Raw genomic sequence first — 57671 nt, forward strand, 5'->3', positions numbered from 1 at the left:
CCTTGGCCGCTGCCGCTGCCTTTTGCTTCGCTATGTCTTCCTTTTCACTCATCTATATCACCCGCTTTCCGGTTTTCGCCTCGTAACGGATTTTTTCTTTTAATTTATTGATCCCATAAATGAGCGCAGCTGGGTTTGGGGGACAACCCGGTATATATACATCGACAGGTACAATTTGATCTACACCCTTGACCACTGAGTAAGAGTGGACATAAGGCCCGCCAGCAGTTGCACAGGATCCCATTGCAATAACCCATTTTGGTTCTGGCATTTGTTCGTATAGTCTGCTTATTATGGGAGCCATTTTTTTCGTTACTGTTCCTGAAACAATCATGACATCAGATTGTCTGGGTGATGTCCGAAAAAATGAACCAAATCGGTCCAAATCATAATGTGAGGAGCCGACACCCATCATTTCAATTGCACAACATGCCAAACCGAAAGTCATTGGCCAGAGTGAGTTACTTCTAGCCCATCCTTTTATTTGTTCAAGTGTGGATAAAAAAATACTATGGCGCATCTCTTCCATTTCTTTAGGGGTAAGTTCATCCAGCTTCAATTCCACTTTAACACCTTCTTTTTCCATGCGTAGATTAGCCCTAGCATAAGGATCAGGACAAAAAACAGCATTTCAATCAATGCAAACAGCCCGAGTTCATCATAGGCTACCGCCCATGGGTAAAGAAAAACCGTTTCAACGTCAAATATGACGAACATCAATCCAAATAGATAGTACCTGACATTGAATTGAACCCTTGAATCCTGAAAAGGTTCGATTCCACTTTCATAAGTCGTATACTTCATATCTGTCGGTTTATACGGCCTTAGCAGTCGACCAAGAAATAAAGCAATCACAGGTAATAAAATGCCTAGACAAAGGAAAACAAATACAATTAAATAATTATTTTGGTAAATATGCAGCTGTCCCATGTTCATCTCCCTTTATGGATAAATCATGTTAAATGGATGCAATTTAATTTTGCTTGTCTTCTTTTTGGATACCGTTTTAAATATTATGCAGGGTAACATTCTTTTAGAAGTAACGTGAAAGGAGGGGGTATGAAGCAATAGATGTAAGCGTATACATTATAACATTAGGTTAAAAGCATGTCGACGAGTTAAGGATTAATATGGAAAATACTTTACTCTATAATTCGACCTTTTTTTCCTAATTCCGATATTTGTGTCAATACTATTCAAAAACCTTTTGGATAAAAAAACACCTGATCCTACCACGAATGGTTTGATCAGGTGTCCCTTCATTTAAAGTTATTACATTTCTGCAATTTGGATACGGTTGATTGCACGTTTAAGCGCTAAATCAGCTCTTTTGGCATCATTTGATCCATCATTGTTCTGCAATCTTTGTTCAGCACGGGCTTTTGCTGCTTGAGCACGTGCAAGATCGATAGTTTCAGCTCTTTCAGCAGATTGAGCCAAAATGGTTACCACATCAGGGCGAACTTCTAAGAAGCCACCATTTACAGCTACATAGTCTGTGTTGCTTCCATTTTTAAGACGGACAGCACCAATGGTAAGCGGGGCTACAGTTGGAACGTGTCCAGCCATGATTCCCAGCTCACCGCTTTTAGCTTTAGTGCTTACCATTTCAACTTCTGCATCATATACTGGGCCATCGGGAGTAACAACATTGACTTTAATGGTCTTCATTTCATTCCCTCCTAGGTCCCTTTAATTAAGCCATTTCTTTTGCTTTAGCAATAACTTCTTCGATGCGGCCAACTAGACGGAAAGCATCTTCAGGAAGTTCGTCATATTTTCCAGCTAGGATATCTTTGAATCCTTGGACTGTTTCTTTAACTGGTACATAAGATCCTTTTTGACCAGTGAATTGTTCAGCCACGTGGAAGTTTTGTGACAAGAAGTTTTGAATTCTACGAGCACGGGCAACGATTACTTTTTCGTCTTCGCTTAATTCGTCCATACCCAAGATGGCAATAATATCTTGAAGTTCTTTATATTTCTGTAATGTTGATTGAACTTGACGAGCCACTTTATAGTGCTCAGCGCCAACGACTTCTGGGCTAAGGGCACGAGAAGAAGACGCCAATGGATCAACTGCAGGGTAAATACCCATTTCAGAAAGCTTACGCTCAAGGTTAGTTGTTGCATCCAAGTGAGCGAAAGTTGTAGCTGGAGCCGGATCCGTATAGTCATCGGCAGGTACATAGATCGCTTGAATGGATGTAACAGAACCTTTATTTGTTGAAGTGATACGTTCTTGTAATTGACCCATTTCAGTAGCAAGCGTTGGTTGGTAACCAACCGCTGAAGGCATACGTCCTAATAGGGCAGAAACCTCAGAACCTGCTTGTGTGAAACGGAAGATGTTATCGATGAAGAAAAGAACGTCTTGTCCTTGTTCGTCACGGAAATATTCAGCCATTGTCAAACCGCTTAGGGCAACACGCATACGTGCACCTGGTGGCTCGTTCATTTGTCCGAATACCATCGCCGTTTTCTTAATAACACCAGAATCAGTCATCTCGTAGAAAAGGTCATTCCCTTCACGAGTACGCTCACCTACACCAGCGAATACTGAGATACCGCCGTGCTCTTGTGCGATGTTATTGATTAGTTCTTGGATAAGTACAGTTTTACCAACACCGGCTCCACCGAAGAGACCGATTTTACCACCTTTGATGTAAGGTGCAAGTAAATCTACTACTTTAATACCCGTTTCAAGGATTTCAACAGATGTTGATAATTCCTCGAATGTTGGTGCTTGTCTGTGAATTGGATCACGACGCACCTCTGCTGTAAGTGGTTCAAATAAGTCAATGTTTTCCCCTAATACATTGAAAACACGGCCTAGAGTAACTTCACCTACAGGTACTGAAATTGGAGCTCCTGTATCAACAGTCTCTGCACCACGAGTTAAACCATCCGTGGAAGACATTGCTACAGTACGAACTGTATTATCACCTAGTTGAAGGGCCACTTCAAGAGTTAGTCCTGTACCAGACGCTGTATTTTCGATTCTTAACGCGTTATAGATCTTAGGAAGTTGTCCGTCTTCGAATTTCACGTCAACAACCGGACCCATAACTTGAGTAACGCGTCCTATATTCATCGTTTTCCCTCCTAACGTTGCTTATAACGACTATCGAGTTTATGGAACGGCCAAGCTTCGTCCGGGCCGACCGCCCCTTTAATGATTTTATTCTAAAGCTGCTGCACCGCCGACAATCTCTGTAATTTCTTGAGTGATCGCTGCCTGACGTGCACGGTTATATTGTAATGAAAGTGAGTCGATCAACTCTTTTGCATTATCGGTCGCATTTTTCATTGCAGTCATACGTGCAGAGTGCTCACTTGCTTTACCATCTAATAAAGCACCATAAATTAAACTTTCTGCGTATTGAGGCAGTAATACCTCAAGAATTTCTTCTGCATTCGGTTCAAATTCATAAGAAGTCAATGTTGCATTGGAAGTATTGAAGTCAGCTAACGGAAGGACTTGCTTTTCCGTTACATCCTGCTGGATTGGGCTGACATAATGGTTATAGTACATATAAAGCTCATCACACAGCTCATTCAGATATAAATTCACTGTCGACTTTGCAAGGGAGCTAATGTCAGCGAAAGACGGCTGATCAGGAACCCCAGTTACTTCAAGCTCTACGTGCATGTTACGGCTGACAAAGAAATCACGGCCAACCCTTCCGATTGCGATAATGACGAACTCATCATTGGATTTATGGCGTTCAAGAATGGTTTTATGAACGTGGCGAAGGATGCTACTATTGTATGCCCCAGCCAATCCACGGTCCGATGTGATTACCAAGTAACCGGTTTTCTTAACTGGACGTGAAGTAAGCATTGGATGCGATGCATCCGTGCTTCCGTTCGCAATACTGGATACCACTTCTTGAATTTTTTCCATATATGGAACGTATGCTTTAGCATTAGCTTCCGCACGGTTCATTTTAGAAGCAGATACCATCTGCATCGCTTTTGTAATTTGACTCGTCTTTTTCGTTGAAGTAATCCGAGACTTAATATCGCGTAAAGAGGCCATTCATTCTCACCACCCTTTATAAATTAGTTAGACCTTTATTATTCAGAAATAACGAAGTTCTTTTTGAATTCGTTAATTGCAGCAACGATAGCAGCGTCTTCAGGAAGACCTTTAGTTGTGCGAATGTGATCTAATAATTCCGGATGAGAACGATCTAGGAACACATAGTATTCTTCTTCAAAACGAAGGATATCCGATACAGGAATATCATCTAAATGACCTTTAGTCAATGCATAGAAAATCATGACTTGTTTTTCTACTTTGATCGGTTTGTTTAGATCTTGCTTAAGGACTTCAACTGTACGAGCACCACGGTTAAGTTTTGCTTGTGTAGCAGCATCAAGGTCAGAACCGAATTGAGAGAATGCTTCCAATTCACGGTATGAAGCCAAGTCAAGACGTAATGTACCGGCAACTTTTTTCATCGCTTTAATTTGTGCAGATCCACCAACACGGGATACGGATAGACCAGCGTTAATCGCAGGACGTACACCTGAGAAGAACAAATCGGATTGCAAGAAGATTTGTCCATCTGTGATGGAAATTACGTTTGTTGGAATGTAAGCAGAGATGTCGCCTGCTTGTGTTTCAACAAATGGAAGCGCAGTGATTGAACCGGCACCTAAAGTGTCATTCAATTTTGCTGCACGCTCAAGTAAACGGGAGTGCAAGTAGAATACATCCCCTGGGAATGCTTCACGACCTGGAGGACGGCGAAGTAGCAAGGAAAGTTCACGGTATGCAGATGCTTGTTTAGAAAGATCATCATAAACCACAAGAACGTGCTTGCCAGCGAACATGAACTCTTCACCCATAGTTACACCAGCATATGGAGCTAGGTATAAAAGTGGTGCTGGTTGAGAAGCTGATGCAGATACAACGATTGTGTAATCCAAAGCACCATTTTTACGTAGTGTTTCAACAGTTCCACGAACCGTTGATTCTTTTTGACCGATAGCGACATAGATACAGATCATATCTTGGTCAGCTTGGTTAAGAATTGTATCGATTGCAACTGATGTTTTACCAGTTTGACGGTCACCGATGATTAACTCACGTTGTCCACGACCGATTGGAACCAATGCATCGATTGCTTTAATCCCTGTTTGTAATGGCTCATGAACAGATTTACGGTCCATTACACCTGTTGCAGGGCTTTCGATTGGACGAGTTTTTGTCGTAGCGATCGGGCCAAGGCCATCTAATGGTTGTCCAAGCGGATTCACGACACGTCCGATTAATTCTTCTCCAACTGGCACTTCCATGATACGGCCAGTACGGCGTACTTCACTGCCTTCTTTAATGTCTCTGAATGGTCCAAGAATAACAACACCTACGTTATTTTGCTCTAGGTTTTGTGCTAATCCCATTGACCCATTGGAAAATTCTAAGAGCTCCCCAGACATTGCATTATCTAAACCATGAACGCGTGCGATACCATCACCAACAGTGATAACCGTACCAACATCGCTTACTTTAATTTCCGACTGATAGTTTTCAATCTGCTTTTTAATCAGCGCACTGATTTCTTCAGCTTTGATGCTCATGAATTTCACCCCTATCTGTGAATATTAACCTAATAGTTGTTTGTTAAGGCGATCTAACTTACCGCTAATCGTCCCGTCATAAATGCGGTTACCGATTTGTAATTTGATGCCGCCAAGGATATTGCTATCCGTAATATTAGTAATGCGTAAATTTCTTTTGCCGATTTTTGCTGCAAAAGATGAAGACACAGCTTCCACTTCCGTTTCAGTCAATGGACGTACTGTATAGACCGTTGCATCAGCTACTGAGTTTTCTTCATTCGCAAGTTCAATGAACTCTTGTGCCATTGCTGTCACTTCATCTGTACGATGACGCTCCACCATCAGCATCACAGTGTTTTGAACGGAAGAAGAAAGGCTTGCAAATGCATTTGCAATCAAAGCGCCTTTTGCACCTTTAGTCATTTTAGGATGAGCCAGGAAGCTTAATAGCTCATTATCTTTTGTAAAAACTTCATTCACTATGCGAAGCTCTTCTTCAAGTTGGTTAATGAGATTTTGCTCTTTCGCAATTTGGAAAAGGGCAACGGCATAACGCTTTGCTACTGTTATATCGCTCATTTCCCTTCTCCTGCCTCTTGAATGTAGTCATTAATCAATTGTTCTTGATCTGCTTCGGATAGTTCTTTTTCTATTACTTTAGAAGCAATAAGTACGGATAAAGATGCCACTTGCTCGCGTAATGCCGTAATGGCTTTTTCTTTTTCCTGTACGATTTCACGCTTAGCCGTTTCTTTGACGCGTTCAGCTTCAAGACGTGCATGATTCACGATCTCTTCACGCTGTGCTTCACCTTGAAGTTTTGCGTTTTCTATAAGTTGTCCCGCTTCAGTGCGAGATTGTTTTACGATTTCACGTTGTTCTTCTAAATATTTAAGTGCTTCTTGTCTGCTAGCTTCAGCTGCTTGAATTTCATTTGCAACATGTTCTTCACGTTGAGTCATGATGCCCATTAGAGGACCCCATGCAAATTTCTTCAGCAACGCTAACAAAATGATAAACATTACTAATTGGTATAACATGTCTCCGCCATTAAAGCCATGAGACGTTGACCCAAGTACAAAGCTGCTTGTTAACACGCTTGGTTCACTCCCTTCACGAGTTTCACTTCTTAAAGCGTTCATTATATGAACTTTAGAAAACTATGCTCTTAAACTGTATAAAAACAGGATTGTGGACATAAAGGAAAGGCGAAGGTTCACATGGAACGAACTTCGCCATTTTTGAACTTTTTGAAGGTTCTATTAACCACCATATACCATAAACGCAATTACTACCGCGATGATAGGCATCGCCTCAACTAAACCTACCCCGATGAACATTGTTGTTTGAAGCATACCGCGAGCTTCTGGTTGACGAGCGATACCTTCTACTGTTCTTGAAACGATAAGACCATTACCAATACCTGCACCTAGTGCTGCCAAACCAATTGCAATTGCTGCTGCAAGAAGACCTACTGAACCTGTCATTATAAATATCCTCCTTAGATTGTATCAAAATTTATTATTTTTTTAGTTCTAAATGAACTTATAATTAATGGTCGTCACTGACTTTATGAGACAGATAAACCATTGTTAACGTGACAAAGATAAACGCTTGGATACTACCGACGAAAATACTATAGCCTTGCCATACTAATGTAGGCACAATTGCACCAATAAATCCGGCAGCTCCACTAAATGCCAGGGTGCCCGCTAATAGACTCAGCAAAACTTCACCAGCATAAATGTTACCATATAGACGCAGACCAAGTGTCAAGGAGTTTGTAAATTCCTCTACAAGTGTCATTGGGTTTTTATAAGCTTTAAAGTAACCCTTGGCGCCTTTCATTTTTATAGCATAATAATGCGTTAAACCTAAAACCATGACTGCAAGAGTCAATGTGATAACTGGGTCGGCTGTTGGTGATTTCCACCAAAGCACTCCATCGTAACTAATTGCAAACGGAAGACCTAGCATATTGGACACAAAAATGTACATTAGCAAAGTCATACCAAGCAGTTGAAACTGACCACCTGTTCTCCAGTCCATGTTACTATTAATAATACCCTTAACGAAATCCATAATCCATTCCATGAAATTCTGCATGCCGGTTGGCTTCATGGCAATCTTACGTGTACCAAGCACAGCAAGTATGAACACAACTAGACTGGCAACTGTAATCATTAGGACGTTACTCAAGTTAAAGGTAAGACCCATAAATTCTTGTAAGGGTGCTTCATGATTCAACTATATTCACCTCTCTTCCCCGCTATCGACGTATTAATTGGATGAAAAAATCTATAAAAATGACAATATAAGCTGTCATTAATCCCCATACAACACTTATCAGATGAAAATGCTCCGGAAATTCCAATGCAATGAGTACCGCTAGACCTGCGGATGCCATTCGTGTCATCGTCCCAAGAGATTTCGTTTTCTTTCCTTCATCGAGCGCCTGACTGAACTTTTTCATTTTCTGATTGATCAGCCATAAATTGTATAAACTCAAACTCGTACCCAGTATAAGCCCAGCAAAAACGGCTTGATAACTCGTAAGTCCCCATCCAACAACATAAACCGCCAGAAGAAAAATTATATATTTACTCTGCCTGTTGAACATGATTTTCATTTCTGGCATTTTTCATTTAATCTCCTGAGAAATATTTTCGTACTGAATGAAGCATTGCTTGTAAACCTAGCAAGTCCACAAAGAAGGCCAATTACTAATAGCAGCGGTTCGAATCTAGGTTCTGACGAGTAAAAGAATATACCGAGCAAAACTGATCCGACTATTTGAGAAAGAATCGCTGACATCAAAGTCAGAGCCATTTTAGACGGCGATCATTTGACGTAAGTTGCATCCTCGCGGTTGAATTTGGTGGAGGATAGAAAACATTTCATGCTGTAAAAATCTGCATGCCGGGCTCCTGAAAACCCTCTCATTTTACATCCTTAGTTAGCATACAATAGGCAAGAATCATTGTCAATGAGTGGTTAGTGAAATTTGTCACAGGTTTGTAATTATTAACGAATTGTTCACAAATTATCTTTTTTATACTATTGACATCCTTTTTATTTTACTTATTGTCCTCTGTTCACTCAATAAGTAACGTCTTTTCTATCCGATCTTCCCTTCCGCCCCTTCTCGCAAAGATTATTGCTTTATATACTCCTTTAGGCGGCAAGTTCTTTTTTAATACATCTTTTTTGATCAAACCGGAAGGTGCCGATCTCGACCAGTCCAAATATCCAGCGAATTTCAGGCTATCTTCCTCATAAAGAGCAATACCGAATTCTTCAGCCCCTCGCGGAAGGTACATTTCGTATCGATATGTGCCTTTCCGGTCCCCTTGTCCAAAGTCAAATCCCATAATCCTTGGATAATCTGGCTCCTCTTTTACATATAAATAAGGAAGGGATATTCTTTTGGTTCCTTCCATTATAAGAAGATATCCATCAAAGACTCCCTTTTTAAGCTCCGCTGGGTTGACTTGCAGCCCCACTTTAATCTTTTTCTTTTCCTTCGGATTCAAAGTAAGGGATTTTGGCAATTCCCAAGTCAGTCCCGTCTCTTTTAACGGGACCATAAAGGAATACTTCCTCTTTTTCGTTCCGGTATTTTCGATGATTATCGTTTCATGATGCTCTTCTATTCCTTCTTTTTTTGTATACATTCCAAAGGACAATGAGCTTGGATTCAAGAGCGTGTCCGCTTTTAATGCTTCGTCTATCTGGATGCGTCCAGCCCCCTGTTCATACGTGTGATACAATTGATTTACGGATTTCTTCAATGGCTTGGAAGTGCTCATCAATGCAGATTTCACTTGATCAGGAGTCCATTCCGGGTGTTTTTGCAAGATTAAGGCGCATGCTCCCGCAACATGCGGCGCGGACATACTTGTTCCATCCAGTGACATATATCCTTTTGGAATGGTACTTTCAATTTCCACCCCAGGTGCCAATACGTCAGGCTTTATTCCCCATGATACGGTCACCGGTCCCCTTGAGCTAAAATCTGCGAGCCTATCCTGCTCGTTCTTATAAACAAATTGAACGGTTTTGCTCTGCCCTTGCTCCATGATTTGCTTAAGCTGCAATCCATCTCTTCTATTAATAGAAGCAGCTGGGATATTCGTTGCTTTTTCCAGGCTTCCAGTAAAGGTTCCACTCGTATTATTATAAACAATCACCCCTTTTGCACCTGCCTTTTCTGCATTGGATACTTTCTGCTGGAAGGTAAGTGTCCCACGTTCCATCAAAACAATCTTATCCCTAACATGTTTCAGGTCTTTTTCATAACCCAGTCCTCCATATATGACATCCTCGGAAAACGTCAGGTTCCATTTTTCGGAGCCTTGAAACAAGGTTAAATGCGATTGATACTTTTTCGATCCAAGGCCGTAAATCATATACGGAACCCTTAAGGGAGGAGTCGATGCCCCGACGGAAATCGCTTTTTCCGCTGTTCCGGGTGAGCCTACGGTCCATACAGCCGGACCGGAATTCCCGTTTGATGTCACGGCAACAATGCCGCTTTCCACAGCCTTATTTAACGCAAGGGAGATAGGTAAATCAGGACCATTGACGTTATTACCAAGAGAGAGATTCAATACATCCACCTTATCCTTCATGGCTGACTCAATAGCCTTCAAGACTTGATCTGTATCACCTGCACCACCTGGACCCAAAGCCCGATATGCGTAAATCTCTGCTTCTGGTGCAACGCCTTTCATTTTTCCATTGGCTGCAATGATGCCCGCCACATGAGTACCATGTAATGTATCCAAGTCGCCTTGATTTTTGGTTTCCATCGGATCTTCATCACCATCGACCAGATCCTTCCCTCCTTTATAAGCACGTTGCAAATCCGGATGTGTATAATCGATACCGGTATCGATTACCCCTACTTTTACCCCTTTCCCGGTGATCCGGTGATTCTCCTTATCAAAGAAACCCCTGACCCTGCCTCCTCCTATGTATGGGACACTTTTATCCAACACGGCATGATAACTGGATATTTCTGTTACAGCCTGAATCTCATCCTCCTTTTTGAGTTGTTCTATTTCATTCATTTTCCCATGAAGGGAAAATCCATTCAGGGCAACCGAATAAACATTCCGTAATTGAAGGGATGGATATTTTTCAAGAAATTTTTCGATCTTTTTTCGTTGAAACGCCTTATCCATCGTGACAACAACCGTTACTTCTTTAGATTCAGATAGATTTGGTAAAGGCGGCAGAATGACCGATGCCACTCCCTTTTCATTTTGATAAATAAATATAAAAAGGAAAACTAACACAATGAACGTTTTCTTTCCCAACATAATCATCCCCTTAGCAATTATCTTTTCTCAACAACCTTGGAGTATGCAAAAAAAAGGAAAAGCGCGTGGCTTTTCCTTTTTTAAGAGTCAAATCTAGTTGGCGGCATATTTACTTGCTTAAAATAGTAACGGATGGCTTCCGCTATGCGGACCGAAGCATTTCCGTCCCCATATGGATTTGAAGCTTTGGACATTTTGTCGTGCACCTTTTGATCGGTGAGCAATTCATGTGCCAAATTATAGATGGTTTGTTCATCAGTACCCGCCAATCTTAAGGTTCCAGCCGCAATCCCCTCAGGGCGCTCGGTCGTATCCCTTAAGACCAGTACAGGAACACCAAGTGACGGTGCCTCTTCCTGGATTCCTCCAGAATCAGTCAAAATCAGATAGGCTCTTGAAGCGAAGTTATGGAAATCCAAAACATCAAGCGGTTCGATCAGATGAATCCTCGGATCGTCCCCGAGAATTTCATTAGCCAATTCCTGAACAAGCGGATTTAAATGAACTGGATATACCACTTGAACGTCATCATGTTCCGCAATGATTCTCTTTACGGCCCTGAAGATATTCCTCATGGGTTCCCCTAGATTTTCCCTGCGATGGGCGGTAAGCAGAATGAGTCTGTCTTCTCCAAGCCCATTTAAAACCGGATGGGAATAAGTGGACCGTACAGTCGTTTTTAAAGCATCGGTTGCTGTATTTCCCGTCACGAAGATATTATCCTTCTTGTTTTCGTTCAGCAGATTCCCCTCCGCTTTCGAAGTCGGCGCAAAATGCAAATCCGCCATCGTACCGGTAAGCTGCCGATTCATCTCTTCCGGATAAGGGGAATACTTATTCCATGTACGCAGCCCCGCTTCTACATGCCCAATGACAATTTGATTATAAAAAGCTGCCAGACTTGCGACAAACGTTGTGGTTGTGTCACCGTGCACAAGAACAATATCAGGCTGAGCTTCCTTCATTACGGAATCAAGACCATTTAATGCTCTTGTTGTAATATCAGCAAGCGTTTGCCTTTCCTTCATTATGTCCAAGTCATAGTCTGGCTGTATGGAAAATAATTCGAGAACTTGATCTAACATTTGGCGATGCTGAGCCGTAACAGCAACGATCGGCTTGAAATATTCTGGGTGTTTTTGAAATTCGAGTACTAAGGGAGCCATTTTGACAGCTTCTGGTCTCGTTCCGAAAATGGTCATGACTTTTATCGGTTTGTTCATTCGTGACACCTCAGTTTCTTCCTTCCTTATTTTGTGCCGAATAAACGATCTCCTGCGTCTCCAAGACCTGGAACGATATAACCATGTTCATTCAGTTTTTCATCAAGACCCGCAATATAAATATCAACATCAGGATGGGCTTCTTTTAATGCTTCTACTCCCTCTGGGGCTGCAATCAAACACATGAATTTAATATTGACTGCACCGCGCTTTTTAATGGAATGGATCGCTTCGATGGCTGAACCGCCAGTGGCTAACATCGGGTCAACGACAATGCATTCCCTTTCTGCCAAATCACTTGGCATTTTCGCATAATATTCAACCGGTTTCAATGTTTCAGGATCACGGTAAAGACCAACATGTCCGACCTTTGCAGCAGGAATCAGCTTAATGATTCCATCTACCATCCCTATGCCTGCACGTAAAATCGGGACGATTCCCACTTTTTTACCAGAAAGCATTTTCACTTTCGCTGTGCTTACAGGTGTTTGGATTTCCACCTCTTCCAGCGGCATATCCCTCGTGATTTCAAATGCCATCAATGATGCAACTTCATCCACTAGTTCCCGGAATTCTTTTGTTCCTGTATTTATATCACGTATATAGGCTAATTTGTGTTGAATTAACGGGTGATCGAAAACATAAACTTTTCCCATTTAGCATCTCTCCAATTCCATTGCTTAGTTTTGCGCTCTTTTATGATTTCCCTAATCGAATAGAAAAATTTTCGTGTCTTTTAAAATTCACTTCAACCTATTTTACAGAAAAATGTTTCAATCTTCAATAAAGGTTTAGATGTCAGACCTATTTTCACTATTCGGATTCTTCTAACATACTGATCTTCATGAGGTACAAAAAAAACGCTCCCTTTAAAAAGGGAGCGGCTCCGATATTACAATGAAGGATATAATTCAAATTTGTTCGCTAATGATTCAACACGCTGTTTTGCTTCTTCAAGTTTAGCTGTGTCTTCATTATTCTTCAAAACAAGTCCGATGATTGCAGCTATTTCGTCCATATCTTCCAATCCGAAGCCACGTGAAGTCACTGCCGCAGTCCCAATACGTATACCACTGGTAACAAATGGTTTTTCCGGATCATAAGGAATCGCATTTTTATTCACGGTAATACCGATTTCATCCAAAACATGCTCTGCGATTTTTCCTGTTAATCCAGTAGAGCGCACATCAAGAAGAATTAAGTGATTGTCCGTACCATCAGACACAAGGGTAAACCCTTCTTTCTTCAAACCTTCACCCAAACGTTTGGCATTGTCGATGATTTGTTGTGCATACTCTTTAAAATCAGCTTGAAGCGCTTCGCCGAATGCAACAGCCTTAGCGGATATAACATGCATCAATGGACCGCCTTGAATTCCAGGGAAGATGGATTTATCGATCTTCTTACCGAATTCTTCTTTACAGATGATCATCCCTCCGCGTGGTCCGCGAAGTGTTTTATGAGTAGTTGTCGTTACAAAGTCAGCATAAGGAATTGGGCTTTGATGTAATCCAGCCGCAACTAAACCTGCAATATGCGCCATATCGACCATTAAATAAGCCCCGACTTCATCTGCAATTTCACGGAATCGCTTGAAGTCAATTTCACGTGGATATGCACTTGCACCCGCTACGATCAATTTCGGTTTGTGCTGACGCGCTTTTTCCAATACATCATTGTAATCGATACGGTGATCTTTTTCGTCTACACCATATTCAACAAAATTATAGTTAACACCACTGAAGTTAACTGGACTTCCATGTGTTAAGTGACCACCATGCGAAAGGTTCATCCCAAGCACTGTGTCGCCAGTTTGAAGCACGGTAAAGTAAACGGCCATATTGGCTTGAGCCCCAGAGTGTGGCTGTACGTTCACATACTCCCCTCCGAAAATTTCTTTCGCACGCTCACGTGCTAGATCTTCAACGATATCTACATACTCACATCCGCCATAGTAACGTTTTCCAGGGTATCCTTCTGCATACTTATTAGTCAGGACCGACCCTTGCGCTTCCATGACCGCTTCACTAACGAAGTTTTCAGAAGCAATAAGCTCAATTTTACTTCTTTGACGCCCTAATTCCAGTTGAATTGCTTTAAACACTTGCTCATCTTGCTTTGCTAAACGATTCATTCCGTAATTCCTCCTCAAATTATGCGTGATTCGCTTTTTGTATTTATGTGCAACATGCTTCAAAAAAGCATGAAAAAGCCTTACCAATAATTATTAGAAAATTCTACTCCATTTTAACATGTCTAATTTAGAAGTGATAGTCTAATTTTATCGAACATTAAATGTTTTTTCTTTTAAAAACGTTCGTATTTAACAACGAAATTATGATAAATAGCTCTTAAATCCTATATTTCATTAGTGAAATAGCCATTCTATTTGCACTACAAAGTAAAGATTTTTCTTATGGAGCCTATCTTGAGCTTTTCGATTTTGCTCGCATTCAATCAAAAAACAGCATTCCCCATCCGAGAAATGCTGTCTCACTTACCCTTTAAGTACAACTATTGTTTTCAGAGATGTCCTGATAAACGGCCCGTTCCCCGCCAATCAATTTCGGGCGGGATTTTGCCATGGTCACATGTGCACGTCCAATTTCTTTAATGGCAGAGCGAATCGGAACCGCCACATGCTTCAGATGCATGCCAATGAAAGTGTCCCCAATATCTATCCCCGCATCCGCTTTGATATGTTCAACGACGGCAGCATCTTTCCATTGCCTATAGGCGTATGCCGCCATCGATCCCCCAGCTGTTCTTACAGGTACAACCGAAACTTCTTCATAATCATATCGAACTGCGGTTTCCCTTTGCAAAACCAAGGCCCTGTTTAGATGTTCACAACATTGATATGCAACCTGAACACCCGTTTTTTCTTGAAAATCCCTAACTACGGAAAAAATCATCCCCGCAACATCGAGTGTCCCTTCCGTACCGATCCTTTTCCCGATCACTTCACTTGTACTGCAGCCGATTACCAGTAGCTGTTTCTCTTTTAAAGCTGTCTGTTCCTGAAACTCATTTAATAGTTCCCGAAACTGATTTTCCCATATCTCAAGCTCATTTGAAAATGTAGCATCACTTGTCATGAAAACGCATCCTTTCAATAAGAAAACTTGCTATCGGAAGAAAAGAGAGGTCTCTCCAGATCCTTTTCAAAAACCATAAGAATTAGTTATGCTTACCTTCATACTCCGCGATCTTACCGATCCTGTTCTGATGACGCCCACCTTCAAATTCCGAAGTCAGCCATGTTTGTGCAATTTCCCTGGCAAGACCCGGGCCAATGACTCGTTCCCCCATGGCTAACATATTGGTATCATTATGCTGGCGGGTCAATTTCGCACTATAAACATCATGTACCAATGCACATCTTATTCCTTTGACCTTATTAGCGGCAATGCTCATTCCGATTCCAGTTCCACAGATTAGAATCCCCCGATCGAACTCACCCCCTGCCACTTTTTCAGCAACTGGCAAGGCATAATCAGGATAATCCACCGACGTACTGCATTCACATCCAAAGTCCTCAAATGGAATCTGTAACTCATTCAATAAATTCTTTATTTCTTCACGGATATGTATACCACCATGATCCGAAGCAATCGCAACTTTCATCATAATCCTCCTCTAGCTTTTTCATTTGATTTTATTGTGTCACATAATTATGAAAAGATAAAGGATGTCCATCCTTTTCCCCGCAAAGAAGCAGGAAACCAGCTCGGGTTTCCTGCTGTAAAGTGTCAAGTGCGAAAGCGGATACTTGTCCCGTTCAACTTTTGCGCTTGCACTTTAAATTCCATTGCCGATTTTTCGACATTTTCCATGATTATCGCTTGTCGTACCCGTCACTTCTTCCGCTCCAGCAGATGGTTCTCCTGCGATAGCAGCCACTTCTTGGGACTGCCTTGATCCTACACTTTACATTTGACGGTCAACAAGCTTAGTCATATCTTTTACTGCAGCGACCACATTATGTACCCTGTTTATTCTTTAAGTTTCTTTACTAATTCCTCTATTAATTCCTGCAGCTCCCTGAACGTTTCACGATAAATGCCTTCAGAACCACCAAACGGATCTATTATGTCTCTATCATATTTATCATCAATAATGAATTCTTTTAAAGTAAAAGTCTTATCGATCATTTGGGGGTATGCACGGGTAATGACAGATTTATGCCCTTCCGTCATGGTGAAAACATGAGTTGCCCACTCCATTTCCTTCTCGGATAAAGGCGTTGAATGATGATTATGCACTATGTCATTTTCAACCAAGATATTTTTAGCATGCATCGAAGCATCCTGGCCTGATGAAGCATACACGCCTGCGGACTTCACTTCAACACCCGCAATATTCTTATTTTTCAATATCGCTTCTGCCATCGGGCTTCTGCATGTGTTACCTGTACATACAAATAATACTCGGATCACTTTTAACGCCTCCTTTTTCATTCATTATAAGCTATCGCCCGTTTATTATAGTCAAAAAATCACTCTCATTATATTTCCCAAAAAAATAAAAACCGCCCCGTTAATCGGAACAGTTGGAGGAAGGAATAGCATGAATTCAACTGGATCAAAAAGAGAACAATAATTTCAATCCAAACGCACACAGGATGCTTCCGCCAAGAATCTCACTATATACGCCAAGCAAACCCTGCATTTTTCGACCCAGTAAAAGCCCTGCCCACGTTAATAGAGTGGCAGCAAACCCAAAACAAAGAACGGTTAAAATCGTTTTTGCACCGTAAATCCCCAGTGTTAATCCCACCGAAAAGCTATCTAGGCTTACCCCTAAAGCAAAGATGAATAGACCTTTCCCTACAGGAGCCAGCATCCTATTTTCCATGGCTCCAGCTCCATCCTTTTTACCGGGGATAAACATCTGTATACCAAGAATGATCAACAATAGACCTCCGCCATATGTAGAAAAGGTCCCGAATTTTCCGGAAATGAAACGGCCTGCCCCCATTCCAAGCAAGGGCATCCAAATATGAAAAACGCCTACTGTCAGCCCTATAAAAAGGATTTGCCGCAACCTCAGCTTAAACATTCCCATTCCAAGGCCGACTGAAAAGGCATCCATTCCCAACGCGAATGCCATTAGCATTAAGGTGATGATTTCTCCAGCAAATGTATTCATTCCAATCCCCCTCGGACGTGCCTACTACATGTTATGCATGTCCGAAAAGAAATAGAAGGATAAATCGGCCCTTATTACATATGTTCCTTGATGATTTGATGACCTGCAGCCTTCTCAAGCCGGTTCATGACCGCAGCTCCTATTCCATGCTCAGGAAACATTTCACTATAAATGACATCGACCTCCAGCTCATCAAACTGCCTTAAAGCATCATATAATCCTGTCGCAACAGAATGCAAATCCGCTAATGAACCTGGGACAACCACATAATCCGCCTTATAATCCTGTTGATGTTCATAAGCCGTTATGACGCCCACCTTTAACCCGTCATTTCTTTTTTCATCCACAACCTTCTGAAGGAAAGCTTGATTACCCTTGACTAAATATAGGGGTGCCTTAGGAGCATAGTGGGTATATTTCATTCCCGGGGCCTTTGGCGCCGTTTCCTGATTCTTCAATGCGTCATCATGTCTGACTTCTCCTATTACCGCTTCCAGCTGTTCCAGCGTCACCCCGCCGGGCCTTAAAATAACAGGGACTTCCACAGTGCAATCAAGTACTGTGGATTCAACGCCCACACCCGTAGTCCCGCCATCGACTATGCCTGCTATCCGGCCCATCAAGTCATCTTCAACATGTTTTGCTGAAGTCGGACTTGGTTTCCCAGAAGTATTAGCACTCGGAGCCGCAATGGGTAAATCACTTGCACGAATAAGGCCTAGGGCAACCTGATGATCTGGCATCCTGACAGCGACCGTATCCAATCCAGCTGTCACAAGATTTGATAGTTGACCCGGTTTTCGTTTCATGATCAAAGTCAAAGGACCCGGCCAAAATTCCGCCATTAGCTTCCGGGCCTGTTCAGGAATCTCTTCTACAATACCTGACAATTGTTCATCGGAGGCTATATGAACAATTAAAGGATTATCACTCGGACGCCCTTTTGCTTCGAACACCTTTTTGACCGCCTCGTCATTTTTGGCATTCGCGCCTAGCCCATAAACGGTCTCTGTAGGAAAGGCAACCACTTGATTAGCCTTTAATAATTCAGCTGATTGTGTGATCTGGGGATAACTTTGTAAATTATCCACATTTTTATCCACTGACCAAATTTTTGTTTTCATCTTAAACACCATCGCCTTTTAACATTTCTTATTTTATATAATCGCTTTATATGAACGATATTTTCAACCTATCGTACTAATTCCACTAAAAATATACTTTGAAAGTATAAAAGAAGTATACACATAATTCAAGTGTTATCCACAAATTGGGGATAACTATATCGAATCCGTGGATAAGTTTGTGGATATTAATAATTAATGACAGACTTTTTTGATTTTTTGTTAATAACCCTGTGGATATGTTTTTTAAATTGTCTGATTTTAAAAAAGAGGGCAGCTGCCCCCTTTTTTAAAATAGATCATTGAAGATTTCAGCAAACAAGGATTTCACTTCCACCTCAGGCTCCTTTTCCCCTTCATATAATTGTTGACCTTGTTCATTGGATGCCGCAAGTTCAACCTTGTTTTCTTCAATATTCCCTTCAATGACTTCCTCTGTCACTTGTCCCTTATCTTTTACTTCTGCTACTTCTTCTTTTACCTCTGGCTCTACAACCTCTTCTTTTACCGTTTCTTCCGATAGTCTCTCGTTTACGTTCTCCTCCATTACCTTTTCTTCAACTACTTCCTCTGGCCCTTTTTCCTTTTCAACCATTACTTCCTCTTCAACTTCTTCCTCTGCAACAGATTCACTCTCTTCATTCGTTGCAGCATACGCCTTTCCTTCCGAATTCAAAGATCCTTCACCCTCATCCTCGACAATCGGACTTTGACTTACAGCCGTCCCATTTGAAAAATCCAAGAAACACAAGGGAGGAAATAACACACACCACCAATTAGCGCCTTCCCCTTCACCAAGTGTAATAATCACTGCTTCATAATCCCCTGCCGGATATAAATACTGCCCGTAGAGTTTTGTCGGAAATTCCGCTTGTCCAAAATCCACTTTTACTGACTGCTCCAAACCCTGTTCCTTTATAACCGCCTCAGCCGTCGCCTGGATATCGGGTAGATGCGAGGTGATCACATCCCTCGCTTCATCCAAAGAAGTAAGCTCCTCGACCCACTTTGTGATATCCTTATTTACCTCATCCCTAATCAGCCGTTTAACCGCTTGATCCTCTTCTGCATCACTATTAGCGAGTATCCGCAGACGAATCGCCTCATCCGGGATCACCTGCGTATCTTCTGCACCCACCACCTCCGCTTTAGGCATATATATACTTACGATCGTTCCTATAGTTAAGATTAATAGATAAATAATGGCTAAATGTTTAGTTTTCATCGCCTTCGCCCCCTCACATGAATTAGTCTCACCATTTTCCAGCTATCTTAAACTAGTAAAAACAAAAAAAGCTGATAGCCGGAAAAATAGATTCCAGAGAATATGAGGGTGGTGTCCCTAAAAAAATCCGTCTCACCTAGGGGAGACGGATCATTTTAATACAGCAAAGACCATTCGATCTTTCTCATTAATGTCATTTACAATGGATACTTCTGCGGCAGGAAAGGTCCGCTTCAATAAATCGGCCACTTCCTTACCTTGTCCAGTGCCCACTTCAAAACCGATCAGCCCCGGCACCATCATGATCAGAGGTAACTGTTCCATAAATCGGCGATAAAAATCCAGTCCATCGATACCGGCAAATAATGCACGATGTGGTTCATGACCCGTTACGACTTCTGACATGGATTTATGATCAGCATCTGGTATATATGGCGGATTCGATAAAAGGATGTCCACCTTCTGGTTTATCTTTATGAAAGGCTGAAGCAAATCACCTTGCATGAACTGCACTTCCGCACCTAGTGATTCGGCATTTTTCCTCGCCACCTCAAGTGAAGGTTCCGCTATGTCCGTGGCCGTCACCAACAAGTTGGATTTTTCAAGTTTCATCGTTATGGCGATTGCGCCGCTGCCTGTCCCAATATCAGCTAAACGGAGCTTCTGTCCCTCCATAAAAATGGCCGGGAGTTTACGTAATGTATAATAAATCAATTCTTCCGTTTCAGGTCTCGGTATAAGCACTTCTTCATTCACAAAGAAGGTCCGTCCATAAAAATCTTCACTGCCGATTATATATTGGATGGGCGTTCCATCAGCATGCATCTCAATAGCCGCTTTAAATTGCCCATAGTCGGCTTCACTAAGCTCATCATGAAGGTTGGCCAGCATTTGGGAGCGGGTTTGTTTTAAAAAGTGCTGTAACAGGATTTCCCCAGCATTGGCATCACGATCATTTTCCTTTAAAAAAGAAGAAGCCCATTTAAGGGCTTCAAACACTTTCACGGCAGAATTACTCATCTGCATTTTCCAGCCTTGAAGATTGGTCTTCCATGATTAACGCATCGACGACTTCATCCAGTTTACCTTCCATGATTTGATCCAGTTTTTGAATCGTCAAACCAATACGGTGGTCGGTAACGCGGTTTTGCGGGAAGTTATATGTGCGAATCCTTTCGGATCGATCGCCCGTTCCAACGGCAAGCTTCCTATTTTGATCATATTCCGCCTGTACTTCGCGATGGATTTTATCGTACACCCTGGCACGCAATACCTTCATTGCTTTTTCCTTGTTCTTGATTTGTGATTTTTCATCTTGACAAGATACAACCGTATTAGTCGGAATATGAGTCAAGCGCACTGCTGACATTGTCGTATTGACACTTTGTCCTCCTGGACCGCTTGATGCAAATGTATCGACGCGAACATCCTTATCATGGATCTCAACTTCCACTTCCTCAGCTTCGGGTAAAACGGCTACCGTGGCTGTAGACGTATGAATCCGTCCGCCAGATTCAGTTTCAGGTACTCGCTGAACGCGATGTGCCCCATTTTCGAACTTCAATTTTGAATATGCCCCATTGCCATTAATCATGAATATGATTTCCTTGTAGCCGCCAAGCCCTGTAGGACTTGCTTCAATGACTTCAGTCCGCCAGCCCTGCACCTCGGCAAAACGGCTATACATTCGGTATAGGCTACCTGCAAATAAGGCTGCCTCATCTCCGCCTGCCGCTCCGCGGATCTCCATGATTACGTTTTTATCATCGTTGGGGTCTTTCGGAATAAGCAATATTTTCAGTTTATCCTCAAGGCCTTGTATCGTCTCATCAAGTTCATTGATCTCTTCTTTCACCATTTCACGCATATCCGCATCTAGTTTCTCCTCCAGCATCGCCTTTGCTTCCTGGAGTTGCTCACGAACCGCTTTATATTCTTTATAAGTCGATGCCGTCTCTTGAATGCTGGATTGCTCCTTGGAATATTCCCTTAGCTTCTTAGAGTCATTAATGATCTCCGGGTCACTTAATAGTTCATTCAATCTTTCATATCTATCTTCTACTGCCTGCAATCGATCAAACAAATTATTCACCTCATAAATTTTCCAAAACATCTGAAACGAATTGGAAGTAATCCATCTTTTCTAACTATAAATAAGTAGTTCAGTGCCCCAGCTCAGTTCACTTCTAGGTTAATTATAGTATAGGTGAATAATCAACGTCAAAGAGGATTCAAAGATGTCGTTATTTCTTTAATTTCACATCTATATTATATTGAGGCACAGCCCTGTTTATCATGCCTTGTATTCGCCGCATTTCCTCATGTCTTTCTTTTTCCGTTTTGATATTGCCTTTATCATGGACCGTAACATGTATGGTATTTCCATTAAACCAAACGGAGCCCGCCTCATAATTGGTTTCCGATTCAATGACTCCTCGGATATCATCAATTTGCTGCCCCATGGATGGAGAATTATTGGATGTATGATGCGGTGTGTTGAGGATTTGATCCGATGGCCGTTCCGCTTCATTGTCCCAATCATTATTGGATACCTTATTTAAACCATTGCCAACAAAATCCCTGCCATCCCGGGATTGATCCCCATATTCCGAATCATTATTTATTGCATTGTCAGTCTGACCGCATGCCGATAGTGCAGCAAGCATAATGGCCGTCACAATAAGCAGTTTTGATTTCATATTTTCCCCTCCATTTTGACTGGTTAACAAGAACGTTTCCTCATTAACCTTCCCAAAATGGGGCAAGATTTATCTTTTATTTCCCTTCCATGTATTGGTCATACCCCCTGAATAACTCCAGCAGATTCCCCCTCCCTTATGATCATACATAAAAAAGCACCCTACGATCTCATTGGATCATAGGGCACCATCATTCAAATATGTTCTTTAATCACAACAGCCTGCTTACCCGGAACTTCGTGATGATGGCGGCAGCGGGGCTCGTATGATTCCGATGCACCCACAAGGATGATCGGCTCATCATAAGAGGCAGGCTCCCCATCTATCAAGCGCTGTGTCCTGCTCGCAGGTGATCCGCACACTTCACACACAGCCTGGAGCTTAGTCACCGATTCCGCAAGCGATAATAGAACAGGCATAGGACCGAATGGTTCACCTCTGAAATCTTGATCAAGCCCAGCCATAATCACTCGATAACCGCTGTCCGCAAGATGCTGGGCAACCCCGATAATTTCATGATCAAAAAATTGCACTTCATCTATTGCAATGATATCCAGGGGCTTGTCCAAATACTTTAAAATATCCATTGAATGGGCAATCGGTTTTGCCATCACAGAAGAGCCATTGTGTGATACGACAGCCTCTTCCGCATAGCGATTATCAATAGCTGGTTTAAATACAGCTATTTGCTCTTTAGCAAATTGAGCACGGCTGACTCGTTTAATCAATTCCTCAGATTTACCTGAAAACATGCTTCCGCAAATAAGCTCGATCCAGCCTGTTTGTTTCATTACATACATGGAAACAGCTACTCCCTTCCACCTGTCGATCCCTTGGCCATAATTGAAGTCGACCCGGCTTTATATAAATTCTTACTTGTTTATGGAAAAGAAAAAACAGGCAAGAAGAATACTTGCCTGTTTTTTAAAAAGTCCGGCTTATTTAATACCGTATTTTTTGTTGAAACGATCAACACGTCCGCCAGCTTCAGCGAATTTTTGACGACCAGTATAGAATGGATGGCACTCTGAACAAGTCTCAACTTTGATCTCTTCTTTAACTGAACCAGTTTCAAAAGTGTTTCCGCAAGAGCAAATTACTTTTGAAAGCTTATAATTTGGATGAATTCCAGTTTTCATTCTTTTCAGCTCCTTATGCCCTGAATCATTCGAAACAGAGTTATATACTTCAAGTTGAGGGGAAAAACACCCTCACATTTATTGTAAAAACACATGAACTCATTATAACAACTTAAGACTAGTTGTGCAACTGTTTGTTTCTTACAGGGTTTAAGAACGTTTTACGCTCGCTGGCCCCTTTTTCATTTCTGACATCTCTTCATCCAGTTTACTGAAAAATTCTTCATTACCTTTTGTCTGTTTTAGACGGCGAAGGAATTTCTCCGAAAAATCAGGTGAATCTGACATTGTTTTCCTAATGGCCCATAGTTTATCCAAGCGATCTTTCGGAATTAACAATTCTTCTTTACGAGTGCCTGAGCGACGAATATCAATTGCCGGGAAGATGCGTCTTTCGGCAAGGGCACGATCTAAATGCAGCTCCATATTGCCCGTACCTTTAAATTCTTCATAAATGACATCGTCCATTCTTGAACCCGTATCTACCAATGCTGTAGCAAGGATCGTCAGGCTGCCACCTTCCTCGATATTCCTAGCAGCGCCGAAAAAGCGTTTTGGACGGTGGAATGCAGCAGGGTCAATCCCCCCTGATAGTGTACGCCCGCTCGGCGGAATGACAAGGTTGTATGCACGGGCAAGTCGAGTGATGCTGTCCATTAAAATGATGACATCCCGTTTATGCTCCACAAGGCGCATGGCCCGTTCTAATACTAGCTCAGCAACCTTGATATGGTTTTCCGGCACTTCATCGAAGGTTGAACTTACCACGTCTCCCGCAACGGAACGTTCAATGTCTGTCACTTCTTCCGGGCGTTCATCGATCAACAGCACAATCAATTCCGATTCGGGATGGTTTGTGGTTATCGCATTGGCAATTTCTTTTATGAGCATCGTTTTACCGGCTTTTGGCGGTGCGACAATCAGACCACGCTGTCCAAAACCGACCGGTGCCAGAACATCCATAATCCTGGTTGATAAGTTCTTCGGTGTGGTTTCCAGTTTAATTTGCCTGTTTGGGTACAGCGGCGTTAAGCCTGGAAAGTGGACACGCTCTTTAGCTGATTCCGGATTATCGCCATTGACCGCTTCAACATGCAGCAATCCATAATAGCGCTCGTTTTCTTTTGGAGGCCTTACCTTACCGGACACTTTATCTCCATTTCGCAAATCGAATCTGCGTATCTGTGAAGCAGAAATATAAATATCCTCCGAGCTTGGAGAATAATTAATTGGACGCAGGAAACCGAAGCCCTCTGAAGGGATGATCTCTAAAACGCCCTCCATGAATAGGAGACCATCCTGCTCAGCTTGTGCTTTCAGGATAGCGAAAATAAGTTCCTTTTTTGAAAGTTTGCTGTAATAGGAAACTTTATATTCACGCGCGTGCTCATAGAGATCCTTTAGTTTCATGTTTTCTAAATTAGAAATAGTTAAATTCATTATGACACCACACTTTTATTAATTAAACGTTTTCACCCATACTGAAAAAGAATTGGTTTGTTAGATGGAAGAAAAACCGCAATCCATGTACCCGACCAGAGTTTTCTTAGAAAGGATGATACATTTTCACATGTAAAGAAGAAAATTATTTGAAGGCTTCTTGAAGTTTGGAGTGAAAGGCAGATTTTAAATAATTAATAGTAGACCAAGCTTTATTTTACTTTTTTTATTTTAATTATTCAACTTAAATTTTTTAAAAGAGAAAGCGAGCGATGAAACCGCTCGCTTTTTAAAAGTGATTTTTCTAAAAAACGCAATCAATCGATCAAACCATTCGGTTTAATTTTAAGACTGTGACGCCCATCAATGAATCGAACGGTACCAGATTTAGCACGCATGACAACGGATTGTGTTTCGCCGTAATGCCCTTTAAATTGTACACCGCGTAAAAGTTCTCCATCCGTCACACCTGTTGCAGCAAAAATTGCGTCATCTCCGCGAACAAGATCTTCCATTCTAAGGACTTTTCCTAAATCAAGGCCCATTTTCCCACAGCGTTCCACTTCTTCATCACTATGAGGAACCAGCTTACCTTGAATTTCCCCTCCGAGGCATTTCAAGGCAACTGCTGCAATAACTCCCTCTGGAGCTCCTCCAGATCCGAATAAGATATCAACACCAGTAAGATCGAAAGCCGTATTTATGGCTCCTGCTACGTCTCCATCGTTGATCAACTTGATACGCGCTCCCGCCTCACGAAGCTCATGAATGATCTTCGAATGACGATCGCGGTTCAATACTGTTGCAACCACGTCTTGGATATCTTTATTTTTTGCCTTGGCTACTGCTTTCAGGTTGTCCAACACGGAAGCATTGATATCAATCTGACCAACAGCCTCGGGTCCAACGGCTATTTTATCCATATACATATCCGGGGCATGAAGCAAGTTCCCTTTATCGGCAATCGCCAAGACCGCCAATGCATTCCAGCCACCAGATGCAACGATGTTCGTACCTTCTAAAGGATCAACCGCAACATCCACTAGTGGCCCAAGACCTGTACCAAGTTTTTCGCCAATATAAAGCATTGGCGCTTCATCCATTTCCCCTTCACCGATTACAACCGTTCCTTGCATGGGAATAGTATTGAAAACATCCCGCATTGCAGTTGTCGCTGCATCATCTGCTTCGTCTTTCTTTCCTCTTCCCATCCAACGAGCTGAATTCAGTGCAGCCGCCTCTGTTACGCGGACAAGCTCCATCGATAAACTTCTTTCCATTTCCGGTTCCCCCCATGTACACTAGCATGATTTATTTATATATTAGTATAACACATTATATCATATATAGTAACACAATGAGGTAACAAGAAAAGGGATCAGCTTTTAAGCTGCTCCACTTCTTCTTGGGTCATTTCTTCACGCCAAATCGTCGCTCCCAAACCTGAAAGCTTTTCAACAAGATGGCTATATCCGCGATCTATATGCTCAAGCCCGGTCACTTCTGTAATCCCTTCAGCCATTAAACCGGCAATTACCAGAGCTGCACCGGCGCGTAAATCACTAGCCTTCACTTTTGCCCCATGAAGTTGGACGGGACCATCGATGATGCCTGCCCTGCCCTCGACTTTGATCTTCGCATTCATGCGTCGCAGTTCATCGATATGCTTAAACCGCGCCCCGTATATCGTATCGGTCACCATGCTAGAACCGCTAGCTTTTGTTAAAAGGGAAGTGAAAGGTTGCTGAAGATCTGTTGGGAATCCAGGGTAAACCAACGTCTTAATATCAACGGATTTATATTTTTCTCCCGGTGAGACAAATATCTGGTCATCACCCGCTTCAATATTAATCCCCATTTCCCTCAATTTAGCAGTCAATGACTCCAAATGCTGGGGAATGACATTATCGATCAGTATCCCTTCACCGACAGCAGCAGCTAAAATCATGAAAGTACCGGCTTCAATCCGATCCGGTATGATCGTATGCTTGCACCCATGCAAGCTTTCCACACCATCAATACGAATGATATCCGTTCCAGCGCCCTTTATTTTCGCTCCCATATTGGTCAACAGTGTGGCAACATCGATGATTTCCGGTTCTTTCGCAGCATTTTCAATCACAGTGCGGCCTTTGGCCAAAACGGCGGCAAGCATGATGTTGATCGTTGCCCCCACACTTACGACATCCAAATATATGCGTGCTCCCCGTAGCTCGTCCGCCCTAAGGTAAATGGCTCCTTGTTCATTCGTCACTTGTGCGCCTAGTGCTTCGAAGCCCTTAATATGCTGATCTATCGGACGGGGTCCTAAATGGCAGCCTCCAGGCAAGCCGATCACTGCCTTTTTGAATTTACCAAGCATTGCCCCCATTAAATAATAAGAGGCACGTAACTTCTTGACCCTTCCATTGGGAAGAGGCATTGAAATCATCCTGCTAGGATTGACAGTCATTTCTCCTTCATCAAAGGATACCTCACCGCCAATTTCCTCCATTAACTCTTTCAGCATCTGTACATCCGAGATATCAGGCAGACCTTCAATCGTTACGGGAGAGTCCGCTAAAATTGTTGCCGGAATAAGGGCAACCGCACTATTTTTTGCTCCGCTGACACGAATGCTTCCCTTTAGAGGGTAGCCACCGGCAATTTTAAGTTTTTCCATAATAAACTCCCTTCCACGCTAAGCACTTAGAAGCTACTTTAAAAAAGTAATATTTTACCACAAAGAAATTGCATAATCCGACAACATTTACTATCTAGTTCTTTAGTTTACACAAAAGTAGAAAAATCATGTAAAAAAAAGATAAAAATTTCTAATTTATGTTAATTTTGTTAAAAAGGTGCAATCTATAGCGACTTAGCGGCAAGGCATTATGCTTCAGTACGTGAATTCCAATCGTTCAAGAAAGCTTCAATCCCTTTATCCGTTAAGGGGTGGTGGAATAATTGGATTAATACTTTATAAGGGATCGTTGCAATGTGTGCCCCTTTAAGAGCCGCTTCTGTAATATGCATCGGATGGCGGATGGAAGCTGCAATGATCTCGGCGTTGATATCATGGATCGCAAATATGTCAGCAATATCCGAAATTAAATCCAAACCATTTTGGCCGATATCATCCAGGCGTCCTAAAAATGGCGATACATAAGTTGCTCCTGCCCTAGCTGCCAATAAGGCTTGGTTGGCACTGAAAATAAGCGTGACATTTGTTTTGACACCTTGTTTTGTAAGTGCCGAAACAGCCTTCAAGCCGTCCGGAGTCATTGGCACTTTAATCGTGATATTAGGTGCAATCGCAACGAGTTCCTTGGCTTCAGCCATCATTCCTTCAAAATCAAGCGCAATGACTTCAGCAGAAACGGATTCCTTAACAAGGCTTGTGATTTCTTTTAGCCGGTCATGGAAAGAAACTCCCTTTTCTCTTGCAACAAGGGATGGGTTAGTCGTAACACCTGCTAAAACGCCAAGTTCGTGAGCTTGTTTGATTTCTTCCATGTTTGCTGTATCTATAAAGAATTTCATAAAATATCCTCCGTATGTAATCGATTTTTTATTTCTCTATATACTGAATTCTAATTGTTCGAAAAATAGAGCGCGGATTCAGCCCTGCATCTAAAAGAAACCATTGGGGGAACCCCCCCCAATGGAAATATCGCCTTTGTCATCAGGGGTGGAACCCTTATGTTACGTTTAAAATTATGCTTTGCCGTTTGAACCGAATTCACGTATTTTGCCGATGACGGTTTCTTTAATGGCTTCACGGCCAGGAACCATGTATTTACGAGGATCGTACACTTCAGAATCGCTATTCAGAATTTCACGAACGGCTTGTGTGAACACGATTTGATTTTCCGTATTCACATTGATTTTTGATGTTCCAAGAGAAATCGCTTTTTGGATATCTTTCGTAGGGATGCCTGTACCGCCATGAAGAACAAGAGGCTTGTTCGTTAAATCCCGTACTTCTTCCATTTCTTTATAGCCTAGGTCAGGTTCACCTTTGTATGGTCCGTGAACGGATCCCAAAGCTGGAGCAAAACAGTCGACATTCGTTTCTTTAACTAACTGTTCACATTCCTGAGGGTCTGCATATACGACTCCATCAGCGATTACATCATCTTCTTGTCCGCCAACCGTGCCCACTTCCGCTTCAACCGAAACATTCCGTGCGTGAGCGAATTCGACAACCTTCTTGGTTGTTTCGATATTTTCTTCGATTGGATGATGTGAAGCATCGATCATTACTGAAGTGAATCCGGCTTCGATAGCTTCCTTACATTTATCAAAACTTGAACCATGGTCAAGGTGAATGGCCACAGGAACAGTGATTTTCATGTCTTCCAACAATCCTTGAACCATCATGACAGTCGTTTTAAAACCACCCATATGACGGGCAGCACCTTCGGAAACACCAAGGATGACTGGAGATTTTTCTTGTTCAGCAGCAGCTAGAATAGCTTGGGTCCATTCAAGGTTATTGATATTGAATTGACCTACTGCATATTTTTCATCAAGGGCTTTATTCAGCATATCTTTCATAGAAACTAAAGGCATTTGATTTCCTCCTACTAGTGGATGTTATAATTTTTAAAGTCATTTCTTTCTAGATATTCCCTAAAACCAACGTAGCATACGCTTATAAATCAGAATATCTCTCCTCTTTTAGCATATCAATACATCAAAAAAACAGCAACAATTACACTATACCAAGCCTCAAATTTTATTCCAAAAAAACACGGCCCATCTAAAAAAAGATAGCCGCGGCAATTTCTCCGTCAATAATATTAAATTTTCAAGACCGTCAACTTGATTGAATCGGCAAGTATTCACGAACGGCTTTTCTAATATCATCAATATCAAACGGCTTTGCAAAATGTGTCATTGCCCCTAAATCCTTTGCTTCCTGAATCATATCAAGTTCACCATATGCCGTCATGATTATGACACGGATGTCCGGATCGACGACTTTCATCCTTTTCAAGATCTCAATTCCATCCATCCCCGGAATCTTCATATCCAGCAATACAAGATCAGGTGAATGATTATTTAGCACTTCCAAGGCTTGAATGCCATTAGCGGCTTGAAATGTTTCATACCCTTCTTTATGTAAAACCTCGTTCAATAAAATACGAATCCCAAATTGATCATCAACAATCAATATTTTCCCTGACATTTTATCACCTCTCCCCTTCCCGAACCATCATTTAAATATATTAGCCTATTCGTCCATAGTACCCGAAAAGGGTAGTTACATAGATTGCGTTAAATTACTCCAACGCATTTATATTCCCATCATGGTTTCTATGTTCATATTCGTTAATTGTAACAAAATTCCTGCTGTATGGCTAAAAGGAATTTTAATTTTTTTGTTTTTTCAACCGATTTAGTAAATTCAGCCCTTCCTTATCAAAAGCCCTGAAACCTGTCAATGCAAAGGAAAGTCCTTTATAATAAGTATATTATTTTTAAAGGAGTCCCTAATCATGTTAAAAATTTTCTCGACACAGATAAGCGGTTTATTTAAAAAAATGATTGAAAATGAAGTCTTTGAAATGGAAGATGCCGGACGCTTGCTGGCTCAGGCTGCAGTTGGGGATGGTTCCGTTTTCATCCATGGTTTTAGGGAAATGCAGGGCGTCACTGACGAGGCTTTGGATGGGGCAGAACTTTTTCCTAAGGCAAAAAGATATAAATCAGGAGAAACTATTTCCAGGGAGGATCGATTTCTTCTATTCAGCCGCCATTCGGATGATTCGGAAGCAGTGTTGCTGGCAAGACAACTAAAGGAAAAAGATATCCCTTTTGTTGCGGTTTCTACATCCGTTTCTTCTGAAGAAGATTCACTTTTGGAGTTGGCTGACGTACATATTGATTTACGTATCCAACGGGGATTGATTCCCGATGAAACCGGAAATCGCTATGGGTTCCCTACCCTCATTGCCGCTCTTTTCGCTTATTACGGAATTAAATTCACTCTTGAAGAAATCATAAAAGAATATGAAGATGAAGAATGATAAATTCATCTAAAGCTTAGAAGGTGCGAGACTCCTGCGGGGAAAGAGCGTTTAGGGGGAGGCCCCACAAGGGCGCAAGCCGAGGAGGCTCTCCATGGCCCCCCAAGGAAATCGATTCCTGAAATGGAAACTACGTCCAAATTGTACAAGCCATAAAAAAACTGTAGGCAAACTCGATTTTCATCGGGTTTGCCTACAGTCTGAAACAGCCCATGGGCTGTTTTTTTCTTTATTAAAGGTTCTTGCCGCTCTTTAATGACATACCGACAAAGTCACGGAATAGCGGCTGTGGACGGTTAGGGCGTGACGTGAATTCCGGATGGAATTGAGAAGCCACAAACCAAGGATGATCTTTCAGTTCAACGATTTCAACCAGACGGCCATCTGGACTTGTACCGGAGAATACGAATCCTGCCTCTTCCATAGCCTGACGGTAGTGGTTATTGAATTCATAACGGTGACGGTGACGTTCATAAACAACCTCGTCATTATACGCTTCGTATGCTTTAGTTCCTTCGATAAGCTTACATGGATACAGACCAAGACGCAGTGTACCGCCCAAATCTTCTACATCCTTCTGCTCAGGAAGAAGATCGATGATTGGATCTGGAGTATTTTCATTAATTTCAGCTGAATGTGCTTCTGGCAATCCCAGGACGTTGCGTGCATACTCAATGGACGCTAACTGCATGCCTAAGCAAATTCCGAAGAATGGTGTTTTTGTCGTGCGGGCAAATTCGGTGGCTGCAATTTTCCCTTCGATTCCACGATCTCCAAAACCGCCAGGGACAAGGATTCCATCTGCATCTTGAAGAAGTTCAGCAACATTTTCTTTAGTTACATCTTCGGAATTCACCCAGTCGATTTCAACATCTGCATCAAATGCGTAACCAGCATGCTTAAGTGCCTCCACTACAGAAAGATAAGCATCTTGCAATTCAACATATTTTCCAACTAAGGCGATTTTCGTTTTCTTTGATAAAGAAGTAACCTTTTTAACCAGTTGCTTCCAATCTTCCATATCCGCTTCGCCACAGTCCAATTGCAAGTGATCACAAACGATTTGGTCCATATTTTGTGCTTGAAGCGCAAGAGGGATGGAATAAAGCGTGTCCGCATCCAGACATTCGATAACAGAATTTTTATCGATATCGCAGAATAAAGCGATTTTATCCTTCATATCTTGTGAAATCGGACTTTCTGTACGGGCAACGATGATATTTGGCTGAATGCCCAGACTGCGTAATTCTTTTACACTATGCTGTGTCGGTTTTGTTTTCATTTCACCAGCAGCTTTGATGTAAGGAACCAGTGTACAGTGGATGTACATAACATTATTGATGCCGATATCACTCTTGATTTGGCGAATCGCTTCAAGGAATGGAAGAGACTCGATATCCCCTACAGTACCGCCAATTTCAGTGATGACTATATCGGCATTCGTTTCATTACCTGAACGGAAAACCCGTTCTTTAATTTCATTCGTGATATGGGGAATGACTTGAACCGTTCCGCCTAGATAATCGCCACGGCGTTCTTTTCTCAGGACGGTTGAATAAATTCTGCCCGTAGTCACATTGCTGTGTTTACCAAGGTTGATATCAATGAAACGCTCATAGTGCCCCAAATCCAAATCCGTTTCAGCACCATCATCCGTTACAAACACTTCACCATGTTGATATGGACTCATCGTACCAGGATCCAAGTTGATATAAGGGTCAAACTTCTGGATCGTAACATTCAATCCCCTATTTTTTAATAATCTACCTAAAGAAGCGGCTGTTATCCCTTTTCCCAAGGAAGAAACTACCCCACCTGTCACAAAAATATATTTTGTCATCTTATATCCTCCTATAGAATGTTTTCTTCCAATTCTGTTCTTCACATCATTAAATCGGAACCTGAATCAAATCTTCCGCCACATGAGCGGTTAAAAGCTAAAAACCGTAATCCCGTACAAACCATTAATCACTTAAAGGCCTTTAGTGAGAGTCATGCAGGATACATGAACAAGAATAAATTTCCTTAAATGACAGTAAACATAAATAGGTTCTCTATAGTTTTTACAATTCTACGAGAAATCATTTTTAAAAATAAAAAAATGATGTCATTTATTCATTCCATCATTAAAAACAAAAACGCCCCTCTTACAATAAAAGTAAGGGAGCGATATAATTTAATCATTGTGTCCTTTTTTAAGGAGCCCAAAAATGATTCTACAAATTTCGCCTCAAAAAGTCAAGGGCGATTATTTATTTCTCATCCTCTTTATCCAAGTCTTCTTCGTCTTCATCCTCATCATCTTCCAGGACAAATGCATCATCTTCGATTATTTCTTCTTCCAGATCGTCGTCATCATCCACTTCATCATCCAAAAGCACTTCGTCTATGACTGGAGTACCTAGAATATCATCCTCGTCATCATCTTCATCCTCGTCCAGATCATCGATATCTTCTTCAAAGTCAAGGTCTTCGTCTTCAAGTTCATCGAAATCGTCGATAACGACTGCGGCTTTTTTTGCTTTCTTTTTCTTTTTAGGTTTTACAACATGTACGACTTCTTCTTCGATTTGGTCAACCGGGTACCATGTTTTCAATCCCCAGCGGTTGTCCCCAAGTGATGTGAAGCGGCCATCCACATTTAAATCCGTATAGAATTGTGCAATTTTCTTTTCCACTTCCGCTTTAGATAAATGGTGCAGCGAAGCTAATTCACTTATTAACTCTTTAAATGGGATCGGTTCATTTCTTTCCACTAACAAATCATAAGCCATCTCTATTAAGGACATTTCCAATAATTGCTCTTTTGAGTATTGTTTTAAACTCAAATTCCGCACTTCCCTTCTCTATTCAAACACTGAATTCCGTGTTTTTTCACATAAAAAAATAATCTAAAACAGTAGTTCGATAAAATAACGACAATTCCTGCTAGACATATACTCCATTATAAACAATCTAAATGGGTTTATGCTAGTTCTATATGATACTTTCACAGATTTACCTTATTGTCTATCATTCACAGGAAACCCAAAGCTTAAAATCATTCCTTTTTCTTTTTGGATTTCTGACGATAGGCTGCCGTAATAAAGACAACAGTCAGGATAAAAAATGAAATGGCACCCAATTGATGCTCATACAGCTCAAATAAAAAAATGATGGCAAGAATGTAACCTATGATTAATCCAATCAATTTCAGGTTCATTTTCTCAACTCCAATAGGGCTGATTCTTCATTTTTGCCCCTTTTCCAAATAATTATAAGGCAAAATCTCCATTTTGTTAAAAAAGACGGAAATTATAAAAAAAAGCGGCCCCTAAACGTTCGGAGCCCCCTTCTTAGTTTACATATTTCTTCGATATTGACCGCCTACATCATATAGCGCCCTCGTGATCTGACCCAGACTGGCCACTCTCACGCAGTTCATGAGTTCAGCAAAGATATTTTCCCCATTCATGGCTGCCAATTTCATTTTAGTTAGCGCCTCATCCGTGAACTCCTGATTTCTTTCCTGGAATGCCCGGAGATTTATGATTTGCCCTTCCTTTTCTTCCTTTGTTGCACGGGCAATTTCCATGCTGTTCACTGCTTCTTCGGATGGAGGGTTTGGGTTCAAATACGTATTGACACCAATGATCGGCAATTCTCCCGTATGCTTTTTCATTTCGTAATGCATCGATTCATCCTGGATTTTCCCGCGCTGATACTGCGTCTCCATTGCACCCAGCACACCGCCTCGATCATTGATGCGATCGAACTCTTGCAGTACGGCCTCTTCAACCAGATCCGTCAATTCCTCTACGATGAAGGCACCTTGCATCGGGTTTTCATTTTTTGAGAGGCCATGCTCCTTTGTAATGATCATTTGTATCGCCATTGCCCGGCGCACGGATTCTTCAGTAGGCGTCGTAATGGCTTCATCGTACGCATTAGTATGCAAGGAGTTACAGTTATCCTGTAATGCCATTAAAGCCTGAAGTGTCGTTCTGATATCATTAAAATCGATTTCTTGCGCATGAAGGGAGCGCCCAGAAGTCTGTATATGGTATTTGAGTTTCTGGCTACGGTCATTCGCGCCATATTTATCCCGCATGACTGTCGCCCAAATCCGTCTTGCCACCCTCCCGATAACCGTATATTCCGGATCGAGCCCATTTGAGAAGAAGAACGACAAATTCGGGGCAAAGTCATCAATATTCATTCCGCGACTTAAATAATATTCGATGTAAGTAAATCCATTGGCTAATGTAAAGGCCAGTTGTGAAATGGGGTTGGCACCCGCTTCTGCAATGTGATAGCCCGAAATGGATACAGAGTAATAGTTCCTGACTTTCCGATCGATGAAATACGCTTGAATGTCCCCCATTAGCCTTAAAGCAAATTCAGTAGAGAAGATGCATGTATTCTGGCCTTGGTCCTCTTTCAGAATATCCGCTTGAACAGTTCCGCGAACCGTTTGAAGGGTATAAGCCTGCACTTCTTCGGCCTCGGCATCCGTAAGTGGACGGCCTAGCTCTTCTTCTTTCCGTTGAATCTGCTGATCGACTGCAGTATTCATATACATGGCCAAAATGATCGGTGCCGGTCCATTGATGGTCATGGATACAGAGGTTGAGGGGTGGCAAAGGTCAAAGCCTGCATACAGCTTTTTCATGTCATCCAACGTACAGATGCTGACTCCGCTTTCCCCGACCTTTCCATAGATATCAGGCCTGTGGTCAGGGTCCTCGCCATATAACGTTACAGAATCGAAAGCCGTACTTAGCCGTTTCGCATTATCATCCTTTGACAAATAATGAAAACGCCTGTTGGTCCGGTCGGGCGATCCTTCACCTGCAAATTGCCGCTTCGGGTCTTCCCCTTCACGCTTGAATGGAAAGACTCCTGCTGTGTAAGGGAAGAAGCCCGGTACGTTCTCACGGAATACCCATCCTAAAATCTCTCCATAATCCACATATTTAGGAAGCGATACTCTCGGAATCATTAAACCAGATAAACTTTTAGTTTTCAGCTTTGTGACGATTTCTTTATCCCTGACTTTCGTTACAAACTGCTCCCCTGCATACTTTTCTTTTAAATCCTTCCATCCAGAAAGGATTTTTTTAGATTCAGGTGATAAATTCGAAGCGGTTTCCTTTTTCAATTTTTCTAAAGAAGCCACCATATCGTCGTTGTTATCATTTTCCTTAATTGCATCAATTGCTCCTTCAAGCTGGAAAAGCCTCCGGGCAATACGTACTTGTTCAGCCGCACGCTTATGATACGATCTGACCGTATCACTGATTTCACGTAAATAATACCGACGGTCAGTAGGGATGATGACATTTTGCTTGTAAACATCCGCTTCTTTCGAAAAGGATGTATTCCATCCCGTCCCTGATTTTTCATTAAGCTTTTCAATCAGGGCAGCGAATAAGGCATTGGTGCCTGGGTCATTAAATTGGGAAGCGATTGTACCGTATACCGGCATTTCAGATGGATCTTGGTCAAAAAGTGTACGGCTTCTTTGGTATTGCTTTTGCACTTGGTTTTTTGCATCCTCGGAGCCTTTACGCTCGTATTTGTTAATGACTATCAAGTCTGCATAATCAATCATATCGATTTTTTCAAGTTGCGAAGGAGCACCGAATTCACTCGTCATTACATACATGGATACATCGCATATCTCGGCAATTTCTGCATCTCCTTGACCAATTCCGCTCGTTTCTACGATAATTAAATCAAAGCCAGCTGCCTTCACGACTGAAATGGCATCTTTTATTGCCAAAGACAACTCACTTTTTGAATGGCGCGTGGCTAGGCTCCGCATATAAACCCGCTCAGAAAAGATCGCGTTCATTCGGATCCTGTCACCAAGCAGGGCACCGCCCGTTTTCTGTTTGGTCGGATCTACAGATAGAATGGCGACCCTCTCGTCTGGAATTTCGTTAATGAACCTTCGTATCAATTCATCAGTCAATGAACTTTTTCCAGCGCCGCCGGTTCCTGTAATTCCCAGAACAGGAACTTTCTTTTCGGAAGTCTTGATCTGCTCAAAAAGGATTTCCACCGCGGCCGCTGATTCCTGTGAAGCATCCAATCTATTTTCGGCAAAGGTAATAAATTGGGCAATGGCATTTGTCCCCCCTGCAATCAGCTCATCAAAGCGCTCCTGTAAAGATGGTTTGACAGTCGAGAAATCACACTCCTCCATCAATACATTTATCATGCCCTGAAGCCCATATTCCCGCCCTTCATCAGGGGAGAAGATACGGGCAATCCCATAATCATGGAGTTCCTTGATTTCCCTCGGAATAATGACCCCGCCGCCGCCGGCAAAAATCCGAATGTGCTCGGCCCCCTTTTCCTTCAACAGGTCATACATATATTTGAAATATTCCACATGTCCGCCTTGATAGGATGACATCGCTATGCCTTGGACATCTTCCTGGATAGCCGCATTCACGATCTCTTCCACCGAGCGATTATGTCCCAAGTGAATAACTTCCGCGCCGCTGGACTGAAGAATCCTCCTCATGATGTTGATAGATGCATCATGTCCATCAAATAAACTCGAAGCTGTCACGAATCTGATATGGTTTTTCGGTTTATACACCTCAACTGTACCCATTGAGCTCCTCCTTATTGAAACGAACTTATTTCAGTGTTTTTCTGAAGCGATATATTTTGAATCAATAATTGTGTCTGCAATTCAACATATTCTTGAAGTGTATACTCTTTATGCAATGCCCATCTTCTAAAACTCCACATCTGTCCCTGAACAAAAATGTTATGGGATACAAGACTTATTTGTTTTGCCGTCAACAGGAGATCCCCATTCTCAACACATTTCGTTATAACCTTTTCAAACATGCCGACCATCCGAAGTTCTTTATTCAATACATAAGGTAAGGCATCTTTCGTCAGTGCTTTCACCTCTTGATACATGACCAGCACTTCGTCTTGCATATCATCCATCACTTTATAAAAATAGGCGATCGTAAGCTTCAAGCTTTCAAGTGTCCCATCGCTCTGATCTATTTCTTTCTGAAGCTTTTCCTGAACTTCATCGTAGATAAAGTCACAGACGAGGTATAATATATCTTCCTTGGTTCGGATATACTCGTATAGCGTGCCAATACTAAAGCCAGCCGCTTTGGCTATTTCCCGGGTCGTCGTACGGTGAAATCCCTTTTCCTTAAAAAGGGTCACCGCCCCTTTAATCATTTGAGTACGCCTTTTTTCTACCAACCGCTCATCCTTCACCGATGCAAGAACTTCTCTTTTTTCCATTTTCAAACTCCTTTTTGAATCCCATCATTTTATTTCCAAAGAAATTGAAAAGGGTATTCCGGCAAGGGTGGGTGCCTCATCGGAAAACCTCAATTTCAATCCTATTTAGTAATCATCCGTGAGATGACCAGCTTTTGAATTTCCTGTGTACCTTCGTAGATTTGGGTGATTTTCGCATCACGCATATACCGTTCTACAGGATAATCCTTTGTATATCCATAACCTCCAAAGACCTGCACGGCTTCTGTCGTCACTTTCATGGCTGTATCTCCAGCAAAAAGTTTGGACATGGCCGACTCTTTTCCATATGGAAGCCCCACAGATTCCAACCAGGCAGCCTGATAGGTTAATAGTCTAGATGCCTCGACACCGGTTGCCATATCCGCCAATTTAAAACCGATTCCTTGCTGTGCAGAAATTGGCTTGCCAAATTGGACGCGCTCTTTTGCATAATCCACCGCGGCATCCAATGCACCTTGGGCGATCCCAACGGCCTGGGCAGCAATTCCGTTACGTCCGCCATCAAGTGTCATCATCGCTATTTTAAAGCCCTCTCCTTCTTCACCAAGGAGATTTTCTTTAGGCACTCGGCATTCATCAAAAATGATTTCCGTGGTCGGTGATGAACGGATCCCCAGCTTCTTCTCTTTTTTACCAACACTAAAACCCGGGAAATCTTTTTCAATGATAAAGGCACTCGTTCCCTTTTGTTTCGATTCAGGATCAGTCAAAGCAAAGACAACATAGGTATCAGCAATCCCGCCGTTCGTAATGAAAATTTTTGAACCGCTGATGATATATTCATCACCTACAAGCTTTGCAGTCGTTCTCATTCCGCCTGCATCAGAGCCTGAGCTAGGTTCAGTCAGGCCGTATGCACCGATTTTTTCACCCTGTGCCATCGGGCGAAGGTATTTTTGTTTTTGTTCTTCAGACCCAAATTTATATATCGGCCATCCTGCAAGGGAAGTATGGGCTGATAAAGTCACTCCAGTAGACGCGCATACGCGGGAAAGTTCCTCAATCGCTATACAATACGCCAAGTAATCGCTTCCAATCCCGCCGTATTCCTCCGGCCAAGGAATCCCTGTCAATCCAAGTTCAGCCATTTTATCAAAAATCTCACGGTCAAATCGTTCTTCTTCATCCCTCTCGGCAGCTGTCGGAGCCACTTCATTCTGGGCAAAGTCACGTACCATTTTTCTGATCATTTCATGTTCTTCCGTTAGTTTAAATTGCATGGCTATCTTCCCCCGTTTTTTTCGTTGTATTATAGATTCTTACTTATGACCATTCTCTGTATTTCACTGGTTCCTTCATAAATTTCGGTGATCTTTGCATCCCTGAAATAGCGTTCGACTGGATACTCCGTTGTATATCCATACCCTCCGAACACCTGGACTGCTTCTATCGCCACATCAACAGCCGTCCTCGAAGCGAATAGCTTAGCCATTGCCGCCTCTTTACCGCACTTCAACCCCTGTGAGCGTAAACACGCCGCGCGATAGACGAGTAGCCTTGAAGCTTCTATACTCGTTGCCATTTCAGCAAGCTTGAAACCAATCCCCTGTTGGGCTGCAATAGGCTTGCCAAATTGAACTCTGTCTTTTGCATATTGGACAGCATGTTCCATGGCGCCTTCCGCAATTCCCAGAGCTTGAGCAGCAATGCCTATCCTTCCGGCATCCAAGTTGGCCATTGCGATCTTAAAGCCTCCACCTTCTTTGCCTAAGAGATTGGCAGCAGGCACTTTCATATCCTCGAACGTCACCTGTACGGTGCTCGATCCATGAAGTCCCATTTTACGTTCATCTTTACCGATGATTAAGCCTGGCGTCCCTTTTTCGACAATAAAAGCAGAGATTCCCTTGCTTCCCTTCTGAGGGTCGGTTGAGGCAAAAACAATAAACACATCCGCTTCCCCACCATTGGTGATAAAAACCTTGGACCCATTTATTCGATACTCCCCGTCTTCCTTTACTGCCACTGCCTTCGATTTCAAACTCGCAGCATCGGAACCTGAGCTTTGCTCAGTCAAGCAAAATGCACCTAAATATTTACCGGCGGCTAACTTAGGCACATACTTTCGCTTCTGCTCTTCCGTTCCAAAATAAACGATTGGATTTGTTCCAACAGAAGTATGAACGGACAGTATGACACCGATAGTTGGACTAACTTTGGAAATCTCATTGATGGCGATGATATAAGACATGAAGTCCATACCCGCGCCACCGTATTCTTCTGAAATCGGGATTCCCATCAAACCAAGCTCACCCATTTTTTGCAGAATCGTTTTTGGAAACACGCCCGTTTCCATTGCCTCGATATGAGGGGTAATCTCATTCTCCGCAAAAGCGCTTACCATTTTCCGCATCATTTCCTGTTCTTCTGTAAACTTTAAATCCATCCTTCATTCCTCCCTAGCTGCACATCATTCTATGATTAGTTATATTCGTAAAAGCCTCGACCTGACTTCTTGCCTAGCCATCCAGCTTTTACATATTTCCTTAAGAGCGGACACGGTCGGTATTTATCGTCTCCCAACCCTTGGTGAAGGGTCTCCATTATGTATAAGCATGTGTCGAGCCCAATGAAGTCAGCTAGCGTAAGCGGGCCCATCGGATGGTTCATTCCTAGCTTCATCACATCATCAATCGCCTCTTTTGTGGCAACGCCCTCATAAAGGGTATAAATGGCCTCATTGATCATCGGCATCAAAATCCGATTCGCTACAAAACCCGGGAAATCATTGACTTCCACCGGTACCTTATTCAAGGTTTCGGCCATCTTTTCAACCTTTTTATACACTGCATCCGCTGTAGCAAGTCCGCGAATGATCTCAACGAGCTTCATAACTGGCACTGGGTTCATAAAATGCATGCCAATTACCTTATCCGGTCTTTTCGTGGCAGCTGCTATCTCTGTAATCGGAAGTGAAGAAGTATTGGACGCAAGAATGACATGTTGTGGCGTGATTTCATCCAACTCTGCGAAAATTTTTGTTTTTATCTCCATATTTTCCACAGCCGCTTCAATTACTAAATCAGCCTCAGCTGCGTTTTTTAAATCCGTCGAAGAAGTCAGCCGAGATAGTGTTGCATCTTTATCCTTTGCTTCCATTTTCCCTTTTTCAACTTGCCGGGATAGGTTCTTGGAAATTGTCCCTAAGCCTTTTTCTACGTATTCATCTTTTAAATCATGTAAAAGAACTTCATAACCGCTCATTGCGCAAACCTGGGCAATGCCCGAACCCATCTGTCCCGCGCCAATGACCATCACTTTTTGAATGCCCATGAAAATCCCCCTCCTCATTATCTATGAAACTATCATCCCTGCTTTGGCACTTCGATTAGTATGGCATCTCCCTGTCCGCCGCCACTGCAGATCGCTGCAATGCCTAATCCTCCTCCACGGCGTTTCAATTCATGCATCAGCGTGATGATGATACGGGCACCACTTGCCCCAATCGGATGGCCTAATGCAACAGCCCCTCCGTTAACATTCACTTTTCCCGTCTCAATATTGGCAATTTTCCCACTGGCGAGTGCCACAGCTGCAAATGCTTCGTTCACCTCAAATAGATCAATATCCTCTATCGATTTACCTGTCTTCTTCAGGATTTCATTTATAACCAAACCTGGAGTTTTAGGGAAGTCCTTCGCTTCCACAGCCACTTCAGCATGAGCTAATATATAAGCAAACGGCGCTTTCCCCTCTTTTTCGGCACGTTCCTCACTCATCAGTACAAGTGCTCCTGCCCCATCATTGATGCCTGGTGCATTTCCTGCCGTTATGGTGCCCCCATTATTAAAAGCTGGGCCTAATTTAGCTAACTTCCCAGCAGATGTATCTTTTCTCGGGGCTTCATCATGTTCAATCGTGATGGGTTCGCCTTTTCTAACCGGGACTTGTACGGCAACGATTTCTTCCGCAAGAATGCCTCCTTCGATGGCTTTTATCGCTTTTTGATGACTTTCATAAGCCCAGCTATCCTGTTCCTCCCGGGAGATTTCAAGATCCTCAGCCGTGCTGTTTCCGTAAGTGCCCATATGAACGCCTGTAAAGCTGCAGCTAAGACCATCCGAAATCATGGTATCCTTCAACTGTGCATCCCCCATCCTTAAGCCCCATCTCGCTTTTGGAAGAATATATGGTGCATTGCTCATCGACTCCATCCCTCCGGCAACAATGATTTCTTCTTCACCTAAGCGAATGATCTGATCAGCCAATGTGACACTGCGAAGTCCTGATGCGCACACTTTATTGATCGTTTCCGTTTTCACTTCCCAAGGCAATCCAGCCTGACGGGATGCCTGACGGGACGGTATTTGGCCCTGCCCCGCTTGAAGCACATTCCCCATGATGACCTCGTCTACCTGGCTTCCTTCAATCCCTGCCCGAACAAGAGCCTCTTTGATTGCTATTCCACCAAGTTGTGATGCCGTCAAACTGCTAAGACCACCGCCAAATTTTCCGAAAGGTGTCCTCACACCGCTAATAATCACTGTTTTTGCCATCATTATTTCCCCCTATAAGTAACATTGATTGAACGCTCGCTCAATTTGGAGTTAAAAAAATAGTGTTGTAAGCGCTTAATATTATATTATATTACACATTATTCTCAAAAATTAAAATATTTAGTTTATAAATATTGAAAATATTGCCTGCTTCCATTTAATCCATCACATATAGGAGAAGCAGGCATTTCCATTTTAAATTAAGAGGCTATCGATTTATTTTCACCAATGACCGCTTTTTCGAGTAGTTCAGCTACATCATACGTTTTAACATTTTCCTCAACTTCTTTTGCTTTCGTTCCATCAGATAGCATGGTCAGGCAATAAGGACATCCTGAACTGATCACTGTTGGACTGACGGCTAGCGCTTGTTCGGTACGGGCCACGTTAATGCGGTTTCCTGTTTCCTCTTCCATCCACATCAAACCGCCTCCAGCTCCACAGCACATACCCTTTTCACGGTTACGCTCCATCTCAATAAGTTTCACTCCATCAATGGATTGTAAGATTTCACGCGGCGGGCTGTAAACTTCATTGTACCTTCCCAAGTAACAGGAATCGTGGAATGTAATCGTCTCATTCACCGGATACTGAGGCACTAACCTGCCTTCACTGACAAGTTTGGCTAACAGTTCAGTATGGTGATACACTTCCGCTTCCAAGCCAAAATCCGGATACTCATTCTTGAAGATATTGTATGCATGCGGATCGATCGTTACGATTTTCTTTATTTCATTCTTCTGGAATTCTTCTATGTTTTTCATTGCAAGCTCCTGAAAAACAAACTCATTGCCCAATCGACGGGGAGTATCCCCTGAGTTTTTCTCCTTATTTCCTAGAATTGCAAATTTGACGCCCGCTTCATTCAATAATTTAGCAAAGGAAAGGGCAATCTTCTGGCTACGGTTATCGTACGATCCCATTGAACCTACCCAGAATAAATACTCGAATTCCTCGTCTGCCTTTTGTAATTCCTTCACGGTAGGGACACTGACATCCTCCCGAAGGCTTCGCCAACCTTCTCTCTCTTTACGGTTCAATCCCCACGGGTTTCCTTGACGCTCAATATTCGTCATGGCACGTTGCGCATCAGGATCGAGTCTGCCCTCTGTCAACACTAGATAACGGCGCATATCGATGATTTTGTCGACATGTTCATTCATTACCGGGCATTGATCTTCACAGTTCCGGCATGTGGTACAAGCCCACAGCTCTTCTTCCGTAATGACTTCACCAATCAAGCTCGGACTGTAAATTTCGGCTGCTGCAGCAGATTCCTGCGCCCCCTGCGTGGCACCAGCCAAAGCTATCTTATTTCCCTCCGCATTCCCAAAAACAAATGATGGCACCCATGGCTGCTTCGTTGTAACGGCAGCGCCTGTATTTGTTAAATGGTCACGCATCTTGATTATGATATCCATCGGTGACAGCATTTTACCGGTACCTGTAGCCGGGCACATATTCGTACAACGGCCGCACTCCACACAGGCATAGAGGTCCACCATTTGATACTGCGTAAAATCTTCGATATATTTGGCACCATAATATTGGTTGCCTTCCTTGTCGAGGACCTCTTCTTCCAAATCAACTGGTTTCAATTTCCCCGGATTGTCCAGGCGATTCAGGAATACATTTATCGGACCGGCAATCAAGTGAGCATGCTTAGATTGCGGGATATAAACAAGGAAAGATAATATAATCATTAAATGCAGCCACCAAGCTACATAAAAAACGACTGTTGCCGCTGTTGTCCCCATCCAGCCGAATAGGAAAGCGATGCTAGATGCGACTGGCTCTGACCAAGTTGCATCGTGCCCATGCCAGATCATTCCCATTCCATTCCCCAGTAATACGGTAATCATGATGCCGGTGATGAAGATGACAACCAAACCTGCTTTGAAATCCCTTTTCAAGCGAACGAGCTTTTCGACATAACGGCGGTATGCCGCCCAAAGGATTGCAACAAGAACGGTCAGCGTCACAATTTCCTGGAAGAAAGTAAAGGCCGGATAAACAGGGCCAAACGGTAAATGCCACCCCGGTCTTAAGCCTTTAACGAAAAAGTCAAGTGCACCAAATTGTACTAATATGAAACCATAAAATAACATCGCATGAATGATCCCGCTCTTTTTATCTTTAAAGAGCTTCTTCTGTCCAAATACATAGACCCCTATTTTAACAAGACGATCTTTCACACGGTTATCGAATTCCACTTTTTTGCCAAGTTTTATATAAGCTATACGAGTCTTTATCAAATAGACAAACAAACCGGCTGCGTAAGCGGTTACAAGCAGAAACGCAACTAAGTTGATCCACAGTAAACCATTCATTTCCATGCAGTCTTTCCCCCTCTTTAGTAAATTGCAAAATGCCAAGTGCCATTTTGGGAAATTTGGCATTTTTCTGAAATTTGATTAATTCCATTATATAATGAATGAGCATTCAGTCAACTTTTTTCTTTTTAAAAGCTTTTTAATTTTTCTTCCCCTAAATATATAATTCGACAATTCCTTGTATTACCCTTCTGCATTCTAAAAAAATGAGATCCCTTTCTCCGCTTTTTAATGGTTACTAACAGGGAATTAGAGCCAAACTAAATATAATCCATTTAGGGGGGATTTTTTTTGAAGATAATCACTACGGTTGCCTCTATATTTTTATTGATCTTCTCTTGGTGCTGGGTTGATCTTAAGGTAGGGCATAAGCGTTATTTGAAGCACGCAACCAATATTAAATATCCACCTCGGAACAGTGACATGACTGTATTCACATCAGGGAAAATCCTGTTTGATGATTTCATGAAGGAAATCAAGCAAGCTCAGGATTCCATCCATATCCTTTTTTATATTGTAAAAAATGATAAATTCAGCAAGGACTTTTTGAAATTATTGCAGTCAAAAGCGGAAGAGGGCGTGGAAGTGCGGCTTTTAGTCGATTGGGTAGGAAGTAAAATGCTGTCCCGCCAAACCATTCAGGAGCTAACTAAAAGCGGCGTTCATTTTTCTTTCAGCTTTAAACCGAAACTTCCCTTCCTTTTCTATACAATACAAAAAAGAAATCACCGCAAGATCACGGTGATAGACGGAAAAATCGGCTACCTTGGCGGCTTTAATATCGGTAAGGAGTATATAAACCAAGGCGAGAAGCTGAACCCTTGGAGAGATTACCATTTAAAAATGACCGGGGAAGGGGTAAAGGACCTTCAGGAAGTCTTCCTCTCGGATTGGTTCTATGATACAAACGAGGATTACAGGGGAACACCTGCCTATTTCCCTACATTGACTCCCGGGACGCAGGCCCATCAGTTTGTCGTCACGAATGGCAGTGATCTTGAACAATCACTGACACAGATGATTAAGCAAGCCAATAAAAAAATCATCATCGGCACTCCATACTTCATTCCCAGTGATAATTTACTTCAAGAATTAAGGAATGCACTTGCACGCAATGTTTCAGTCACGGTCATCGTACCTGAAATTTCTGACCATGCCCTTGTCAAGGAAGCTTCTTTTCCCTACTTCCGGGTACTATTAAAAGAAGGGGCTGCAATCATGCAATTTCAAAGGGGGTTCTACCATTCTAAAGTGATCCTGATTGATGACATAATGTGTGATATCGGTACGGCTAATTTTGATAAACGCAGTTGTTTTTTAAATAGTGAAATCAATTGTATGGTATTTGACCGGACATTTATAGAAGATGTAGAGAAGGAATTGGCAGTGGACCTGGCCGAATCGAAGCCTCTAAACGGGGACGCGCTTTCCAACATGAATGTAGTCCGTTCTGCAAAGGAATCGCTGGCCTCCATCCTTTCTCCTTTTCTATGACATCCTGTTGCTCAAGGAGAAAAATATTATGAAAATAAGATTTGGATTTGTATCCAATGCCACCTGTCTATGGGAAGCTTCTCCGGCTAAGACACTTACTTTCAAGCGATATAACATACTTGGCACAGAAAAAGGGCTGGAAAAACTTCTGGATGTGACAAGGCAGAACATTGAAAATACCTTAAGGGTCCTCCAATATAACACGGCACACCAAATAGAAATATACCGGATGTCCAGTTCCATTGTTCCTTTAGCCACACATCCCGAAATAGAATGGGATTTCGTCACTCCTTTAAAAAAAGAATGGAAACAGCTTGGCGATTGGGCCACTGCCCACAAGATGAGGATCAGCTTTCATCCCAATCAGTTTACGCTGTTTACCAGCCCTAAGCCCGAGATTACACAAAATGCCGTAAAAGATATGGAATTCCACTATAAGATGCTTGATGCAATGGGCATTGCGGACACCTCTTTCATCAATATCCATGTCGGTGGGGCCTATGGTGATAAAGAGTCAGCCCTTGTAAGGGTTCATGACAACCTTAAATCGCTGCCTATGCACGTCAAGGAAAGAATGACTTTGGAGAATGATGATAAAACCTATACAGCATCTGAAACCTTGAGCGTATGTAAGCGGGAAGGCATTCCACTTGTATTCGATTACCACCATCATCTCGCAAAGCTTTCAGTTGAGCCACTTAACGAGCTGCTCAGTGAGGTATTCATCACTTGGAGTCTGGCAGGGGTGGTACCAAAGATTCATATTTCATCCCCAAAATCGGCAGGTGAATTTCGCTCGCATGCAGATTATATCGATTTGGACTTCATCATGCCCCTTTTTAAAGTCCTTAAGGATCTTGGACAGGACGTGGATTTCATGATCGAGGCAAAGATGAAGGACCGGGCAATGTTGCAGCTGATTGAAGATATAGCCAAGGTACGTGGTGTAAAAAGGGTGAGCGGCGGTGCCGTCGAGTGCTAATTAACCTTAAAAAAAGCGGCTGTTTCGCTAGAAACAGCCGCTTTATCCATTACATTTTTTCCGGTGCAGAAACCCCGATTATAGCTAATGCATTCTTTAAAGTAATTTGGACGGATTTGACCAGTCCTAGACGCGCCTTACTTCTTTCCATCTCTTCAACATCCAAAACCTTATCTGCATTGTAGAAACTGTGGAATGTAGAGGCAAGATCGAATATATAATTCGTCATGCGGTGAGGCATCCGTTTTTCGGCTGCTTCAGCTATTGCCTGCGGGAACTCTCCTAATTTCTTCAAAAGCTCCACTTCTTTTTCAGTGGATAGGGCAGAGAAATCCGTGACTCCTTCATAGCTGATCCCTTGTTCCACACCTTGTCGTAAAATGCTGGAAATACGGGCGTGGGCATACTGTGCATAATAAACCGGGTTTTCATTGGACTGTGATACCGCAAGATCCAAATCGAAGTCCATATGAGTATCCGCACTTCTCATCGCAAAGAAATAGCGTGTTGCATCCAGTCCTACTTCATCAATAAGGTCACGCATCGTAACTGCTTTACCGGTACGCTTACTCATCTTCATTTTCTCGCCATCCTTGTACAGGTGAACAAGCTGGATGATTTCCACTTCAAGCTGCTCACGATTGTACCCTAATGCTTCAATCGCTGCTTTCATACGCGGGATATAGCCGTGGTGGTCTGCCCCCCAGATATTGATCAGCGTTTCAAAGCCGCGCTCCAATTTATTACGGTGATAGGCAATATCCGGTGTCAGATATGTGTAAGACCCATCCTGCTTAATGAGAACCCGGTCTTTATCATCGCCTAATTCCGTAGAGCGGAACCATGTAGCCCCATCTTCCTCGTAAACATGGCCCCTTTCCCTCAACACTTTGAGAGCTTCATCAATTTTACCGTCTTGATATAAGGAGGTTTCGGAGTACCATACATCAAATCCGACACGGAAATTACCCAAGTCCGTCTTCAGTTTTTCCATTTCGTATTTCAAGCCGTACTCACGGAAAAATTCAAAACGTTCCTTTTCATCGGCATTTATATATTTATCACCAAATTCACTTGCAAGCGTCTTACCGATGCCAATGATATCTTCGCCATGATAACCGCCCTCCGGCATATCCTTTTCAAGGCCAAGTGCCTGGAAATAGCGGGCCTCTATGGACATGGCCAAATTATTAATTTGGTTTCCTGCATCATTGATATAGTATTCACGTGAAACATCATAACCTGCTTTAGACAGGATATTGCATAAAGTATCCCCTACTGCTGCACCGCGGGCATGACCAAGGTGCAGATCACCGGTCGGGTTCGCGGAAACGAACTCCACTTGGATTTTTTCACCTTTACCAAAGTCACTTTCCCCATATGCTTCATCCACTTCCAAAATGACAGGAACCAATTCTGTCAAATAGGTATTATTCATGTAGAAGTTGATGAAACCAGGTCCTGCAATTTCAATTTTTTCGATGGATGCTTTTGAGTTGTCAAAGTTTTCGATGATTGCCTCTGCTATCATCTTTGGCGCTTTCCTTGCAATCTTGGTTAATTGCATGGCCATATTCGTGGAATAATCTCCGTGTGTCTTATCTCTTGGCAGTTCCAAAACAACATTGGGAATCTGCTCATCCGTTGCTAAACCTGCTTTAATGACTGCCGATTTAATCTCCTCTTTCAGTTTTTCCTGTACCTCTTTTACTATATTCATGCTCTATGCTTCCTCCTTGTAGGAAATCGTCATCTCATATTGACCGGGTTCGCTTCCCTGCATATGTAATGTATATTTAAGGACGAGTTTCCCTTGTTTGGTCTGCTCATCCCATTGATGATGTATCTTCTTCGCGGTCGTCCGTAATCCTAGCCTGCCATATATACTTTCATAATGTCCATTTGTCGCTTCCTGCAGGCGGAAAAGCTGCCTCATTTTAATGGCACCATTTCTAAGCAGGATCGTTTCATCCGGTTTGTGCTTGATGGTCGTTTGTGTTTGACCGACTTCATTTTCCTCTTTATATTGCAAATATAAATCTGCACCTTTATACATTTTTGTACCAAATGTGACCAGCTCATACATTTCCGTTTCTGAGCCGTGCTTGATTTTTGTCTGTAAAGACACTTTAATGGCCTGCTTATCTATATCATGAAGAGTCAAAGCTACACTTCCTTCATCATGTCGTTCTTAACTTTATAAGTATAAATATTCTTCAAGGAAGTTTCAACTTGGAGCGGAAAATAAAGTGTGAATCCAAATTAGTGAGGATAAAGTGTCGACATCATGTTGTTGCAATTGATTTGATTTTAACGCAATAATGACTCATTGGGGCGGAATTATTCAAAAAGAGTCCTTAGATGTAAAGTTCTTTTCGGAATGGATAAAAAAAGACCATTCCCGCTAAAAAACAGGAACAGTCAAGATTTCCATCCATTAACCTTTTTGCACCCATCCTAAAATCATTTCACGAATCAGCTTGCTCGCCGTATTCGCAGTTTGCTCGGATGGATCATAAATCGGTGCGACTTCTACTAAATCGCAGCCGACTACATTAATTTCAGACCGTGATATCTCATGAATCGAAGCCAAAAGCTCTTTGGAAGTGATGCCTCCGCAATCTACAGTGCCTGTTCCCGGCGCGTGAGCAGGATCAAGAACATCAATGTCTATGGTCACATATACAGGACGGCCAGCTAACTGCGGCAGTATTTCTTTCAAAGGTTCAAGAACTTCAAATTTAGAGATGTGCATGCCATTTTCTTTTGCCCATTGGAATTCTTCCTTCAAACCGGAACGAATGCCAAAAGAGTATACATTTTTCGGACCGATAAGCTCTGCGGATTTACGAATGATGGACGCATGGGAAAGCGGCTCCCCCTCATAATCCTCACGTAAATCTGTATGGGCGTCCATATGGATGATGGCCATATCCGGATACTTTTTGTACATGGCTTTAATGACAGGCCATGTGACAAGATGTTCCCCTCCCATACCCATTGGGAACTTACCTGCATCCAACACGCTGTCGACAAATTTTTCAATCATATCGATACTTCGCTGCGGATTGCCGAATGGTAATGGAATATCCCCGGCATCAAAGAATTTAACTTCCTCTAATTCACGATCTAAATACGGGCTGTACTCTTCCAAGCCAATCGAAACTTCACGAATCCGGGTAGGTCCGAAGCGAGAACCCGGGCGGAAACTTACCGTCCAGTCCATCGGCATTCCGTATAGCACAGCTTCCGATTCCTCAAAAACAGGGTGACTTTTAATGAATACATTGCCTGAATAGGCTTCATCGAATTTCATGGTCCATGCCTCCCTTATTTCACTAAATCTTGAACGAATTTAGGCAGAACGAAAGCTGCTTTATGAAGTTCTTTTGTATAATATTTCGTTTCCATTTCATGGAAACGATCTTCAGTCACTTCTAATGGATTATATTTTTTCGATCCAATCGTGAACGCCCAAAGACCGCTTGGATAAGTTGGGATATTCGCTAAATAAAGGCTGGTGATAGGGAATATTTCTTTCACATCACGTTGTACATCGCGAATTAAGTCCGCTTTAAACCAAGGATTGTCGGATTGTGCCACAAAAATCCCGTCTTCTTTCAAAGCTTTGGAAATCCCGGCATAAAAACCTTTTGTGAATAAATTGACAGCAGGTCCGACTGGTTCAGTTGAGTCAACCATGATCACGTCATATTCATTTTCACTTTTTGCGATGTGCATGAAGCCATCCCCAACTTGTACGTCTACACGCGGATCTTCAAGCATGCCTGCAATTTCAGGCAGGAATTTCTTTGAGTATTCGATGACTTTTCCATCGATGTCCACCAATGTAGCTTTTTTCACGCTTGGATGTTTTAGGATTTCCCGGATCACTCCTCCGTCCCCTCCTCCTACAACCAAAACGTTTTCAGGATTAGGATGGGTAAATAAAGGAACATGGGCTACCATTTCATGGTAAACGAATTCATCGCGCTGTGAAGTCATTACCATGTCATCCAGCAATAGCATATTGCCCCACTCTTCCGTTTCAATCATATCAAGCTTTTGAAACTCAGTTTGCTCCGTATGTAAAGTACGATTCACTTTCATCGTAATACCAAAATTCTCTGTTTGTTTTTCAGTAAACCAAATGCTCATTTATTAACGCTCCTTTTCCATTTCATATTGTCAGTCACCTTATAGGTTCCCCAAAATCGGTATAGTCATTAGCTAGAAAAATTATAGACGAATCTAGCAGAATTGCAAGATAAATTTCTTAAATGTCGTTCTTATGTTTAAAATTTTCTTTTTTTTCCATAATAGTAATAGATGATAGATTCTTACGTGATAAGAGGGGTGAAAGCAATGGAATTGATTCCAAGCGAACGATTTAAAAGGACAACTAAATATGTACGGGCCTTCATCATCCTTGCCACAATCGGGCTCACAATACTCTTTGTATTGCTTCTCTCCTTACTGATTTATGCAAAAATATTAGGTCCGCCTCCTTTGGTCGTGCCGCAGTCCACTCTCTATTATAGTGATGGTGGAAATGTGATCGGTGAAACAGATAATGGCCAGAAACGTTATTGGGCCGGAATGGAGTCCATTTCACCACAGCTCATCAAAGCGACTGTCGCCGTTGAGGACCGTCAATTTTACACTCATTATGGATTTGATATAAAGCGGATCGGCGGTGCCATCCTTGCTGATATTAAGGCAATGTCCAAAGTCCAGGGGGCAAGCACCATTACCCAGCAGTATGCAAGGAACCTGTTTCTTGGGCATGACAAAACATGGGCGCGTAAACTTAATGAGGCCTTTTATACGATTCGTTTAGAAATGAACTATTCCAAAAAGGAAATTCTAGAAGGCTATTTAAATACGATTTACTACGGCCATGGTGCATATGGAGCCCAGGCTGCAAGTCAATATTACTTTGGCAAGGATGCCAAGGATTTGACTCTTTCTGAAGCTAGCATGCTGGCCGGAATACCAAAAGGGCCGTCAAACTATTCTCCATTGGATAACTTTGAAAAGGCGAAATCAAGGCAGAAAGTTGTCCTGCAAGCCATGAAAAGCAAAAACTACATTTCAGAAAAAAATATCGCTGAGGCGTTGCGTACATCCCTGACATTAAAGGGTGAGCACGGAACGGTCACCAATAAGACCGCTCCCTATTTTCAGGATGCCGTCAAGCAAGCTTTAAAATCCCAGCTTCATTTAGATGACCGGACGATCGAACTGGGCGGGCTTAAGGTCTATACCACACTGGACGAAACCCAGCAGGACGCTGCCGAAGAGGTTCTTTCCAATACCATACCCAAATCTTCAGGCATTCAAGCCTCGTTAGTGGCAATGGATCCGGATACCGGGGAGGTCCGTGCGCTGGTCGGCGGTAAAGATTATTCCGAGTCGCCATTCAATCGAGCTACACAGGCCGTTCGCCAGCCTGGTTCAACCATGAAGCCATTGCTATACTATTCAGCGCTGGAGAATGGTTTTACACCGTCCACCACCTTAAAAAGCGAGACTACTACATTTTCTTTTGATGATGGCCACTCATCTTACACACCGCATAATTATAACCATCAATATGCGGAAGGCGAAATTACGATGGCACAGGCCATTGCTCTTTCCGATAATATCTTCGCCGTAAAAACGCACTTGTTCCTTGGGGAACAATCATTAGTCGATACCGCGCATCGTTTCGGCATCACGGCAAAGATGGATGCGGTTCCTTCCCTGGCACTCGGTACGTCAGGTGTAAGGGCGATTGAGTTGGTGAATGCATACAGCATTCTGGCTAACGGCGGCAAGAAGGTTGAACCCGTGTTTATCAAAAAGGTTGAAAATCAAAAAGGTGAAGTGATTTTTGATGAGAATAAGAAACTGGAACAGGTTCTGGATGAGGACAAGGCCTTTGTCATGACCCAGATGCTTACAGGGGTTTTCGATGAAACCTTAAATGGTTATACGAAAGTGACGGGCAGCACCATCAGTTCCCAGCTGACCCGCCCATATGCCGGCAAATCAGGCTCCACCCCGACTGATAGCTGGATGATTGGTTACACACCGGAGCTTGTAGCAGGAGTATGGACTGGATATGATCAAGGCAAAAAAATCGAAATCCCTGCTGAAAAAGGCTATGCAAAGAAAATCTGGGCTTCCTATATGGAAAAGGGCCTACAAGGGAAACCGGCAAAATCGTTTAAGGAAACCGAAAACGTAATCGGGGTAAACGTGAATCCCGTTAGCGGAAAATTGGCCACAAAGGATTGCCCTGTCTCAAGATTGACTTATTATGTTAAAGGAACCGAACCCGTCGAATACTGTGCCGAGCACTTTAAGGGTGATAATCCGAAACATGCCCCAAACGAAGAGGAACATAAAAAGGCCCCGTGGTACAAAAAAGTCTTAAAACCTTGGGGATAACGAAAAACCCCCGAAGCCGGCAGCGGCTTCGGGGGTTTTTCTGTCCTAGTTCCACAGTGACTAAACTGCTGTCTTTAAGTTTACTGATTTTATCGCTTTCCTACAAGTGCATTTTTCACTAAACTTCATATTTCATCCATTAAACGAGAGTCAAACCGTCAATGAATCCTTCAGCTGATCAGAAGAACGCTCCCACATTCCTGCATCATGGTTCTTCAGGAAGTCTGCAAGCACACGTTTTGATTTATCGTCCATATCCTCGACGATGATTTGTCGTTTCAGCGATTTATCCATCCGGTTAACATGCTCCGGAAGCGATTTGTAACCGCGTCTAATTGACCTGTCGACCATCATTTCACATGCTGTCACACCTGCATAGTGCGGACCATTTTGAGTAGCTTCAATGGTCACCCATACAAGCCAATAGGGTTTGGCATTCGGGACTTCTTCTTTAGTCTTTAAAAACTTGATCCCTTTTTCCACCACACTTCTTGCATGCATCGCGCCGATATCGACCTCTGCTTCACCTGCATCCACATCGATGATGACCGGAGAAATATTATCGAGCGTTAATACCCCTGCCCCATATCCTCCATGACCTTCTGTCGGGTCGTTTTTTATAATATTGAAGCCTACCTTTTTCTTCGGTTGTTCTTCCATGTTTGTATCCCCCTTTATCGTTTGTCATTCCTTATTATTGGTTAAAAAAACAAAAGTGAAAAAAATTGACTCAAGGTGCCTCCCACAAATAGAATTCCAGTATCCAAAATCGGCCTTATTGTATATTGGCTCAGCGGTGTGATGATCAGAATCAAAAAAATCAGGGAGCCATATTGTTCATACTGGGTCATTTTTGCCCGTAAGTCTGCGGAAACAAGATCCTGGACGACCCTATAACCATCGAGCGGCGGCAGCGGTATCAGATTAAATACAAATAAAAGGACATTTAAATTTATGAGTATATTTAAGAAGGGCTCGACGAAAAACGGTAAATCAGGTCCAACGCCTGCCGCAAGCAACCCGTAAAAAATCAAATACCCTACAATTGCAACAATTAAATTACTGAACGGACCGGCAAAAGAGACGAGCACTCCTGCCAACTTTGGATTCTTAAAATGGAAACGATTAACCGGTACAGGTCTCGCCCAACCGAATCCGGCTATTAATATCAACAATGTTCCGATCGGATCCAAATGGGAAATCGGATTCAATGTGACTCTTCCTTCATTCTTTGCAGTCGGGTCACCGAACTTATAGGCCACATAGGCATGCGAAAATTCATGAACCGTAAATGCGATTAACAGTGACACTATGACATATGGAAGCTTTTCCAAAGGATAAGCCAAAAACCGTTCTATTTGATCAAAAAATTGCATCGATAGCTACTCCCCCATTGTTTATTACCGTTAGTATACATCAAAAGTTCAAGAAGTGAAAAAACTCTGACTTCCGTGTCTTGCAATTCTTTTTCCATTGTGAAACACTACAAGATAAGAGAGGAAGGGGGGGGAAAAGAGATGCCATATGTAACAGTCAAAATGCTTGAAGGCCGTACAGACGAACAAAAAAGGGCTTTAGTCGAAAAGGTGACTGCAGCCGTTACGGAAACAACTGGAGCGCCAGCTGAAGCCGTGACGATTTTCATTGAAGAAATGTCAAAAAATCATTTAGCAGTAGCCGGTGTCCGTAAAAGCGATTTATAAGATTTACATAATGGGGAAAAGCTAAGCCATCAATTCGGCTTAGCTTTTGTTTTTAGCTGCTCAATATATTCATATGCCTCATCAATTTCTTCAAGCGTATATTTTTGTTTGCTTTTCAGCGTGAAAATTTTCTCGGTGACTTCCTCTTTTTCAAGCGTGTCGAAGTATAATACCGTTGAAACCAGCTCCAAAAACCTGGCATTCTGTTCGTTCATATCCTGTAAGCATGCCTCAAGTGCCGGCATCTCCACTTCCTGTATGGATAGGAAATCCTGGCCCGCATCCGTTATCGAATAACAATATTGATAATAACCTGCTTTTTTTTCCCTTACTTCATTCAAATAACCCATTTCGCAGAGCTCTTCAATCCGTAAGGTCAACTCCTCCGAATAAGGTCCATAAAAGTGAAACTGAAACTTTTCATGAAAGGGAAAGGACAGCTTCTTTGCAATATAAACGATTTTTTGTAATTTTTTCCGACCCGAGATTTCACCGGCAGTAGAAATTGCATTGATAATGTTTGCATGATCCTTAAACAAGGCTCGTCACTCCTCACCAAAAATGTACCACTTTAATCCGATAGCTCCAAAAGCTTACGAATCTGTTTTTTTATATTTTTCTTCGTAGATTCATCACGCAATAAATCCGCTGGATAATACAGCTTATGATCCGTTCTTCTTTTCCCGGAAATTGCATCGACAATTTCGGATTCACGTGATAATTCACGAATTTCGCCATTATTTTTCAGCAAGTGAATCGGCAGTCTCTCCTCTTCCTCACCTGGCCGGTAAAAATCATACGGCAAATCTGATGAAGAATCGACGACAAGATAATAATCCGGATCGATGCCTGCCTTCTTGAATAGCGTCCTTAATTCCATCAATCTGTTCATTTGACTGTTCGATGGATGGAATTCCACATATTTAAATAGTTTACGGTTAACGAAGCGAGTGCATAAATCTTTTAAAATCGCATCGTTTTCCTCTTCCCATGCTTCGAAATAATAGAGCATCACCGATTCATCCATTTTCAAATAGTCCGTTAAAGTCACTTCTCCCTTGAACAATGAATAAAAATGGTGCGGTTCTTGAGCAAACTCATAACCGGATTCATATAAATGTTTGGCTCTATGTAGAATCTTGGTAAGTATGACCTCCACACTTCTTGTAACTGGGTGGAAATAAACCTGCCAATACATTTGGTAGCGGCTCATGATATAATCCTCAACCGCATGCATCCCGCTTTGCTTTATGACGGCATGTTCCTCCCTTGGCCTCATTACACGCAAAAGCCTTTCCATATCGAAATGTCCATAACTCACGCCGGTGAAGTAAGCATCACGCTGTAAATAGTCCATTCTATCTGCATCGATCTGGCTTGAAATCAGGCTGACTACTAATTTACCTTTATAGGTTTTAGCAATGACTTCTGCCACTTTCTTAGGAAAATCACGCCCGACCCTAAGGAGGATCTTATTCACTTCCGTATCGCCGACGATTATCTGCTGCGTGAATTGCTCATGATCCAGGTCAAACACTTTTTCAAAAGAATGAGAGAAAGGACCATGACCCAAATCGTGCAGAAGGGCTGCACACAAGGATAGTAACCGTTCCTCAGGTTTCCATTCCGGTCTGCCCTCGAAAACATCATCCACGATTCTCCGGACAATCTCATATACTCCTAGCGAATGACTAAGCCGACTATGTTCCGCACCATGAAAGGTTAAATAAGTCGTTCCCAGCTGTTTGATCCTTCGAAGACGCTGGAATTCCTTCGTCCCTATTAAATCCCATATAACCCGGTCACGAACATGTATATATCTGTGCACCGGGTCCTTGAATACTTTTTCTTCTTGTAATTTTTCGCCGGAATATTCCATGAACTACCCTCTTTTTCATAATCTCGATGCACTCATTATAGCGCGTTTTGACAAAAAACCCTAACACCCACCTTGCTAGTAAGAGAGGTCATTTTGTAAGAAAACGGAAGTTCCCGTCCGATTTCATCTCGAAAATAAGGAAATAAAAA

At 42.4% G+C, this 57671-nt stretch carries 55 protein-coding genes; 5 read left to right on the top strand and 50 right to left on the bottom strand.

Features of this window, described 5'->3' with window-relative positions; translation table 11 throughout:
* Positions 1–52 precede the first annotated feature (52 nt).
* The 32 genes from IOC57_RS13815 to IOC57_RS13970 form a co-directional block, all read right to left on the bottom strand.
* Positions 53–586 carry a NuoB/complex I 20 kDa subunit family protein gene (locus IOC57_RS13815; protein ID WP_094246609.1) on the bottom strand — a complete coding sequence of 178 codons (534 nt, stop codon included), beginning with the start codon at positions 584–586 and terminating at the stop codon, positions 53–55.
* Positions 556–930, bottom strand: a complete 375-nt coding sequence (locus IOC57_RS13820) for an NADH-quinone oxidoreductase subunit A (RefSeq protein WP_076368347.1) — start codon at positions 928–930, stop codon at positions 556–558. The genes IOC57_RS13815 and IOC57_RS13820 overlap by 31 nt, the downstream gene beginning before the upstream one ends.
* Positions 931–1272: 342 nt before the next feature.
* Entirely contained in the window at positions 1273–1671 is a 399-nt protein-coding gene (locus tag IOC57_RS13825) for a F0F1 ATP synthase subunit epsilon (protein WP_207439279.1), read from the bottom strand.
* Positions 1672–1696: 25 nt separating this feature from the next.
* Entirely contained in the window at positions 1697–3094 is a 1398-nt protein-coding gene (gene atpD, locus IOC57_RS13830; protein ID WP_101223832.1) for a F0F1 ATP synthase subunit beta, read from the bottom strand.
* A gap of 87 nt (positions 3095–3181) precedes the next feature.
* Positions 3182–4042, bottom strand: a complete 861-nt coding sequence (locus IOC57_RS13835) for a F0F1 ATP synthase subunit gamma (RefSeq protein WP_207439280.1) — start codon at positions 4040–4042, stop codon at positions 3182–3184.
* 38 nt (positions 4043–4080) lie between these two features.
* The gene (gene atpA, locus IOC57_RS13840) at positions 4081–5589 is read right to left on the bottom strand and encodes a F0F1 ATP synthase subunit alpha (RefSeq protein ID WP_048685849.1); all 1509 of its coding nucleotides are present in this window, start codon (positions 5587–5589) and stop codon (positions 4081–4083) included.
* A 24-nt stretch (positions 5590–5613) separates the two neighbouring features.
* On the bottom strand, positions 5614–6150 hold the full coding sequence (locus IOC57_RS13845; protein ID WP_207439281.1) for a F0F1 ATP synthase subunit delta: 537 nt from the start codon (positions 6148–6150) through the stop codon (positions 5614–5616).
* Positions 6147–6668, bottom strand: a complete 522-nt coding sequence (gene atpF, locus IOC57_RS13850; RefSeq protein ID WP_207439282.1) for a F0F1 ATP synthase subunit B — start codon at positions 6666–6668, stop codon at positions 6147–6149. Before atpF ends, IOC57_RS13845 begins: the two co-directional genes overlap by 4 nt.
* Before the next feature lie 165 nt (positions 6669–6833).
* Positions 6834–7058, bottom strand: coding sequence for a F0F1 ATP synthase subunit C (gene atpE, locus IOC57_RS13855; RefSeq protein WP_048685857.1), 225 nt, complete (start codon positions 7056–7058; stop codon positions 6834–6836).
* A gap of 64 nt (positions 7059–7122) precedes the next feature.
* Positions 7123–7818, bottom strand: coding sequence for a F0F1 ATP synthase subunit A (gene atpB, locus IOC57_RS13860; protein ID WP_207439283.1), 696 nt, complete (start codon positions 7816–7818; stop codon positions 7123–7125).
* 22 nt (positions 7819–7840) lie between these two features.
* Positions 7841–8209 (bottom strand): ATP synthase subunit I, encoded by a 369-nt coding sequence (locus IOC57_RS13865; protein WP_048685860.1) that lies wholly within the window; start codon positions 8207–8209, stop codon positions 7841–7843.
* A 457-nt stretch (positions 8210–8666) separates the two neighbouring features.
* Positions 8667–10892 carry a S8 family serine peptidase gene (locus IOC57_RS13870; protein WP_286184854.1) on the bottom strand — a complete coding sequence of 742 codons (2226 nt, stop codon included), beginning with the start codon at positions 10890–10892 and terminating at the stop codon, positions 8667–8669.
* An 83-nt stretch (positions 10893–10975) separates the two neighbouring features.
* Positions 10976–12118 carry a non-hydrolyzing UDP-N-acetylglucosamine 2-epimerase gene (wecB, locus tag IOC57_RS13875; RefSeq protein ID WP_207439284.1) on the bottom strand — a complete coding sequence of 381 codons (1143 nt, stop codon included), beginning with the start codon at positions 12116–12118 and terminating at the stop codon, positions 10976–10978.
* 26 nt (positions 12119–12144) lie between these two features.
* The gene (gene upp / locus IOC57_RS13880) at positions 12145–12774 is read right to left on the bottom strand and encodes a uracil phosphoribosyltransferase (RefSeq protein WP_034315825.1); all 630 of its coding nucleotides are present in this window, start codon (positions 12772–12774) and stop codon (positions 12145–12147) included.
* A 236-nt stretch (positions 12775–13010) separates the two neighbouring features.
* On the bottom strand, positions 13011–14252 hold the full coding sequence (locus tag IOC57_RS13885) for a serine hydroxymethyltransferase (RefSeq protein ID WP_207439285.1): 1242 nt from the start codon (positions 14250–14252) through the stop codon (positions 13011–13013).
* Between the two features lie 370 nt (positions 14253–14622).
* Positions 14623–15216, bottom strand: a complete 594-nt coding sequence (locus IOC57_RS13890) for a TIGR01440 family protein (RefSeq protein ID WP_207439286.1) — start codon at positions 15214–15216, stop codon at positions 14623–14625.
* A gap of 82 nt (positions 15217–15298) precedes the next feature.
* Positions 15299–15745, bottom strand: a complete 447-nt coding sequence (gene rpiB, locus IOC57_RS13895) for a ribose 5-phosphate isomerase B (RefSeq protein ID WP_207439287.1) — start codon at positions 15743–15745, stop codon at positions 15299–15301.
* Between the two features lie 368 nt (positions 15746–16113).
* On the bottom strand, positions 16114–16557 hold the full coding sequence (locus IOC57_RS13900; protein ID WP_309487709.1) for a low molecular weight protein arginine phosphatase: 444 nt from the start codon (positions 16555–16557) through the stop codon (positions 16114–16116).
* Positions 16558–16702: 145 nt separating this feature from the next.
* Entirely contained in the window at positions 16703–17269 is a 567-nt protein-coding gene (locus IOC57_RS13905; protein WP_207439289.1) for a manganese efflux pump MntP, read from the bottom strand.
* Between the two features lie 74 nt (positions 17270–17343).
* Positions 17344–18393: an L-threonylcarbamoyladenylate synthase gene (locus IOC57_RS13910; RefSeq protein WP_207439290.1), complete on the bottom strand. Its 1050-nt coding sequence runs from the start codon at positions 18391–18393 to the stop codon at positions 17344–17346.
* Positions 18394–18682: 289 nt separating this feature from the next.
* Positions 18683–19618 (bottom strand): stage II sporulation protein R, encoded by a 936-nt coding sequence (gene spoIIR, locus IOC57_RS13915; RefSeq protein ID WP_207439291.1) that lies wholly within the window; start codon positions 19616–19618, stop codon positions 18683–18685.
* A gap of 150 nt (positions 19619–19768) precedes the next feature.
* Positions 19769–20638: a peptide chain release factor N(5)-glutamine methyltransferase gene (gene prmC / locus IOC57_RS13920; RefSeq protein ID WP_286184856.1), complete on the bottom strand. Its 870-nt coding sequence runs from the start codon at positions 20636–20638 to the stop codon at positions 19769–19771.
* On the bottom strand, positions 20631–21701 hold the full coding sequence (gene prfA / locus IOC57_RS13925) for a peptide chain release factor 1 (protein WP_207439292.1): 1071 nt from the start codon (positions 21699–21701) through the stop codon (positions 20631–20633). The genes prmC and prfA overlap by 8 nt, the downstream gene beginning before the upstream one ends.
* 160 nt (positions 21702–21861) lie before the next feature.
* A complete protein-coding gene (locus IOC57_RS13930) occupies positions 21862–22317 on the bottom strand; it encodes a hypothetical protein (protein ID WP_207439293.1) in 456 nt (151 codons plus the stop codon).
* Positions 22318–22511: 194 nt separating this feature from the next.
* Positions 22512–23117, bottom strand: coding sequence for a thymidine kinase (locus IOC57_RS13935; RefSeq protein ID WP_207439294.1), 606 nt, complete (start codon positions 23115–23117; stop codon positions 22512–22514).
* 138 nt (positions 23118–23255) lie between these two features.
* Complete coding sequence (rpmE, locus tag IOC57_RS13940; protein WP_034315847.1) at positions 23256–23456, bottom strand: 50S ribosomal protein L31; 201 nt, start codon at positions 23454–23456, stop codon at positions 23256–23258.
* Positions 23457–23606: 150 nt separating this feature from the next.
* Positions 23607–24896: a transcription termination factor Rho gene (gene rho / locus IOC57_RS13945; protein ID WP_034315849.1), complete on the bottom strand. Its 1290-nt coding sequence runs from the start codon at positions 24894–24896 to the stop codon at positions 23607–23609.
* A 317-nt stretch (positions 24897–25213) separates the two neighbouring features.
* Positions 25214–26176, bottom strand: a complete 963-nt coding sequence (gene glpX, locus IOC57_RS13950; protein WP_063234169.1) for a class II fructose-bisphosphatase — start codon at positions 26174–26176, stop codon at positions 25214–25216.
* Positions 26177–26274: 98 nt separating this feature from the next.
* Positions 26275–27558, bottom strand: a complete 1284-nt coding sequence (locus IOC57_RS13955) for a UDP-N-acetylglucosamine 1-carboxyvinyltransferase (protein ID WP_207439295.1) — start codon at positions 27556–27558, stop codon at positions 26275–26277.
* Between the two features lie 209 nt (positions 27559–27767).
* A complete protein-coding gene (fsa, locus tag IOC57_RS13960; protein WP_063234171.1) occupies positions 27768–28418 on the bottom strand; it encodes a fructose-6-phosphate aldolase in 651 nt (216 codons plus the stop codon).
* A 174-nt stretch (positions 28419–28592) separates the two neighbouring features.
* Positions 28593–29450: a class II fructose-bisphosphate aldolase gene (locus IOC57_RS13965; RefSeq protein ID WP_207439296.1), complete on the bottom strand. Its 858-nt coding sequence runs from the start codon at positions 29448–29450 to the stop codon at positions 28593–28595.
* Positions 29451–29697: 247 nt separating this feature from the next.
* Positions 29698–30069 (bottom strand): response regulator, encoded by a 372-nt coding sequence (locus tag IOC57_RS13970; RefSeq protein ID WP_061465740.1) that lies wholly within the window; start codon positions 30067–30069, stop codon positions 29698–29700.
* 310 nt (positions 30070–30379) lie between these two features.
* On the opposite strand from IOC57_RS13970, the gene IOC57_RS13975 reads away from it, so the two are divergent.
* Positions 30380–30910 carry a DUF2529 domain-containing protein gene (locus IOC57_RS13975; RefSeq protein ID WP_207439297.1) on the top strand — a complete coding sequence of 177 codons (531 nt, stop codon included), beginning with the start codon at positions 30380–30382 and terminating at the stop codon, positions 30908–30910.
* 232 nt (positions 30911–31142) lie between these two features.
* Here IOC57_RS13975 and IOC57_RS13980 read toward each other — a convergent pair whose 3' ends face one another.
* The 10 genes from IOC57_RS13980 to IOC57_RS14025 all read right to left on the bottom strand — a co-directional run bounded on the left by IOC57_RS13980 (position 31143) and on the right by IOC57_RS14025 (position 45026).
* Positions 31143–32750 carry a CTP synthase gene (locus IOC57_RS13980; protein WP_207439298.1) on the bottom strand — a complete coding sequence of 536 codons (1608 nt, stop codon included), beginning with the start codon at positions 32748–32750 and terminating at the stop codon, positions 31143–31145.
* Positions 32751–33162: 412 nt separating this feature from the next.
* Positions 33163–33747 (bottom strand): DNA-directed RNA polymerase subunit delta, encoded by a 585-nt coding sequence (gene rpoE / locus IOC57_RS13985; RefSeq protein ID WP_309487710.1) that lies wholly within the window; start codon positions 33745–33747, stop codon positions 33163–33165.
* Positions 33748–33950: 203 nt separating this feature from the next.
* Entirely contained in the window at positions 33951–34112 is a 162-nt protein-coding gene (locus IOC57_RS13990) for a hypothetical protein (RefSeq protein ID WP_207439300.1), read from the bottom strand.
* A 138-nt stretch (positions 34113–34250) separates the two neighbouring features.
* Complete coding sequence (gene icmF / locus IOC57_RS13995; protein WP_207439301.1) at positions 34251–37517, bottom strand: fused isobutyryl-CoA mutase/GTPase IcmF; 3267 nt, start codon at positions 37515–37517, stop codon at positions 34251–34253.
* Between the two features lie 11 nt (positions 37518–37528).
* Positions 37529–38179, bottom strand: coding sequence for a TetR/AcrR family transcriptional regulator (locus IOC57_RS14000; protein ID WP_207439302.1), 651 nt, complete (start codon positions 38177–38179; stop codon positions 37529–37531).
* A 101-nt stretch (positions 38180–38280) separates the two neighbouring features.
* Positions 38281–39420, bottom strand: a complete 1140-nt coding sequence (locus IOC57_RS14005; RefSeq protein ID WP_207439303.1) for an acyl-CoA dehydrogenase — start codon at positions 39418–39420, stop codon at positions 38281–38283.
* 29 nt (positions 39421–39449) lie between these two features.
* The gene (locus IOC57_RS14010; protein WP_207439304.1) at positions 39450–40586 is read right to left on the bottom strand and encodes an acyl-CoA dehydrogenase; all 1137 of its coding nucleotides are present in this window, start codon (positions 40584–40586) and stop codon (positions 39450–39452) included.
* A gap of 35 nt (positions 40587–40621) precedes the next feature.
* The gene (locus tag IOC57_RS14015) at positions 40622–41473 is read right to left on the bottom strand and encodes a 3-hydroxybutyryl-CoA dehydrogenase (RefSeq protein WP_207439305.1); all 852 of its coding nucleotides are present in this window, start codon (positions 41471–41473) and stop codon (positions 40622–40624) included.
* Positions 41474–41505: 32 nt separating this feature from the next.
* Complete coding sequence (locus tag IOC57_RS14020; RefSeq protein WP_207439306.1) at positions 41506–42696, bottom strand: acetyl-CoA C-acetyltransferase; 1191 nt, start codon at positions 42694–42696, stop codon at positions 41506–41508.
* A gap of 200 nt (positions 42697–42896) precedes the next feature.
* Entirely contained in the window at positions 42897–45026 is a 2130-nt protein-coding gene (locus IOC57_RS14025; RefSeq protein WP_207439340.1) for a (Fe-S)-binding protein, read from the bottom strand.
* 294 nt (positions 45027–45320) lie between these two features.
* Between IOC57_RS14025 and cls the strand changes: the two genes are divergently transcribed.
* Both cls and uvsE read left to right on the top strand, forming a co-directional pair.
* Positions 45321–46523: a cardiolipin synthase gene (gene cls, locus IOC57_RS14030; RefSeq protein WP_207439307.1), complete on the top strand. Its 1203-nt coding sequence runs from the start codon at positions 45321–45323 to the stop codon at positions 46521–46523.
* A 28-nt stretch (positions 46524–46551) separates the two neighbouring features.
* A complete protein-coding gene (gene uvsE, locus IOC57_RS14035; RefSeq protein WP_207439308.1) occupies positions 46552–47505 on the top strand; it encodes a UV DNA damage repair endonuclease UvsE in 954 nt (317 codons plus the stop codon).
* Between the two features lie 49 nt (positions 47506–47554).
* Here the strand turns inward: uvsE and argS are convergent, their stop codons facing one another.
* From argS to speE, 4 genes are all read right to left on the bottom strand, one after another.
* On the bottom strand, positions 47555–49225 hold the full coding sequence (gene argS / locus IOC57_RS14040; RefSeq protein WP_207439309.1) for an arginine--tRNA ligase: 1671 nt from the start codon (positions 49223–49225) through the stop codon (positions 47555–47557).
* Between the two features lie 3 nt (positions 49226–49228).
* Complete coding sequence (locus IOC57_RS14045; RefSeq protein WP_207439310.1) at positions 49229–49669, bottom strand: YwiB family protein; 441 nt, start codon at positions 49667–49669, stop codon at positions 49229–49231.
* A 273-nt stretch (positions 49670–49942) separates the two neighbouring features.
* A complete protein-coding gene (speB, locus tag IOC57_RS14050; RefSeq protein WP_207439311.1) occupies positions 49943–50821 on the bottom strand; it encodes an agmatinase in 879 nt (292 codons plus the stop codon).
* A 14-nt stretch (positions 50822–50835) separates the two neighbouring features.
* Complete coding sequence (gene speE, locus IOC57_RS14055) at positions 50836–51663, bottom strand: spermidine synthase (protein WP_192207283.1); 828 nt, start codon at positions 51661–51663, stop codon at positions 50836–50838.
* Positions 51664–51870: 207 nt separating this feature from the next.
* On the opposite strand from speE, the gene IOC57_RS14060 reads away from it, so the two are divergent.
* On the top strand, positions 51871–53940 hold the full coding sequence (locus IOC57_RS14060; RefSeq protein WP_207439312.1) for a transglycosylase domain-containing protein: 2070 nt from the start codon (positions 51871–51873) through the stop codon (positions 53938–53940).
* A 150-nt stretch (positions 53941–54090) separates the two neighbouring features.
* Here the strand turns inward: IOC57_RS14060 and IOC57_RS14065 are convergent, their stop codons facing one another.
* Both IOC57_RS14065 and IOC57_RS14070 read right to left on the bottom strand, forming a co-directional pair.
* On the bottom strand, positions 54091–54600 hold the full coding sequence (locus IOC57_RS14065; protein ID WP_207439313.1) for a YwhD family protein: 510 nt from the start codon (positions 54598–54600) through the stop codon (positions 54091–54093).
* Positions 54601–54641: 41 nt separating this feature from the next.
* Complete coding sequence (locus tag IOC57_RS14070; RefSeq protein ID WP_286184860.1) at positions 54642–55316, bottom strand: site-2 protease family protein; 675 nt, start codon at positions 55314–55316, stop codon at positions 54642–54644.
* 141 nt (positions 55317–55457) lie between these two features.
* On the opposite strand from IOC57_RS14070, the gene IOC57_RS14075 reads away from it, so the two are divergent.
* On the top strand, positions 55458–55643 hold the full coding sequence (locus tag IOC57_RS14075) for a 2-hydroxymuconate tautomerase (protein ID WP_048683562.1): 186 nt from the start codon (positions 55458–55460) through the stop codon (positions 55641–55643).
* 29 nt (positions 55644–55672) lie between these two features.
* Here IOC57_RS14075 and IOC57_RS14080 read toward each other — a convergent pair whose 3' ends face one another.
* Together IOC57_RS14080 and IOC57_RS14085 are read right to left on the bottom strand one after the other, a co-directional pair.
* Entirely contained in the window at positions 55673–56182 is a 510-nt protein-coding gene (locus IOC57_RS14080; protein ID WP_034315899.1) for a YwgA family protein, read from the bottom strand.
* Between the two features lie 32 nt (positions 56183–56214).
* Positions 56215–57522, bottom strand: coding sequence for an HD domain-containing protein (locus IOC57_RS14085; RefSeq protein WP_207439314.1), 1308 nt, complete (start codon positions 57520–57522; stop codon positions 56215–56217).
* Positions 57523–57671: the final 149 nt, after the last annotated feature.

Source organism: Bacillus sp. SD075 (assembly GCF_017355165.1).
Taxonomy (GTDB): Bacteria; Bacillota; Bacilli; order Bacillales; family DSM-1321; genus Peribacillus.

Excerpts from the sequence above, each read along its gene's own strand:
- IOC57_RS13815 (WP_094246609.1), bottom strand. The coding sequence starts at position 586 with ATGGAAAAAGAAGGTGTTAAAGTGGAATTGAAGCTGGATGAACTTACC.
- IOC57_RS13820 (WP_076368347.1), bottom strand. The coding sequence starts at position 930 with ATGGGACAGCTGCATATTTACCAAAATAATTATTTAATTGTATTTGTT.
- IOC57_RS13825 (WP_207439279.1), bottom strand. The coding sequence starts at position 1,671 with ATGAAGACCATTAAAGTCAATGTTGTTACTCCCGATGGCCCAGTATAT.
- atpD (WP_101223832.1), bottom strand. The coding sequence starts at position 3,094 with ATGAATATAGGACGCGTTACTCAAGTTATGGGTCCGGTTGTTGACGTG.
- IOC57_RS13835 (WP_207439280.1), bottom strand. The coding sequence starts at position 4,042 with ATGGCCTCTTTACGCGATATTAAGTCTCGGATTACTTCAACGAAAAAG.
- atpA (WP_048685849.1), bottom strand. The coding sequence starts at position 5,589 with ATGAGCATCAAAGCTGAAGAAATCAGTGCGCTGATTAAAAAGCAGATT.
- IOC57_RS13845 (WP_207439281.1), bottom strand. The coding sequence starts at position 6,150 with ATGAGCGATATAACAGTAGCAAAGCGTTATGCCGTTGCCCTTTTCCAA.
- atpE (WP_048685857.1), bottom strand. The coding sequence starts at position 7,058 with ATGACAGGTTCAGTAGGTCTTCTTGCAGCAGCAATTGCAATTGGTTTG.
- IOC57_RS13865 (WP_048685860.1), bottom strand. The coding sequence starts at position 8,209 with ATGCCAGAAATGAAAATCATGTTCAACAGGCAGAGTAAATATATAATT.
- wecB (WP_207439284.1), bottom strand. The coding sequence starts at position 12,118 with ATGAACAAACCGATAAAAGTCATGACCATTTTCGGAACGAGACCAGAA.
- upp (WP_034315825.1), bottom strand. The coding sequence starts at position 12,774 with ATGGGAAAAGTTTATGTTTTCGATCACCCGTTAATTCAACACAAATTA.
- IOC57_RS13885 (WP_207439285.1), bottom strand. The coding sequence starts at position 14,252 with ATGAATCGTTTAGCAAAGCAAGATGAGCAAGTGTTTAAAGCAATTCAA.
- IOC57_RS13890 (WP_207439286.1), bottom strand. The coding sequence starts at position 15,216 with ATGACAAGTGATGCTACATTTTCAAATGAGCTTGAGATATGGGAAAAT.
- rpiB (WP_207439287.1), bottom strand. The coding sequence starts at position 15,745 with ATGAAAGTTGCGATTGCTTCGGATCATGGTGGTATACATATCCGTGAA.
- IOC57_RS13905 (WP_207439289.1), bottom strand. The coding sequence starts at position 17,269 with ATGAATACATTTGCTGGAGAAATCATCACCTTAATGCTAATGGCATTC.
- IOC57_RS13910 (WP_207439290.1), bottom strand. The coding sequence starts at position 18,393 with ATGAAAACAAAAATTTGGTCAGTGGATAAAAATGTGGATAATTTACAA.
- spoIIR (WP_207439291.1), bottom strand. The coding sequence starts at position 19,618 with ATGAAAACTAAACATTTAGCCATTATTTATCTATTAATCTTAACTATA.
- prmC (WP_286184856.1), bottom strand. The coding sequence starts at position 20,638 with ATGAGTAATTCTGCCGTGAAAGTGTTTGAAGCCCTTAAATGGGCTTCT.
- IOC57_RS13930 (WP_207439293.1), bottom strand. The coding sequence starts at position 22,317 with ATGAAATCAAAACTGCTTATTGTGACGGCCATTATGCTTGCTGCACTA.
- IOC57_RS13935 (WP_207439294.1), bottom strand. The coding sequence starts at position 23,117 with ATGTATGTAATGAAACAAACAGGCTGGATCGAGCTTATTTGCGGAAGC.
- rpmE (WP_034315847.1), bottom strand. The coding sequence starts at position 23,456 with ATGAAAACTGGAATTCATCCAAATTATAAGCTTTCAAAAGTAATTTGC.
- rho (WP_034315849.1), bottom strand. The coding sequence starts at position 24,896 with ATGAATTTAACTATTTCTAATTTAGAAAACATGAAACTAAAGGATCTC.
- glpX (WP_063234169.1), bottom strand. The coding sequence starts at position 26,176 with ATGGAAAGAAGTTTATCGATGGAGCTTGTCCGCGTAACAGAGGCGGCT.
- IOC57_RS13955 (WP_207439295.1), bottom strand. The coding sequence starts at position 27,558 with ATGGAAAAACTTAAAATTGCCGGTGGCTACCCTCTAAAGGGAAGCATT.
- fsa (WP_063234171.1), bottom strand. The coding sequence starts at position 28,418 with ATGAAATTCTTTATAGATACAGCAAACATGGAAGAAATCAAACAAGCT.
- IOC57_RS13965 (WP_207439296.1), bottom strand. The coding sequence starts at position 29,450 with ATGCCTTTAGTTTCTATGAAAGATATGCTGAATAAAGCCCTTGATGAA.
- IOC57_RS13970 (WP_061465740.1), bottom strand. The coding sequence starts at position 30,069 with ATGTCAGGGAAAATATTGATTGTTGATGATCAATTTGGGATTCGTATT.
- IOC57_RS13975 (WP_207439297.1), top strand. The coding sequence starts at position 30,380 with ATGTTAAAAATTTTCTCGACACAGATAAGCGGTTTATTTAAAAAAATG.
- IOC57_RS13980 (WP_207439298.1), bottom strand. The coding sequence starts at position 32,750 with ATGACAAAATATATTTTTGTGACAGGTGGGGTAGTTTCTTCCTTGGGA.
- IOC57_RS13990 (WP_207439300.1), bottom strand. The coding sequence starts at position 34,112 with ATGAACCTGAAATTGATTGGATTAATCATAGGTTACATTCTTGCCATC.
- icmF (WP_207439301.1), bottom strand. The coding sequence starts at position 37,517 with ATGGGTACAGTTGAGGTGTATAAACCGAAAAACCATATCAGATTCGTG.
- IOC57_RS14000 (WP_207439302.1), bottom strand. The coding sequence starts at position 38,179 with ATGGAAAAAAGAGAAGTTCTTGCATCGGTGAAGGATGAGCGGTTGGTA.
- IOC57_RS14005 (WP_207439303.1), bottom strand. The coding sequence starts at position 39,420 with ATGCAATTTAAACTAACGGAAGAACATGAAATGATCAGAAAAATGGTA.
- IOC57_RS14010 (WP_207439304.1), bottom strand. The coding sequence starts at position 40,586 with ATGGATTTAAAGTTTACAGAAGAACAGGAAATGATGCGGAAAATGGTA.
- IOC57_RS14015 (WP_207439305.1), bottom strand. The coding sequence starts at position 41,473 with ATGGGCATTCAAAAAGTGATGGTCATTGGCGCGGGACAGATGGGTTCG.
- IOC57_RS14020 (WP_207439306.1), bottom strand. The coding sequence starts at position 42,696 with ATGGCAAAAACAGTGATTATTAGCGGTGTGAGGACACCTTTCGGAAAA.
- IOC57_RS14025 (WP_207439340.1), bottom strand. The coding sequence starts at position 45,026 with ATGAATGGTTTACTGTGGATCAACTTAGTTGCGTTTCTGCTTGTAACC.
- uvsE (WP_207439308.1), top strand. The coding sequence starts at position 46,552 with ATGAAAATAAGATTTGGATTTGTATCCAATGCCACCTGTCTATGGGAA.
- argS (WP_207439309.1), bottom strand. The coding sequence starts at position 49,225 with ATGAATATAGTAAAAGAGGTACAGGAAAAACTGAAAGAGGAGATTAAA.
- speB (WP_207439311.1), bottom strand. The coding sequence starts at position 50,821 with ATGAAATTCGATGAAGCCTATTCAGGCAATGTATTCATTAAAAGTCAC.
- speE (WP_192207283.1), bottom strand. The coding sequence starts at position 51,663 with ATGAGCATTTGGTTTACTGAAAAACAAACAGAGAATTTTGGTATTACG.
- IOC57_RS14060 (WP_207439312.1), top strand. The coding sequence starts at position 51,871 with ATGGAATTGATTCCAAGCGAACGATTTAAAAGGACAACTAAATATGTA.
- IOC57_RS14065 (WP_207439313.1), bottom strand. The coding sequence starts at position 54,600 with ATGGAAGAACAACCGAAGAAAAAGGTAGGCTTCAATATTATAAAAAAC.
- IOC57_RS14070 (WP_286184860.1), bottom strand. The coding sequence starts at position 55,316 with ATGCAATTTTTTGATCAAATAGAACGGTTTTTGGCTTATCCTTTGGAA.
- IOC57_RS14075 (WP_048683562.1), top strand. The coding sequence starts at position 55,458 with ATGCCATATGTAACAGTCAAAATGCTTGAAGGCCGTACAGACGAACAA.
- IOC57_RS14085 (WP_207439314.1), bottom strand. The coding sequence starts at position 57,522 with ATGGAATATTCCGGCGAAAAATTACAAGAAGAAAAAGTATTCAAGGAC.